This is a genomic window from Rhizobium sp. YJ-22 (assembly GCF_029601685.1).
Lineage (GTDB): Bacteria > Pseudomonadota > Alphaproteobacteria > Rhizobiales > Rhizobiaceae > Metarhizobium.
Genome location: NZ_JARRIR010000007.1, coordinates 55,158 through 112,828, shown reverse-complemented (window position 1 = coordinate 112,828; position 57,671 = coordinate 55,158). Strand labels below are relative to the sequence as shown.

Below are 57,671 nucleotides of genomic sequence, written 5' to 3'. Positions count from 1 at the left end.
AGGCGGCAGTCGCGATCCTCGGACTGCTCGGCATCGAAAGCGTCGTCGTCTACACCAACAATCCCACCAAGATCGCCGCTTTGCGCGCCGGCGGCATCGCCGTCGATGCCCGCAACCCGGTGACCGGCCGCGTCACGGCGGAAAACGCCGATTACCTGCGCACGAAAACCCTGCGCGCCGGCCATATGATGGATCTGCAAAGCTTGCGGCGGACGCAATAGGCGACAGGGAGGCCGGCCATGGCGAATGTGCGGGACGGATGGGAGCGGCGGCTGGCCCGCCCGGCCGCGTCCATTCCGCACGGCAATGCGCCGTCAGCCCTTTTCGGCCTTTTCCTCGCTTCGGCCGGCCTCTATATGCCGGCCGCCTTGATTCTCGGGCTCGAGCCGCAGGTGCCGCTCCTGGCCCTGGCCTGTCTTGCGGCCTTCTATCGTCTGGCGATGCGGGGGCTGTCCGGCTATCCGCATCCGCGTTTCGGTTATGCCAATACGGTCACGGCGGCGCGCGCCGCCCTTGCCTGCCTGGCCGGTGCCATCGCGCTCTGCGCCGATGGTTTTTTGCGCAACGGGCCGCTGGTGATATTCCTGATCGGGCTCGCAACGGTGGCGCTGGTGCTGGATGGGCTGGACGGGTTTCTCGCCCGGCGTTTCGGCGAGGTCTCCGATTTCGGGGCACGGTTCGACATGGAAACCGACGCCTTCCTGATCCTCGTGCTGTCGCTGGCCGCCGTGACGCTGAACAAGGCAGGCCCATGGATCCTGGCGATCGGGCTGATGCGGTATGCCTTCATCGCCGGCCAGTGGCTTGTGCCGCGCCTCAAGGCGCCGTTGCCGCCCTCCTTCCGACGCAAGCTGATCTGCGTCCTGCAGGTGGTCGCGCTGCTGGCGCTCATGCTGCCGGCGGTGACCTCGCCGCTATCGGATGCCATCGCCGCGCTGGCGCTGGCGGCGCTGATCTTTTCCTTCGGCGCGGATTGTCTTTATCTGCTTCGTCGGCGGCAAGAAGTCGGCTAGTCTTCCTCGGATCGGGAGGCGGGCCGTGACCACAGCAATGGCGCAAGGATCGACAGGCGTGCGGCGCGGCTGGAGCGCACCGGCGGCGGTAATCGTTTTCGTCGTCATAGCGCATGCGGTTCTCGACCTGCCGGGCCATCCCGATGCCGTCACGTCCATGGCCTTCCTGCCGCTGCCGCTGGAAATACCGCTGGCGGCGCTGGTCCTCCTGTTGGCGCCGAAACCGGTGGCGCGCCTGCTCTGCGTGGTTTTCAGCCTGTGCATCGCCGTCATCCTTCTGCTGAAGATCGCCGATATCGGCACGCAGGCGGCGTTCCAGCGGGTGTTCAACCCCTATCTCGACCTGAAAATGCTGCGCGACGGCTGGGATCTGCTCGCCCGCTCGGCCGGGCGGCCGCTCATCCTGGTTGCGGCGCTGGCGCTGTTGCTGGCTCTCGCGCTGTTGATCGGCGGTTTCTACAAGGCCGCCCGGCGTCTGGCGCGGCTTGCCGAATCCCGGCGGCGCAAGGCGGTCGCCTTCTTTTCCCTCCTTGCGATCATCGAAGTCGGACTATCGCTCCTGCCGGCCGCCTTGCCGGTGGAGGCGAAGGCCGGGCCATATCTCCTGCGCCGGGTGGCGCTGATCGTCACCTCCTTCGCCGACATGCGCCGCTTCGAAAGCGAACTGGCGGCGGCGACCGGGACGAGCGGGCCGGCGGATTTCGCCGCCGTCGCCGGGCGCGATGTGGTGGTCATCTTCGTCGAATCCTATGGGCGCAGCGCCATCGAGGATCCGCGTTATGCGCCGGTCAGCGGGCCGCGTCTTTCGGCCATGCAGCGTAAGATCGACGGCGCCGGCCTGACGGCGGCGAGCGGCTGGTTGACATCGCCGACCGTCGGCGGTCTCAGCTGGCTTGCCCATGCCACGACGCTCTCCGGCCTGTGGATCGACAGCCAGGCGCGCTACGACCGGCTGATGCAAAGCCGTGTGCCAAGCCTCAACCGCCGGTTCGCGCAGGCCGGCTGGCAAAGCCTCGCCGTCATGCCGGCGGTTACGCTGGATTGGCCGGACGCCCGCTGGTACGGCTATCAGCGCATCCTCGCCGCCGCCGATCTCGGCTATCGCGGCAAACCCTTCAACTGGATCACCATGCCGGATCAATATACGCTTTCCGCCTTCGAGCGGTTGGCGCGCGCGCCGGCGCGGGTCGGCGGCCGGCCGGTGATGGCCGAAATCGCCCTGATCTCCAGCCATGCGCCCTGGACGCCGGTGCCCGAGCCCGTCGCCTGGGAGGCGATCGGCGACGGAACGATATTCGCCGCCCAGGCGACAAGCGGCGAACCGCCGGCCGTCGTCTGGGCCGATCCCGACAATGTGCGGCGGCATTACATAAAAACCATCGATTATACTCTGGAGATACTGTCGGAATATCTGGCGCGCTCGGCCGGCGACGGGCTTTTCATCATCCTCGGCGATCATCAGCCGGCCGCCATCGTCACCGGCCCGCAAGCCTCCCGCGCCGTGCCGGTCCACATCGTTAGCCGCGATGCGGCGCTGGTCGAGCGCTTCCGGCAGGCCGGGTTTTCCGCGGGTTTGCGCCCCGGCCCAGAGGCCGCCGAGCGTCCGATGAACGGGTTTGCGCCGCTGCTTCTTTCCCTGCTCGCTCAGACGCGTTAAAAGAGCATCCAATTTAAAATCTACCTGGGGATGTATATTTGTTGAAATTCCGGTATCAAAGCCTTGAGATAAGGCAGATGCCAAAGTGTCTTTCGCGACTACATACAAATTTAAGAAATGTATCAGTATATTTTTCATCAAACCGGGCTGCGGCTGTCAAGTCGCGGCGGCGCATGCGCGCATTTCAAACGGTTGGGGAGAAGTGGTTCGGTTAGCAGGCGAGGGGAGTTCCGATGCTATTCAAGTCCGCCACAAGTCGAAATATGGCATTGATCGCAGGCAGTGGCCTGATCGCGACGGTGGCGGCAACGGGCCTGTTGCTGTCCTTCGCCTATGACAATATCCGCGACGCCAGCATCACCGAGATGCGGCAGATCGCCGGCAGCTATGCTGCCGACATCGAACGCTCGATGTCGACCGGCGTCGAGCTGACCGCCAACCTGCGCTCAGGCCTGACGGCGATGAAGAAGGGTGGCGATGCCGACCGCGCCCGCGCCGACCTGCTGCTGAAGACCGTGCTGGAAGACAGCCCGAGCGTGCTGGGCACCTGGACCGGCTGGGAACCCAACGCCTTCGACGGCAAGGATGCCGATTTCGTCGGCAAGGAAGGCCATGACGCCACCGGCCGCTACGTTCCCTATTGGGTGCGCAACAGCGGCAAGATCAGCCACCAGGCGTTGATCGACTACACGATTCCCGGCAATGGCGATTATTACCAGCTGGCCTTCACGCAGCGCAAAACCGTGATCGTCGAGCCCTATCTCTACGATATCGGCGGCGAAAAGGTCGCCATGACCTCCATCGCCACGCCGATCCTCTGGGAGGGGAAGGCGGTGGGCGTCGCCGGCATGGATATTTCGCTGGCCGAAACCCACAAGACGCTCTCGGCGGTCAAGCCGATGGGCACCGGCTTTCTCGGCCTCGTCACCGGCGCCGGCGTCATCGTCAGCCATCCCGATTCGGGGCTGACCGCCAAGTCGATCAAGGATGCCGGCGACAAGACCGCCGCCTGGGGCGACCTGATCGCCCATCCCGGCGATGCGGTGCAGACGGCGGGTGCCGATGGCGCGCCGTTGATCTCGGTCGCCATGCCGGTCAAGCTGACGCCCGACCTCAACTGGTATGCGATCGTCTCCGTGCCGAAGGCGACGGTCTTCGCGAAGCTCTACGATATCCTGTGGACCGCGGCGCTGGTTACCGGCGCCACCGCGTTGCTGCTCGGCCTCGCCGTCTGGTTCATCGCGCGGAAATTCACCCGCCGCATCGACAATATCATCCGCGAGACCCGGCAGATCGCCGGCGGCGACATCCATGTCGCGCTGAAGGACGCCGATGCCCGTGACGAGCTTGGCGATCTCGCACGCTCGCTCGGCATCCTGCTCGACAGCAACCGCCGCAAGATCACCCTGGAGCAGGAGGCCGAGGCCAACCGCGACCGCGAGGAGCAGGAACGCCAGCAACGCTCCGTCTCCCATGCCGCACGCGAGGAGGCGATCCGCTTTGCCGTCGCCGAGCTCGGCCATGGGCTGGCGAAACTCTCGGATGGCGACATGACCGTGCGGCTGGAGAAACCTTTCAGCGAAGCCCTGGACGAGATCCGCAAGGATTTCAACGTCTCGGTGGAAAAGCTGCAGGCCGCACTCCTGTCCTTCTCGCAGAATGCCGCGACCATCCAGGCAGGCTCGGAGGAAATCCGCGCCGCGGCCGACGATCTGGCCCGCCGCACCGAGCAGCAGGCGGCCTCGGTGGAGCAGACCGCCGCGGCGCTGGAGGAAATCACCACCTCGGTCAAGGATTCGACCCTGCGCGCCGAAGAGGCCGGTTTGCGCGTCGCCCGCACCAAACAGGGGGCGGAGCACTCCGGCGAGATCGTGCGCAATGCGGTGGCGGCGATGAGCGCCATCGAGGAATCCTCGCAATCGATCTCCAACATCATCGGCGTCATCGACGACATCGCCTTCCAGACCAACCTGCTGGCCCTGAATGCCGGTGTCGAGGCGGCACGGGCCGGCGAGGCGGGCAAGGGCTTTGCCGTCGTCGCCCAGGAGGTGCGCGAACTGGCGCAACGCTCGGCGCAGGCGGCCAAGGAAATCAAGAGCCTGATCACCTCATCCGGCGGTCAGGTCAAGCACGGCGTCGGCCTCGTCGGCGAGACTGGCGATGCGCTGCGCAACATCGTCGCGGAAGTGCAGGAAATCGACCGTCACGTGCAGGCGATCGTCCAGTCGGCGCGCGAACAGTCGGTCGGGCTGCAGGAAATCAATACCGCCGTCAACCAGATGGACCAGGGCACGCAGCGCAACGCCTCGATGGTCGAGGAAACCAATGCGGCCTCGCATACGCTGGTGTCGGAAGTCACGGCGCTCTCGGCCCGGCTGGCGCAGTTCAACCTCGGCGCAGGTCACGCCGCCGCACCGCGCCTGCAGGCCAGCGGCGGTGGGACAAGCTTCGCCGCAGCACCCGTCTCGCGCGCCGCGGCGCCACGGCCGGCGCCGGCGCGCGACGCCGCCAGCGGGCCGCGCAGCGCCCCCGGCAACGCCCGCCCGGTCACATCGCCCGCCCATGCGCTCACCGGCAAGCTGACGGCGGCTTTCGGCGGCGCGCCATCCGCTTCGGACGCGAGCTGGGAAGAATTCTGAGAACACAGGTTTCGGGCAGCCATAGGACTGCCCGAAACTTTTTCCATCCGCCTTGCGTTAACGGGCTGATCGCAATCCCGAAGATGGAACGACATTGAGTTCCATAATGCGGATTATGCCAACCAAACGCGACGGAGAGGCAAGCATGGCGCGCCCGGCTTTCTGGAGAGGCTATCTGAAACTCTCGCTGGTGACGGCGGCGGTGACGCTGACGCCGGCGACGACGGAAAGCCGGAAAGTCCGCTTCCACATCCTCAATCGCGCCACCGGCAACCGGGTCACCAGCCGTTATGTCGACAGCGTCACCCACCGGGCGGTGGCGGACCGGAACCAGGTGCGCGGCTATCCCAAGGGCGAAGACGACTATGTCCTGATCGAGGACGAGGAAATCGACGCGCTCGGCGTGGAAAGCACCCGCACCATCGATATCGACCGTTTCGTGCCCGCCGACGCCATCGACTGGCTGTGGTACGAGCGGCCGCACTTCATGATGCCCGCCGACAAGGTCGGCATGGAAGCCTTCGCCGTCATCCGCGCCGCCATGGAGGCGAAGAAGGTCGCAGGCCTGTCGCGGCTGGTTCTTTACGGCCGCGAGCATCCGGTTGCGCTGGAACCCTGCGGCAAGGGCATCGTCGTCTGGACCCTGCATTATGCCGATGAGTTGCGCGAGGCGGAGCATGTCTTCGATGTACCGAAGAAACCGAAAAAAGACGCCGCCATGGACAAGCTGGTGAAGGCCGAACAGCTCGACTGGGCGCCTTCCCTGCTCGGCGACCCGGTGCAGCACAAGATCGAAAAACTCCTGAGCGCCAAGACGAAGAAGCAGAAGAAGAAACCGGCCCCCAAGCGCGCCGCCGCGCCGTCCGGCAAGGTCATCAACCTCATGGATGCGCTGAAGAAAAGCCTCGCCTCGGAAAAGCGCGGCTGATCACTTCGCTTTCGGCAGAGGGCGTGCGGAAGCGAAGAAATTGCCCCAGGGATCGCGCTCGAGCGCGGCGATGCGCCGGCCGGCATTTTCGACGGTGAAGCTGGTCGGGCCGATCTCCTCCGTCAGCTCGCTCCAGGCGAGCGGCATCGAGACCGCCGCGCCCGGCCGCGCCCGTGTCGAATAGGGCGCGACGGCGGTGTTGCCGCGGCCGTTGCGCAGGTAATCGATGAAGATGCGGCCGTTGCGCTTCGCCTTGGTGGCGACGGAGAGATAGCGGTCGGGCTCCTCGCGCGACAGGGTTTCGGCCATTTTCTTCGCGAAAGCCTTCACCGCCGGCCAGCGCGCCTGCGGCTTCAGCGGAATGACCACATGCAGGCCCTTGCCGCCGGAGGTCTTGACGAAAGGCACGAGACCGGCGGCCTCGATCTTCTCCTTGAGTTTCAGCGCCGCCTCGATCACCGCGCTCCAGGCGACGTCCTCGCCGGGGTCGAGGTCGAGGGTGATCATGTCGGGGCTTTCCCAGGTCTTCGTGGTCGTGCCCCAGGGGTGGATTTCGAGCACGGCGGCCTGCACCAGGCCGATGAGGCCGTCGAAATCGAGAATGCGCACCAGCGGCTCGCCACCCTTGTCCTTGGGATCGGCGATGCGGGCGATGGTCTTGTTCATGCCGCGCCAGGCATGCTTCTGGAAGAAGCGTTGTCCGCCGATGCCTTCCGGGCAGCGCAGGAGCGCCAGCGGCCGGTCGACGACGAAGGGCGCCATCAGCGGCCAGACCTCGGCATAATAATCCGCAAGCCCCTGCTTGGTGACCCCCTCCTCCGGCCAATAGATGCGGTCGGGATGACTGAGCTTGACCGAGCTGCGCGCCACAGGCGTCTTCGCTTTCATGGTTTCTGGCGATTCCCGCTTCACCTCGCCGGCCTCCTTGTCCTCGCGCAGGCCCCGAAAAGAGGCATGGCGCAGATTGCCATCTGCCGACCAGCCGCGAAACTCGATTTCCGCGATCAGCTCCGGCTTGACATAGACGAGATCGCGGCGCTCCAGCGCCGTCAATTTGTCGGCAAACGGGCTTTTGTCCTGGCGCAACGCATCGAGGCGTTCGAAAAGCTGCTCGGCGACCGCCTGGGTAAAACCGGTGCCGACCCGGCCCACATGCCGCAGGCCCTCCTTTTCGAAGACGCCGAGCGCCAGCGAGCCGATGGCATGCGGCGAGACCGAGGACGGCGCGAAGCCGCCGATCACCAGTTCCTGTCTTTCGGAACATTTCGACTTGACCCAGCTTCCCTTGCGCCCCGACACATACTTGCCGGTTCGATCCTTGGAGACCACGCCTTCGAGGCTGAGACGGCAGGCATGTTCGAGCACGAGATCGCCGCTTTCGCCGAAATGCTCGCTGTAGCGCATGGCCGGCGTGGCCGCAGGCAGCAGCTTTTCGAGCAGCGCCTTGCGTTCCTCCAGCGGCGACGGGCAGAGATCGTGCCCGTCGAGATGCATCAGGTCGAAGGCATAGAAGGTGAAACGATCCTTGCGGCCCTCGCTCAAATCCTGCTGCAGCAGAGAGAAATCGGAGGAGCCACTGGCCTTTTCCACCACCACCTCGCCATCGATCAGCGCTTCGGAGACCGGCAGCGCCTTCAGGGCGTCGAGGATGGCGTCCCCGAATTTCGCGGTCCAGTCGAGGCCGCTGCGGGTCAGCAGCCTCACCGCGCCGTGGTCGATGCGGGCCTGCAAGCGATAGCCGTCGAACTTGATTTCGTGCAGCCATTTTTCCCCGCGCGGCGGGCTGGGCTTCAGGATGGCGAGCGCCGGCGGCAGGAAATCCGGCAGCTTGCGCTTGCGCGCACCCTTCGGCCAGTCATGCGCCTGCGGTTTCTGCGCCTTGGCAGGTGTCGCCTTCGCCGCCTTGCCGACGGGCCGCGAATTCCAGCTATCGCCGGGCGCGCGCGCCACCTCCTCGATGGAACGGCCCGATTTCACCGAATCCGGCAGCTTCTTCAGGATGTCGCCATCGGGATCGGCAGCCTCGTCCTCGCTCTTGATCAGCAGCCAGTTGTCGCGCTTTTCGTCGGCCCGGCCCTTCATGCGCACCAGATGCCAGCGGCCATGCAGCTTTTCGCCCTCCAGCTCGAATTCGAGATGGCCCTTGCGATAGCCCTTGTGCGGATCCTCCAGCGGTTTCCAGGTGCCGCGATCCCAGACGATGACGGTGCCGCCGCCATATTGCCCCTTGGGAATGGCGCCCTCGAAATCGCCATAGGAGAGCGGATGGTCCTCGACATGCACGGCAAGCCGCTTTTCGCCGGGATCGAGGCTGGGGCCGCGCGTCACCGCCCAGCTTTTCAACACGCCGTCCAGCTCCAGCCGGAAATCGTAATGCAGCCGGCGGGCATCGTGCTTCTGGATGACGAAGCTGAAGCCGCCGCTTGCCGCCCGCTTGCCCTCCGGTTCCGGCGTGCGGTCGAAACGGCGCTTGCTGTTGTAGGTCTTCAGCTCGTCCATGGCTCAGCCCGCCTTCTTGCGCTTCGTCGCCGGTTTCCCGCCGTCGGCAAGGCTGGCACTGCGGCGCAGCGCATCGCGCAGGTCGACCACGTTTTCCTGTTTCGGCAGCGCCCGCTTCGGCAAGGGCTTGCCGGCGATCTTGGCCTCGACCAGTTCGTGCAAGGCCTCGTCATATTGGTCGACGAAGGTCTGCGGCTTGAAGCTGCCGGCGCGTGTGTCGATGATATGGGCGGCGAGATCGAGCATTTCCTGATCGAATTTCAGATCGGGAAGGTTGCGGAAGGCGGCCTTGGCGGGGCGCACCTCGTAATCGAAATGCAGCGTCGTGGCGATCAGCCGGCCCTCCGAAACGCGGATGACCAGCTTGCGGTTGCGACGGAACATCACCGCATCGGCAATCGCTGCCATGTCGTTGCGGGCGAGCGTTTCCGCGAAGGCGGTGAGCGTCGCATCGTCCTGAGGCTCAGCCGGGCCGAGGAAATAGGGCTTGTCGAGATAGAGCCGATCGAAGTCGCCGCAGCCCAGAAAACCGTCGACGGCGAGCGTCTTGTCGCCCTTCGGCATCAGTTCGGCCAGTTCGTCGGGCTCGACGGCGACATAGGTGTCGTCGTCGAGCGGATAGCCCTTGATCTGCGCGTCGCGGGCGACTTCCGCGCCGGTCTCGCTGTCGATATAGCGGCGCTCGACACGGTGGCCGGTCTTGCGATTGATGATGTTGAAGGAGATGCGCTCGGCGGATTCCAGCGCGCTGTAGAGCGCCACGCCGCAGCTTTCCTCGCCGAATGTCAGCCTGCCTTTCCAGCTTGCCCGTCGCGCCATCGCCTCGCCTTCCATTTCATCCCCGGGGCCGTTGCGGCTCCGTTTCCAGCAATGTCTCGATCGCCGCCACCTCCTCGCCGGTGATCACCGGCACGGGGTCGGCGGCCATGGCCTCCAGCACCGCCGGCGACAGAACGCCGCCGCGGATCGCCTCCTCCATCGCCGCCCGCGTCTCGCGCTCGGCCTTCAATTGCGCATAGAGCGCCAGGATCAGGCGATCGCGAGCGTCGAAGGCGGTGCAGGGCTTGCGGCTGGGTCCGGTCATGGCGGAAGAATTCGCAAGGTCGGTGAGAAGTTCCGCATCCCCTTTCGATTCCGTCTTGCCGGGGTTGGGTGCGAAAAAACCGGGCCGGTTCGATTTTCGCTGTTGCCAAGCGGTCGGCCACTTAATATGCTGTTAAGTGAGGAGCGAGGCCATGGACGAGATCGCCATAGCGGCAAAGAACCAGGACGCCATCGGCGAAAAGGTCAAGGCGTTCCGCACGGCGCGGCGCATGTCGCTGCGGGCGCTGGGGGAGGCGACGGGCACCACGGCAAGTTTCCTCAGCCAGCTCGAACGGGGCTTGAGCGGCGTCAATACCAGCACGCTGATGCGGATTGCCGGCGCCCTCGGCATCAGCCTTACGGACCTGTTCGAGGAGGCGACGCCGCCGGTCGGGCGGGTTCTGCGCAAAGCGGAGCGGCCTGCCTTGCCGCCGGCCGAAGGCTATCGCAAGATGCTTCTGTCGCGGCGCCCCATCCGCGACATGGAAGTCTATATCGGTGAATTCGATCCCGGCGGCTCCACGGGCGACAAGCCCTATAGCCATGGGGATTCGCACGAGCTGTTCTTCGTCATCCGTGGCCGCGTCGAGCTGACGCTTGGCAACGAGCGCCATGTGCTCCTGTCGGGAGACAGCATCGAATATCCGAGTTCGGTTCCGCACAAGACCGTCAATATCGGCGAGGAACCGGCCGAAGTCGTCTGGATGATCGCGCCGCCGACCAGCGTCGCGGATGAGCTTGACCAATACCTGCCACGGCCCGGCTCGTAGCCGGGGCAGGACACAACGGAACCGAGCGTTACTGGGAGTGACAAGGATGAAGACTTTTTCGAGGGCTCTCGCCCTGATGATGACCTGCGCGCTGGCACTACCGGCATTTGCACAGGACAAGCCCGTCGCCGGCGAAGTCAAGGAAGGCTCGCTCAAGGGCAAGACCCTGACTTTCGTGTCCTATGGCGGCATCTACCAGGACGGCCAGGTCGCCGCCCTCCAGGATTTCGTCCAGAAATCCGGCGTGACGCTGCTCAACGACGGCCCGACCGAAATCGCCAAATTGAAGGCCCAGGTCGATGCCGGCAACGTCACCTGGGACGTGGTCGACACCGCCGACCTGCCGCCCTACGTCCATTGCGGCACGCTGTTCCAGAAACTCGATCTCACCAAGCTCGACGTCTCGAAAATCCCGCCCGGCCAGGTCGGCGAATGCTCGGTGCCGGCGATGAACTACGGCGTCGTGCTGATGTACAAGAACGACAAGTACAAGGACAATCCGCCGAAGAACTGGCAGGATTTCTTCGACACTGAAAAATTCCCCGGCACGCGCGCCATCGACGGCAGCGGCGACCCGACCGGAGGGTTGATCGAGCAGGCCTTCAAGGCGACCGGCGGCGATCCCAAGACGATGACCGAGGCCGACATCGCCAAGGCGATGGACAAGGTGCGCGCGCTCGGCCCCGACACGATCTACTGGAAGACCGGCGCGGAAAGCCAGCAACTGGCCGAATCCGGCGAAGCCGACATGATCATGATGTGGACCGGCCGCGCCATGACCGCCGTCAAGAACGGCGCGCAATACACCCCGGTCTGGCAGGACTGGCTCGTCGTCATGGACCAGATGACCATCCCGGTCGGCGTCAAGGACACCGATGCGGCCTATGCGCTGCTCAACGCCTATCTCGGCAAGAAAGCGCAGGAAGTGCTGACCGAAAAAACCTCGTATACGCCGATCAACATGGACGCCAAGCCGAACGTCGACGCCAACACCACCGCCTTCCTCACTTCGACGCCGGAGCGCATCGCGCAAGGCTATCAGCAGAACATCCCGTTCTGGGTGAAGAATTTCGACAAGGCCGGCGAGCAATGGGCCGCCGTGCTTTCGGGTAACTGAGGACAGGCTTATGCCGCAAACCCCTTCTCCCCTCGGGGAGAAGGGGTTTGGGACAACGGCTTCATGTCCTAAGCCATTGCTCTGCTTCACCCGAACACAACCACGGGAGACGACCTTGACCGATACGCCTGACCGGCCCGTTCTCCTTCCGCGCTTCCGCTTTCGCGGCGCCGTCTGGCTGGCGGCGCCGGCCGTGCTGGTGCTGCTCGCAGCCCTTGCCTATCCGCTCGCCATCGTCGTTGTCCGCAGTTTTACCGATCCGGCGCCTGGCTTCGACAATTACGTCTGGTTCTTCCAGTCGGCCGTCAACCGCACGGTGTTGCAGCGCACCTTCGTCGTCGCCGCCTGGGTGACGCTGGCATCGCTGATCTGCGCATACCCCTATGCCTATGCCATGACCATCGCCGGCAAGAACCTGCGGCTTGCGCTGATCCTCTGCGTGCTCGTGCCCTTCTGGCTGAGCGGCGTGGTGCGCACGCTCGCCTGGGTGATCCTCTTGCAGGATTCCGGCGTCATCAATTCCATGCTGCGCGGCATCGGCCTGTCGCCGGTGAAACTGATCCGCACCCTGCCCGGCGTCGTCATCGGCATGACCCAGGTGCTTTTGCCTTTCATGATCCTGCCGATCTATTCGGTCATGAAGGGCATCGATACCCGCCTGTTGCAGGCGGCCCGCAGCCTCGGCGCAAAGCCATGGCGCGCCTTCGTGCAGATCTACGTGCCGCTGTCGCTGCCCGGCGTCTATGCCGGCGCGATCATCGTCTTCATCCTGTCGCTCGGTTTCTACATCACGCCCGCCCTGCTCGGCGGCCCGCGCAGCACCATGCTGTCGTCGCTGGTGCAGAACCAGGTGCTGAGCCTGCTGAACTGGGGACGCGGCGGCGCGATGGGCGTCGTGCTGCTGGTCGCGACCTTCGTGTTGCTGGCGCTGGCGGCACCGCTGATGCGCCAGAAACACACGCGCACGCGCAGGGAGGCCTGATCCATGTCGCTCTCGCGCACGCTTCTCGGCCTCTTCTGCCTGCTCGTCGCAATCCTGCTGCTGGCGCCGACGCTAGTCGTCATTCCCATGTCGTTCAACGGCAACAAGTCGCTGGCCTTTCCACCCGTCGGCTTCACTTGGGCGTGGTATGAGAATTTCCTCACCAATCCGGACTGGACCACGAGCTTCACCAATTCGCTTGTTATTGCCCTGATCGTCGCCGTCGCCGCGACGGTCATCGGCACGCTCGCCGCCTTCGGCGTCACTCGGGCGGCGTCGCGCACCGGCGGGCTGCTGCGCGCCTTGCTGATCACGCCGATGGTGGTGCCGGGCGTGGTGCTGGCGATTGGCATCTATGCGGTCTATCTCGATGCGCATCTGGTCGGCACGGTCGCAGGCTTTGCGCTGGCGCACACCATGCTCGCCATTCCCTTCGTGCTGATCGCCGTGCAGGCCAGCCTCGAAGTCTTCGACCGCCGGCTGGAAACGGCGGCGGCCAGCTTGGGGGCCGGCCGGCTGACGGTGTTTCGCACGGTGACGCTGCCGCTGATCCTGCCCGGCATCCTCTCCGGAGCGTTGTTTGCCTTCATCACCTCATTCGACGAGATCATCGTCGCGCTGTTCATCACCAGTCCCTATCTCAAAACCCTGCCGGTGCAGATCTATTCGTCGATCACCCGCGACGCCGATCCGACCGTCGCCGCCGTCGGCACGCTGCTGTTCCTGGCCACCTCGCTCATCATCATTGCCGGCCTGCTTTTCGGCATGCGCCGCGGAAGGACCTGATCCCCATGAACGCACCCCAACGCTCCGCAGGCGCCGCGATCGAAATCCGCCAGGCTTCCAAGCGTTACGGCGCCTTCGTGGCGCTGCGCGATATCGATCTCCACATCCGCCCCGGCGAATTCATGACCCTGCTCGGCCCCTCCGGCTCCGGCAAGACGACGACGCTGAACCTGATCGCCGGCTTCACCGACATCAGTTCCGGCGCACTCGACATCGGCGGCAAGAGCGTCACCGGCCTGCCCTCGCACAAGCGCAATATCGGCGTCGTCTTCCAGCATTACGCGCTGTTTCCGCATATGACGGTCGGCAAGAACGTCGCCTATCCGCTGAGCTTGCGCGGCATCCGGGGCGACGATCGCGAGCGCCGGGTGAAACGGGCGCTCGACATGGTGAAGATGGCCGATTTCGCCCATCGCTATCCCAACGAGCTCTCCGGCGGCCAACAACAGCGCGTGGCGCTCGCCCGCGCGCTCGTCTTCGATCCGCCGCTGCTTTTGATGGACGAGCCGCTCGGCGCGCTCGACAAGAAGCTGCGCGAATGGCTGCAACTCGAAATCAAGCGCATCCACCGCGAGCTCGGCACCACCTTCGTCTATGTCACCCATGACCAGGAGGAGGCGCTGGTCCTTTCCGACCGCATCGCCGTCTTCAATGGCGGCCGCATCGAGCAGATCGGCACGGGGCGCGAACTCTACGACAATCCGGCGACGCTGTTCGTCGGCCGCTTCATCGGCGAATCCACCGTGCTGCGCGGCGCAAGCGAGATCGTCAACGGCGATACGGTGATGACCGTCGGCGGCGACAAGATCGTCGCCCATGGCCGGCTGGATGGCGAAGCCAGCCCCGTCATCCTGCTGCGGCCGGAGCGGGTGGCGCTGAAACGTCCAGGCTCCGATGCCGTCAGCGGCGAAAACCGGCTCTCCGGCACGGTGGCGGAAGCGATCTATCTCGGCTCCGGTTCCAAATACGAGGTGAAGCTCAAGGACGGCACGATTGCGGTCGTGCGCGCGCCGCTGGGGGCTGCCGATTTCGCAATCGGCGACGCCGTCGACCTCACCTTCACCCCCGCCGATCTCACCCTTCTCCCCGACGATGCCAGCGCCGATACGACGCTGACCTGAACCATCGAAAGCACCTCCCATGGACGTCAAGACCAACGGCAATATTTCCTTCTGGTATGCCGATATCGGCGGCATCCCGCAAAAGCGCCCGGCCCTGCCCGGCGACCGCGACGCCGATGTCTGCATCATCGGCGCCGGCTTCACCGGCCTTTGGACCGCCTATTACCTCAAGAAGGCCGATCCTTCGCTTAACATTGTCGTGCTGGAGCGCGAATTCGCAGGCTTTGGCGCGTCGGGCCGCAATGGTGGCTGGCTGTCGGGCGGCTTCGGCTGGTCGCGGGAAAAATACCTGAAGACCTCCAGCCGTGGCGCGGTCATCGACATGCAGCGCGCCATGGCCGGCACGGTCGACGAAGTGGTCCGCGTCACGGAAGCCGAAGGCATTGATGCCGATATCCTGCGCGTCGACAATATCACCGTCGCCACCAATGCGCCGCAGCTCGAACGCGCCCGCGAGGAATACCAGTTCTATCTCGACTGGCAGATGCCGGCCGAGCAGATCGAAATGCTCTCGGCCGAACAGGCGGCCAAGCGCATCCGCATCGCCAATCTCCGGGGGGCCTTCGTCATCCACGACATGGCTCGCGTGCAGCCGGCCAAGCTGGTGCGCGGCCTGGCCCGCGTCGTCGAAAGCCTGGGCGTTTCGATCTATGAGGGCACCTCGGTCACCCGCTTCGAAAAGGGCCGGGTCGAGACCGACCGCGGCACGGTGCGCGCCCCAAAAATCATCCGCGCCACCGAAGGCTTTACCGCCGGCCTGCCCGGCCAGGAGCGCACCTGGCTGCCGCTCAACAGCGCCCAGATCGTCACCGAGCCGGTGCCGGAGGCGCTGTGGAAGGAGATCGGCTGGGAAGGGCATGAGCTGCTCGGCGATGCGGCCCATGCCTATTGCTACGCCCAGCGCACCCGCGAGGGACGCATCACCATGGGCGGGCGCGGCGTGCCCTATCGTTTCGGCTCGAAGACCGACGTCAACGGCCAGACGCAGCAGGCGACCATCGAGGCGCTGCACCGCATCCTCACCCGCCTTCTGCCGCAGACGCGGCAATTGAAGATCGACCATGCCTGGTGCGGTGTGCTCGGCGTGCCGCGCGACTGGTGCACGACGGCCGGTTTCGACCGTTCGACCGGCATCGGCTGGGCCGGCGGGTATGTCGGGCTCGGTGTGTCCTCGTCCAACCTCGCCGGTCGCACGCTGGCCGACCTCGTGCTGAACCGCGACACGGAACTGACCGCCCTGCCTTGGGTCAACCGCACGGTGCGCCCCTGGGAGCCGGAGCCGTTCCGCTGGCTCGGCGTCCACTCCATGTACCAGCTTTACCGCATCGCCGACGAACGCGAATTCGCCGGCCTGCCCCATACCTCGAAGCTCGCCGGCATCGCCGACAGCATCACCGGACACTGAGCCGACACGATTGAATGACAGGAAACACGATGATATCCTTTGAAAACTTCGGCGATCTCCTCGCCCTCGACCTCGGCGATTTCGCAGCCAAGCCGACCTCCATCGAAGGCGAGCAGCAGGAAGCGGCCAAGGCGCTGTGGACCAGCCCGGACGGCAGGATGGAAACCGGCGTCTGGGAATGCACGCCGGGCCGCTTCACCGCCGACCGCAGCCAGGCCGCCGAGCTCTGCCACCTGCTGAGCGGCCGGGTGACGCTGCACAATGGCGACGGCTCGGCCCGAGAGATTGCCGCCGGCGAGATGTTCGTGCTGCCGCTCGGCTGGCGCGGCGAATGGACCATTCACGAGCAGACCCGCAAGATCTACACCATGGTCGCCAAGGCCTGAGCACCCCTGACATGACGGGAGGAGAATGCCGATGAACGACGTATTGCTGTTCCGCAAGGCGGAGCGCAGCTTCGAACCCTATGGCGACGACCCGGCTCGCGCCTCGATCAGCCGGCTCGTCGGCCCCGAGATCAGCCGCTCGATGGGCGCCGGCATCGCCCGCTTCGACGACTGTTCCATTGCCTGGACGGTGCTGTATGACGAGCTGATCGTCACGCTCGCCGGCACGTTCCGGCTGCGCGTCGGCGATACCGTGCATGAGGCCGGGCCGGGCGACGTGCTGTGGATCCCGGAAAACACCAGCCTGCATTACGAGGGCGACGGCGCAACCGTCTTCTACGCCCTGTCGCCGGTCGACTGGAAGGCGATTGCGGCGGCAAAGCGCGGAGAGGGCCAATGACCGAGGCGCTTTTCCCGCATCTGTTCTCGCCGATCACCCTTCGCGGCGCGAAAATCAAGAACCGTATCCTTTCCACCGGCCACGACACGACGCTGCCGACCGACGGCCTCGTCAACGAGGCGCTGATTGCCTACCACGAATCCCGCGCCAGGGGCGGCGTCGGCCTGATCGTCACCCAGGTCGCCGGCGTGCATGAAACCGCGCGCTATACTTCGCATATGCTGATGGCCACCGACGACGACTGCATCGAAGGCTATCGAAAGCTGGCGGATGCCTGTCATGCGCATGGCTGCACCGTCTTCTCGCAGCTTTTCCATCCCGGCCGCGAGATCATGGAAAGCGGCGACGGGCTGCTGGCCGTCGCCTATGCGCCCTCGGTCTCCCCCAACGAGCGGTTCCGCGTCATGCCGCGCGCCCTCGACCTTTCGATGATCAAGGAGATCATCGACGGCTATGCATCTGCCGCCCGGCGCATGTTCCAGGCCGGGCTCGACGGCGTCGAATTCGTTGCCAGCCATGGCTATCTGCCGGCGCAGTTCTTCAATCCCCGCGTCAACCGCCGCGAGGATGCCTATGGCGGCACGGTGGAGAACCGGCTGCGCTTCGCCCGCGAGGCGCTGGCCGCCATGCGCGCCGCGACCAGCGAGGACTTCGTCATCGGCATGCGCATCAGCGCCAGTGAACGCGATGAGGAAGGCCTGACCCAGGAAGAGGCACTGGAAAGCTGTCGCGGGCTGGAAGACCTGCTGGACTACGTCAACATTACCGCTGGCACCTCGGCCACGCTTGGCGGCGCGGTGCATATCGCCCCGCCCATGGCCTATCAGAGCGGCTATCTCGCCAGCGATGCCGATCGCTTCCGACAGGGCCTGAAAATCCCCGTCTTCGTCGCCGGCCGCATCAACCAGCCGCAGGAGGCGGAGGCGATCATCGCCAGGGGACAGGCCGACATGTGCGGCATGACCCGGGCGCTGATCTGCGACCCGGCCATGCCCGCCAAGGCTGCCGACAACCGCCCGGACGATATCCGCGCCTGCATCGCCTGCAACCAGGCCTGCATCGGCCATTTCCATCGCGGCCTGCCGATCTCCTGCATCCAGCATCCCGAAACCGGGCGCGAACTGCGCTACGGCACGCTGACGCCGGCGGCGAAGCGCAAGCGGGTGATGGTGGTCGGCGGCGGCCCGGCCGGCATGAAGGCGGCGATCACCGCCGCCAAGCGCGGCCATGACGTGACGCTCTACGAGGCCAACCGCCAGCTCGGCGGTCAGGCCAATCTGGCGCAACTGCTGCCGCGCCGCTCCGAATTCGGTGGAATCGTCACCAACCTGTCGCGCGAACTCGAACTGGCGCAGGTGCGCATCCAGCGCGGCATCACCGTCGATCGCGAACTGGTCGAACGGGAAAAGCCCGACAGCGTCGTCATCGCCACCGGTGCGGCCCCTTATCGTCCCGAGATTGCCGACGACGGCAGCGTGCAGGTGGTTGATGCCTGGCAGATCCTGCGCCGCGAGGTCAAGCCCGGCCGCCGCGTCGTCGTCGCCGACTGGCGCAGCGACTGGATCGGCCCCGGCATCGCCGAGCTGCTGACCAGGGACGGCTGCGAAGTCGATCTGGCGCTGAGCAGCACCCATCTCGGCGAGGCCCTGCCGCTCTATGTGCGCGACAATCTCGTCGCCGAGCTGCACAAATTGCAGGTGCGCATCACCCCCTACGCCCGCCTGTTCGGCGCCGACAGCGGCACCGTCTACATGCAGCACACCGCCAGCGGCGAGCCGATCCTGTTCGAAAACGTCGATACGCTGGTGCTCTGTCTTGGCCATCGTCCGCAGGATGCACTGCAACAAGAACTGGCCGGACTCGATATCGAGATCCGCATGGCTGGTGACTGTCTGGCGCCGCGCACAGCGGAAGAAGCGGTTTTCGAGGGCTTGAAGCTGGGCGCAGCTCTTTGAAATTCGCTGAAAATTTGAGCGGAGGCGCATACCCGCGCCTCCTGCCAAGCGCATAATGCATAGCTGCATTGCACAAAAATTCATTGCTCCTCGCACAATTTGCAGGCATCTTGCACGCAGATGAAGCACATGGTGGTTTCCTCCCAGACCCACCGTTTCATCTGTTCCCCTCTGGAGGTTTAGACCTTCACACCTTATGGGCCGCGATTTTTTCGTCGGCCCTTTTTTCTTGTCCGATCCTGTCTTTGCACACGACCGTCATCGCATTGTCACCCTTGACCTATGACAATGACCCTTGCTGCCCTATGTCGCATTCATCCGGCACGCTGCATCAGGAGACGACGATGACGACAGTCGATGACCGCCAAGACCTCGCCCTGCTCGACCGCTACTGGCGGGCCGCCAATTATCTCTCCGTCGGGCAAATCTACCTGCTGGACAATCCGCTGTTGAAGCAACCGCTTGCGGCGGGGCATATCAAGCCGCGCCTGCTCGGCCATTGGGGCACGACGCCGGGGCTGAATTTCATCTATGCCCATCTCAACCGCATCATTCGCGCCCGCGATGCCGACGTCATCTATATGTGCGGCCCCGGCCATGGCGGGCCGGGCATGGTCGCCAATACCTATCTGGAAGGCAGCTACAGCGAGATCTATCCCGAGATTTCGGAAGACGCCAAGGGAATGCAGAAACTTTTCCGGCAATTCTCCTTCCCCGGCGGCATTCCCAGCCACGCCGCGCCGGAAACGCCGGGCTCCATCCATGAGGGCGGCGAGCTCGGCTATGCGCTGGTCCATGCCTATGGCGCCGCCTTCGACAATCCGGACCTGACGGTCGCCTGCGTCATCGGCGACGGCGAGGCCGAGACCGGGCCGCTGGCGGCGAGCTGGCATTCCAACAAGTTCCTCAACCCCGCCCATGACGGCGCGGTGCTGCCGATCCTGCATCTCAACGGCTACAAGATCGCCAATCCCACCATCCTCGGCCGCATGGCCGACGCCGATCTCGACCATCTGTTCCGGGGCTATGGCTACGAACCCTTCTTCGTCGAGGGTCATGAGCCGGAGGCGATGCACCGCGCGATGGCCGAAACGCTGGACACCGTCTTCGACCGCATCGCCGCCATCCGCGCCGAGGCGCGCTCGGGGGGCAAGGCGCAAGGCATGCCGCGATGGCCGATGATCGTGCTGCGCAGCCCCAAGGGCTGGACCGGGCCGAAGGAGGTGGACGGCAAGAAGGTGGAAGGCTTCTGGCGCGCCCATCAGGTGCCGGTCGCCAATTGCCGCGGCGATGCCGATCACCGCAAGATCCTCGAAGACTGGATGCGCTCCTACGATCCCGCCGACCTGTTCGACGAAAACGGCCGGTTGAAACCGGAGTTGCGGGCGCTGGCCCCGGACGGCACGCGCCGCATGGGCGCCAATCCGCATGCCAATGGCGGGCTGCTGCGCAAGGAGTTGAAGACGCCCGACATCACCGATCATGCGATTTCCGTCTCGCCCGAAGCGCGCGGCGCGATTTCGGTGCAGACGACGGAAATTCTCGGCCGCTACCTGCGCGACGTCGTCAGACTGAATGACGCGGAACGCAATTTCCGCATCTTCGGGCCGGACGAGACCGAGTCCAACCGTCTCGGCAGCGTTTTCGAGGCGACGGAGCGGGTGTGGATGGAAGGCATAGAGCCCTACGACGTGCATCTTTCCCGCGAGGGACGGGTGATGGAGGTGCTATCCGAGCATCTTTGCCAGGGCTGGCTGGAAGGCTATCTGCTGACCGGGCGGCATGGCTTCTTCTCCTGCTACGAAGCCTTTATTCACATCGTCGATTCCATGTTCAACCAGCATGCCAAATGGCTGAAGGTGTCAAGGGAACTGGAATGGCGCAAGCCGGTTTCCTCGCTGACCTATCTCCTGACCTCGCATGTCTGGCGGCAGGACCATAACGGTTTCAGCCATCAGGATCCCGGCTTCGTCGACCTCGTCGCCAACAAGAAGTCCGACATCGTGCGCATCTACCTGCCGCCGGACGCCAATACGCTGCTCTGGGTCGGCGATCATTGCCTGAAGACCTGGGACCGCATCAACGTCATCGTCGCCGGCAAGCAGCCGGAGCCGCAATGGCTGACGATGGACGAGGCCGTCGCCCATTGCGATGCCGGCCTCGGCATCTGGGACTGGGCCGGCACCGAGGACGGCGCGGTGGCGCCGGACGTGGTGATGGCCTGCGCCGGCGACGTGCCGACCATGGAAGCGCTCGCCGCCGTCATGCTGCTGCACGCGGCGATCCCGGCGTTGAAAATCCGCGTCGTCAATGTCGTCGACCTCATGACCCTGCAATCGCAGGACCAGCATCCGCACGGAATTTCCGATGCCGAATTCGACCGGTTGTTCACCACCGACCGGCCGGTGATCTTCGCCTATCACGGCTATCCCACCCTGATCCATCGCCTGACCTACAAGCGCACCAACCACCGCAACATCCATGTGCGCGGCTTCATCGAGGAGGGCACGACGACAACGCCCTTCGACATGACGGTGCTCAACGAACTCGACCGTTTCCACCTCGCCATCGAGGCCATCGAGCGCGTGCCGGGATTGAAGGAGAAAGCCGGCCCGGCCATCGATGCCCTGCGTGAAAAACTGGCCGAGCATCACGATTATGTCCGCGAATACGGCGAGGACATGCCGGAGATCCGCGACTGGGCCTGGACTGCGGGACGGGGATAATCGGGTGAACATCGAGCTCTTCCGCCACGAGACCATCCTCGACCAATGCGCCGGACTGCCGCCCTTGCCGACGGCGGTGGTGCATCCGGTGCAGCCGGCCGTGCTGCAGGCGACCCTCGATGCCGCCGCCGCCGGCCTGATCGTCCCGGTCCTTGTCGGGCCGAAGGCGCGGATTGCGGAGGCCGCCGCCGGCCTCGATATTTCCGGCTGGGAAATCGTCGATACCGAGCACAGCCATGCGGCGGCGCAGGCCGCCGTCGAGATGGCCGCGAAAGGCCGGGTCGGGGCGCTGATGAAGGGTGCGCTGCATACCGACGAACTGCTCGGAGCGGTGATGCGCGCCGAATCGGGCCTGCGCACCGAGCGGCGCATTTCCCATGCCTATGTGATGGCCATCGCCAGCTATCCCAAGCCGCTCATCATCACCGATGCGGCGGTCAACATCTTTCCCGATCTCGCCGCCAAGGCCGATATCGCCCAGAACGCCATCGATCTCTGGCGGGTGGTATTCGGCAGCGAAAGACTGCCGAAGCTGGCGGCGCTGGCCGCCGTCGAGACCGTCAATCCGAAGATGACGGCGACGCTGGATGCGGCGGCACTCTGCAAGATGGCCGATCGCGGCCAGATCGCCGGCGGGCTGATCGACGGTCCGTTGGCCTTCGACAATGCGATCAGCGCCGCAGCGGCAGCCGACAAGGGCATCCTCTCGCCGGTCGCGGGCGATGCCGATATCCTGCTGGTGCCGGATATCGAGGCCGGCAACATGCTCGCCAAGCAACTGACTTTTCTCGGCGGCGCGCAAGCGGCCGGCATCGTGCTCGGCGCGCGCGTGCCCATCGTGCTCACCAGCCGCGCCGACAGTGTCCAGACAAGGCTGCTCTCCTGCGCGCTCGCCGTATTGCTCGCCGAGGCGCGAAAGCAAGGGCTGATCAAATGATCGATACGCTGCTCGTTCTCAACACGGGTTCCTCCAGCCTGAAATTCCAGGTTTTCCGGCTTGATACGCTCGATGTGCTGATGCAGGGCAAGGTTGCCGATATCGGCGGCGCGGCCGCGCTCGCCGCGACGCTTGCCGATGGTGAAAAGCTCTCGGCCGAGGTCGGCGGCAACGACCACGATGCGGCGCTCGCTGCGGTGATGACGCTGGTCGACTGCCATGACGACGACTGGCGCACCAAAGCGGTGGTGCATCGCATCGTCCATGGCGGCACGCGCTTTGCCGATCCGGTGATCGTCACGCCGGAGATCGAGGCGGAACTGCGCCGCCTCGTGCCGCTCGCGCCGCTGCACCAGCCGCACAATCTCGCCGGCCTCGACGCCTCGAACCGGCTGGCCCCGGATGCGCTCGACATCGCCTGCTTCGATACCGCCTTCCATGCCGGCCATAGCGAGGTCATCTCCAGCTTCGCCATCGAGAAGGATTTTCGCGACAAGGGCATCCGTCGCTACGGGTTTCACGGGCTGTCCTATGAATGGATCGCCCACGCGCTTCGCGAACAGCATCCGTCGCTCTATCATGGCCGCGTCGTCGTCGCCCATCTCGGCAATGGCGCCAGCCTCTGCGCGCTCGGCAACGGCGTCAGCATCGACACGACCATGGGCATGACGGCGCTGGACGGCCTGCCGATGGGCACGCGCTGCGGCGCCATCGATGCCGGCGCGGTCATCTTCATGCAGCGCGAACTGGGGCTGACGCCCGACGAGGCCGAGCATCATCTCTACGAGCGCTCCGGCTTGAAGGGGCTTTCCGGCCTCGCCAACGATGTCGAGGCGCTGCTCGCCTCCGCCGATCCGCGCGCCGCCTTCGCGCTCGATTATTTCACCCTGCGGGTGGCGCAGCATATGGCGATGATGGCGGTGTCTATGGGTGGCCTCGACGCCATCGTCTTCACCGGCGGCATCGGCGAACACGCCGGACCCATCCGCCAGTCGATCACCGACCGCCTCGCCTTTCTCGGCCCCTTCGAAACACTGGTCATCCCCGCCAACGAGGAACGGATGATGGCACAACACGCCCGGCGGCTGCTCGCCGGGCAGGCGTGATTTCAGACGGCAGCCCTACCCTCTCTTCCGTCATGCTCGGGCTTGTCCCGAGCATCTAACCACGTAAGAGATATCCATTATCCTCTTCCTCGGGACGAGCCCGAGGATGACGAAGTATCGGAGGTTTACTCCTTCTCGAACGCCTCGCGCACCCGGAAAATCGCCAGCGCCACGGCGCAGATGACGATGGGGATGGAGATCAGCATGACGAAGGGGCTGATGTGGTAGCCGGCGTGATCGGCGGCTTCCATGGCGGTCTTCATCAGGCTGAGCAGGTAATAGCTGATGGCGATCACCGACAGGCCTTCGACGGCGCGCTGGATTTTGAGCTGGGTGGCGGCGCGTTCGGCGAGCGCCTGGATCTGCACCGCATTCTGCGCTTCGACCTCCACCTGGATGCGGGTCTGCAGCAGGTCGAGGATATGCATCGCCGCCTGCGAGAGCTGTTCGAGGCGCAGCGCGGTGGCCTCGCAGGTGCGTACCGCCGGGCGGAAGCGGCGCATGACGAAGACGCCGAAGCGCTGGAAGCCGGGCACATGCGTCTCACGCAGGTCGCCGATGCGTTCTTCCACGATCTTCGCATAGGCGGCGGTGGCGCCGAAACGGTTGCGGGTTTCCGCCGCCGCCGAGATCAGATGCGCCGAGAGCGTCGAGATCTCGTTGAGGAGCTGCTTGTGGCCGTCGGGCTCGACGGTGCGGTTGCGGCTGGCGAGATCGGCGAGCCGCCGGTCGTAGGAGGCCAGTTCCGGCCCCAGCTTGCGCGCCTGCGGCAGGCTGAGCAGCGCCATGGCGCGATAGGTCTCCACCTCGCAGAGGCGGCGCACCATGCGGCCGAGGCGATAGCTGTTCAGGTAGCGGTTGAACAGCAGGACACGGCAGCCATGGTCGGTGCTGTCATGGAAATCGGAGCAGATCAGCGCCGCATCGCCGCCGATATAGGAGGCGGCGGTATCGGCGAAACCGAATTGGGTGAGATAGGGCAGCAGATCGTCGGGCACGTCGTTGCGCACCAGCACCGCCAGTCGGTAGATGACGCGCGCGGCGGAGACGCCGGCCTCGCGCTCGGCATCGGCCGCCGTCAGCGTCGGCATCGGCCAATGCTCGGCATTGGTCGCCATGGCCGTGACGCGGGTGACGGTGATGAATTCGGTGTGGAATTCGACGCGGGTCTGGACGCCGGCCGAAACATGGGTGGGCCGCGCCGTGGTCAGCGCGGCGCTATGCCAGCCCTGATCGTCGGTCGGCATGAAGGCGAGGTGTTCGACGAAGGCCGGCCCGGTGAAATAGGTGGACGGGCGCGCATGCAGTTCGGCATTGAATTCCCCGGACATTGCCACTCCCCAAAGGCAACAAAAAACCGCCGCCCCATTTCCATGGAACGGCGGCGGGCACCCTAGCTGGCGATCAGCGGTCTGTCGACCGCCTGAAAGCAGAGCTTAAGTGATTGAATCGATTTAGCCGATGGCCATCAGGCTGGCATTGCCGCCGGCCGCCGTCGTGTTGATCGAGGTGGAGACTTCCTCCAGCAGCCAGTTGAGGCAATAGGCCTCGGCGCCGGCTTCCAGCTCGGCGCTCGTCGCGGCCTGGACCAGCACCAGCGGACCCGGCAGGGCGGCGATCTTCTTGCCAACCTCGACGGTGCGCGCGGCATCGCCTTCGATCAGCGCGCCGGCATAAGGCGCATTGGCCGCCCAATCCTTGCTCCAGGTGATGCGGGCGACGACGCTGGCCGGCAGGTCGCGCAGCGAGGCTTCCAGCCCCGAGCCGGAATCGATCGCCACTTCGTTGCCGGTGGCAAGGGCGGCGGTGAGCTGGCGATAGAGGCCGACTTCGGTCTGCGGTACCAACAGGATGCGGCCACGCGGGTGCAGGGCATAGACGTTGCGCTCGCCGACCGGGCCGGGCAGATCGAGCACGAGGCCGAGGGCGGAAACGCCGCCGGTCTCGCGCGCATCCCGCGCCAGTTCGTTGCGGCCGCGCTGGCCGAGCCAGCGGGCGAAATCGGTGAGCGCCGGATCGGTATGCACCGAGCTGTGGCGCGGCGGCACCGGGGCGTTATCCACCAGACGGCCGAGATAGAGCGGACCGCCGGCCTTCGGGCCGGTGCCGGACAGGCCACGGCCGCCGAAAGGCTGCACGCCGACCACCGCGCCGATGACGTTGCGGTTGATATAGACGTTGCCGACGCGGATGAGGCCGGTCACATGGCTGATCGTCTCGTCGAGGCGGGTGTGCAGGCCGAAGGTCAGGCCGTAACCGGTCGAATTGATGTCCTCGATCAGCCGCTCCAGGTCGTCGCGCTTGTAGCGCAGGACATGGAGGACCGGGCCGAAGACTTCGCGATGCAGATCCTTCAGCGAGCCGATCTCGACGATCGTCGGGGCGACGAAGGTGCCGTTTTCGGTTTCGGGGCCGAGCGGCAATTGCTCGACCTTGCGGCCGAGGCCGCGCATGCCGGCGATATGCTTCTCGATGATGCCCTTGGCCTCGTCGGTAATGACAGGACCGATATCGACCTTGAGGCTATCGGTGCGGCCGATGGAAAGCTCCTTCAGCGCGCCCTTGAGCATGGTGAGGATACGGTCGGCGACGTCTTCCTGCAGGCACAGCACGCGCAGCGCCGAGCAGCGCTGGCCGGCGCTGTCGAAGGCCGAGGCGATGACGTCGAAGACCACCTGTTCGGCCAGCGCCGAGGAATCGACGATCATGGCGTTCTGGCCGCCGGTTTCGGCGATCAGCGGGATCGGCTTGCCGTTCGGCAGCAGGCGCGCGGCAAGCTGGGCCTGGATGAGGCGGGCGACCTCGGTCGAACCGGTGAACATCACGCCGCAGGTTTCCGGCGCGGCGACGAGGGCCGCCCCGATGCGGCCATCACCCGGCAGCAATTGCAGGGCAGCACGCGGGATGCCGGCCTCATGCAGGATGCGCACGCCTTGCGCGGCGATCAACGGCGTTTCTTCCGCCGGCTTCGCCAGCACCGGATTGCCGGCGACCAGCGCCGCGGCGATCTGGCCGGAGAAGATGGCGAGCGGGAAATTCCACGGGCTGATGCAGACGATCGGGCCGAGTGGCTTGTGCGTGACGCCGAGCGTGCGCCGAGCCTGTTCGGCATAATAGCGCAGGAAGTCGATGGCTTCGCGCACTTCGGCAATGGCGTTCGGCATCGACTTGCCGGCCTCGCGCATGATCAGGCCGAGCAGCACCGGCATGTCGCGCTGCATGATATCGGCGGCGCGTTCCAGGCAGGCGGCGCGCTCGGCGGGCGGTGTCGCACCCCAGCTTGCGCCGGCAGACGCAGCGATCTGCATGGCCCTGGCGACATCGCCTTCGGCGATTTCGGTCACCGTGCCGACCACGTCCCTGTTGTCGCCGGGGTTGAGGACCGGGCGGCTCGTGCCGCTGGCCTCGCCCTCGCCCAGCGTCGGGCCGGAGCGCCATTCGCGGGTGGCGGAACCATCCAGCGTTGCCGAGATCTCGGCCAGCACCGTCTCGTTCGACAGGTCGAGACCGGCCGAATTCCTGCGGGCGCCAAAAAGGTCGTCCGGCAGGGCGATCTGGTCGTGGCGCGCGCCGACGACGGCCATGGAGCGGACGACATCGGCCGGATCGGCGACCAGCTCGTCGATGGAGACCGACTTGTCGCCGATGCGGTTGACGAAGGAGGAGTTGGCGCCGTTTTCCAAGAGGCGGCGGACGAGATAGGCGAGCAGCGTCTCATGCGTCCCGACCGGCGCATAGATGCGGGCCGGGCGATTCAGCTTGTTCGCACCGACGACTTCGTCATAGAGCGGCTCGCCCATGCCGTGCAGGCACTGGAACTCATATTTGCCGGTCTGGAAATCCGGGCCGGCGAGCTGGTAAATGGTCGCCAGCGTCTGGGCGTTGTGGGTGGCGAATTGCGGGAAGACGGCATCGGTCGCCGCCAGCAGTTTTCGCGCGCAGGCGATGTAGGAAACGTCGGTGTGGACCTTGCGGGTATAGACCGGGAAATCTTCGAGCCCGTCGACCTGGGCGCGCTTGATCTCGGCATCCCAATAGGCGCCCTTGACCAGGCGCACCATGATGCGTCGCTGCGTGCGGCGGGCAAGATCGATGATGAAATCGAGCACATAAGGGCAGCGCTTGCCATAGGCCTGCACCACGAAACCCATGCCGTTCCAGCCGGCGAGGTCGGGGTCTTCGCAGAGACTCTGCAGCAGGTCGAGCGACAGTTCGAGGCGGTCGGCTTCCTCGGCGTCGATGTTGAGGCCGATGTCGTATTTCTTCGAGAGAAGCGCCAGCGCCTTCACCTTCGGCAGCAGCTCGCTCATGACGCGCTCCGCCTGGGCGCGGACATAACGCGGATGCAAGGCCGAGAGCTTGATGGAAATACCGGGGCCGTCATAGATGCCGCGACCGGCAGACGCTCGGCCGATGGCATGGATGGCGGTCTCGTAATCCTTGTAATAGCGCTCGGCATCGGCGGCCGTGGTCGCGGCTTCGCCGAGCATGTCGTAGGAATAGCGGAAGCCGCGTTCTTCCAGCGGCCGGGCGCGCTTCAGCGCCTCGTCGATGGTCTCGCCGGTGACGAACTGCTCGCCCATCATGCGCATCGCCATATCGACGCCGCGGCGGATGACCGGCTCGCCGGCGCGCGCGATGAGGCGCGTCAGCGCGGCGGAAAGGCCGCGATCGTTGACCGTCGAGGTCAGCTTGCCGGTGACCACGAGGCCCCAGGTGGCGGCATTGACGAACAGCGAGCGACCGCCGCCCATATGCGACTTCCAGTCGCCTTCGGCGATCTTGTCGCGGATCAGCGCATCGCGGGTGGCGGTGTCGGGAATGCGCAGCAGCGCTTCGGCGAGGCACATCAGCGCCACACCTTCCTGGCTCGACAACGAATATTCATGCACCAGACCCTCGACGCCGGCGCCCTTGTGCTTGGCGCGCAGTGCCTCGATCAGGTTGCGGGCGGTGCCGCGCACGGCCTTGCGGACGTCGTCCGGCAGAGTCGCCTGTTCGAGCAGCGCGGCGACGCAGTCGGCTTCGGGCCGGCGATAGGCAGCGGTGATCGCCTGCCTGAGCGGCGTCTGCGGGCGGATGGAGGGCGCGAAATCGGCAAAGGGTCTTGGAGTCGACACAGAAAGGTCTCCGTCGAAGTTCGAGGCAAATGGCGTGATTTCCGGAATGGGAGAATGGCCCTCGCGTGACGCTTGCGCAAGGCCGCGCGCCATCCTCCCTCTTTCCGGCTCTGCGGCATTGTATATCACGTCGCCACGCGATATGCGTACTGGAGATCGGCAATTTTCAGCGCATTTCGTCTTATTTATTCGCCAACTGGAGTGAAAAAAGATGGCTCAGACTTCGATTTCAGGCGAATTGGATAGCTATGATATCAAGATTATCCAGGCGCTCGTCGATGACGGACGCCTGTCGATCACCGACCTCTCGGAAAAGGTCGGCCTGTCGAAGACACCCTGCCACCAGCGACTGAAACGGTTGATCAAGGATGGTTACATCCTCGGCTTTCGCGCCGTACTCGATCCGCAGAAACTCGGGCTCGACCACGTCGCCTATACCGAGGTGAAACTCTCCGACACCCGCGAGGCGGCGCTGCACAGTTTCAACGAGGCGGTGCGCAATATCCGGGAGATCGAGGAATGCCAGATGATCGCCGGCTCCTATGATTACCTGCTCAAGGTTCGCACGGCCGACATGCGCCGCTTCCGCCGGGTGCTCGGCGAATCTATCTCGACGCTACCGCATGTCGCCAGCACCTCCACCTTCGTGGTGATGGAATCGGTGAAGGAGGCCAATCTGCGGCCGGCTTAAGGTCTGTCAGGTTTCCTCTGAACCTGACAGACCTTAAGTTTCTTTGTTTTTGTTTGCCTTTTCTGGAAAACCGGTTTCCACTTTTTCCTGACAAACTCTAAGATTTCTGCCGTTGTTTTGAGATCGATCAAGGAGCGGATGGAAGGAGGCTGACAGACTTGCCATGAAACGACAAGAAAGGAGGCCTCCATGTCGAACACGCCGCACACGCTGGGAGAGGAATTTCCCGGCCAGCTCGACGCCATTCACGCCCTCAAGGCCGCGGACGCGCATTTCGCCCGCATCCTTGACGACTATGATACGGTCAACGATCAGATTCACCGGGCCGAGACACGCATCGACGCCATCAGCGAAGAGGCGGAAGTGATGCTGCGCAAGCGCCGCCTGGCGCTGAAGGACGACATCGCCAAGGCCTTGTCGCAGTAATACAAACGAAAACGGCGCCGGATTTTCCGGCGCCGTCACTTTCAGGGCCGGCGTTCAAAACGCCGGCCTTTTTCGCTTGCGCCGGTCAGGCAGCGTCGGGGCGATGCACGGTCTTGACTTCCAGGAAGTCCTCCAGGCCGAAGAGGCCGCCTTCGCGGCCGTTTCCAGACTGCTTGTAGCCGCCGAACGGGCTGCCGTAACGGTGTGGGCCGCCATTGATATGCACCATGCCGGCGCGCAGGCGCGACGCGACGCGCTCGGCGCGCTCGGCATCGCCGGTCTGCAGATAGGCGGCGAGACCATAAGCCGTGTCGTTGGCGATGGCGATGGCTTCCTCTTCGGTGTCGAAGGGGATGATCGCCAGGACCGGGCCGAACACTTCCTCACGGGCGATGCGCATCCCGTTGTTGACGTCGGCGAAGATCGTCGGCTTGACGAAATAGCCGGTCTCGAAACCTTCCGGCTTGCCCGGGCCGCCGACGAGAACGCGCGCGCCTTCGGCGACGGCCGCCTCGATCAACGCCTGCACGCGGCCGAACTGGATATGCGAGACAAGCGGGCCGATATGGCCGCCCTCTTCCTGCGGATTGCCGACGGTCGCCTCGCGGCCGGCGCGTTCGGCGATCTCCAGCACCTTGTCATAGACGGAGCGGTCGACCAGCATGCGGGTCGGGGCGTCGCAGGACTGGCCGGAATTGTTGAAGCATTCGAAGACGCTGCCGGCGACGCGGCCTTCCAGGTCGGCGTCGGCGAAGACGATGTTCGGCGACTTGCCGCCGAGTTCCAGCGTCACGCGCTTGACGGTGTCGGCGGCATCCTTGCTGACCGCAATGCCGGCGCGGGTCGAGCCGGTGAAGGACATCATGTCGATATCCTTGTGCTTCGAGAGCGCCGCGCCGCATTCGATGCCGTCGCCGTTGACGAGGTTGAAGACACCGGCAGGGAAGCCGGCCTCATCCACCATCTCGGCATAGAGCATGGCGTTGAGCGGCGTGAATTCCGAGGGCTTCAGCACGCAGGTGCTGCCGGTCGCCAGCGCCGGAACCACTTTCAGCGCGATCTGGTTGATCGGCCAGTTCCAGGGGGTGATGAGGCCGCAGACCCCGATCGGCTCCCGGCGCAGGACGTCGCCATTCGGCAGCACTTCGCGGGTCTTCAGCCGCTTCAGCCCGTCGATGAAGCCCTGGAGATGGCCGACGCCGACATCGGCCTGCTGCTCGCGGCTCATGGTGATCGGCGCGCCGAGTTCCAGCGTGATCGTCTGGGCCATTTCTTCGTAACGGCGCTTGTAGACTTCCATCAGCTTTTCCAGAAGCGCGATGCGCTCCTCGACGCTGGTCTGGCCGTAGGTGGCGAAAGCCTTCCTGGCGGCGGCGACGGCGCGATCGATATCGGCAGCCGTCCCCATCGAGATGACGGCGATCGGCTGTTCCGTCGCCGGATTGATCACCTCGAGATCGTGGGGCTTCAACGGATCCACCCACTGGCCGTCGATGTAGAATTTGCGCTTGTCGAGCATGCTGTTCTCCCGTCGCGTTTCGTCTTTTGCCTGTCCATCCGGCACTGCGACGACCGGACGGACGGCGACAATAGACACCACAGAATCGGCAGAAATGAAATGACTTATCAGTGAAAAACGGCTGGGGAAGATGCGGTGCGCACCCTCCCCCGCGTCGTCACGCCGAAAAACGCTCCGGCCGGAAGCTGGCAAGCATTGGGTGACGCCCGCCGGTCGCGATCTCATAGGCAAGCAATTCGCCGACGATCAAGCCAAGCGTCGCGCCGCTGTGGCTGAAGGCCACGTAATAGCCCGGTATGGCAGACAGTTCGCCCATGACCGGTTCGCCATCGCCGGGGATCGGCTTGCGGCCGGCGCCATAGGCGGCGACTTCGAGCTTCGGGTGCCCTTCCAGGATTTTCGAGGCTTCGGCCAGCAGGGCGTCCAGGGTTGATTGCCGGACATCATAGGACCCGTCGGCGTTGGTGGAAACCTCGTCCGCCGCCCAATCGGCATCGACGGAAAAACCCCCATCCGGCGCGGGGCGGACGGCGACGCGGGGCGTATTCAGCACCGCCTTCAGCGGGTGATGCAGCGGTTTGGTCATGATCAGCAGCGCCACCGGCGTGCCGTCGTCGATGCGCTGGCCGGCCTCCGCGACCATGGCCGGCACCGAGGGTCCGGTGGCGAGCAGCACGGCGTCGCCCGCGAAACGGTTTCCGGCGGCGGTGTGCGCTCCCACCGCGCGGCCGTTCTCGACGATCACCTTCGCCGCACCCTGATCGGTGACGAGCGTACCGCCATTCGCCGAGAATTCCTTCAGCAGATGGGCGATCAGCGCCGGCAGGTCGACCCAGCCTTCGCCGGGATTGAAGATCGCGCCCTGCGGCGTGATCGTGGCGGCATCGACGCCGGGCGTGATGTTCGCAACATTTTCGGGGGCGAGGTGCAGGGCGTCATAGGCCAGCGAGACCTCATAAGCGTAGGCGGCGGCGATCTCGTTCTTCGCATCGTCCGCATCCCAGGTCAGCCCGCCCTCGAAGGACAGCCAGTCGACCTTGCCGACGCGGTTGGCCAGCGTGCGGTAGCGATCGATGCCGGCCATGCGCAGCCGGTGATAGTCGTCGGAGCGCATGCGCGCCGAGTTCAGCCAGGAAAGCGAGCGGCCGGACGCACCGTTGCCGGCCGGGCCGTCATTGAGAAGCGTGACGGCGATGCCGCGCCGCTGGAGCTGCACGGCGGTGGAGACGCCGAAGATGCCGGCGCCGATGACGACGACCTGGGAGATTTTCGTTGCGGACATGGTTTGCACTTTCATTCGGGATTGCGAAGGATGATCACAGCACTTCGGCGAGGAAGCGCTTGAGGCGCGGGCTTTGCGGCGCATCGAAAATCCGGTCGGGCGGACCGGCCTCGACGATGCGACCCTCGTCCATGAACACGACCTGATCGGCCACGCGCCGGGCAAAGCCCATTTCATGGGTGACGACCACCATCGTCATGCCTTGGCTGCCGAGATCGGCCATCAGGTTGAGCACGCCCTTGACCAGTTCGGGATCGAGGGCGCTGGTCACCTCGTCGAAGAGGATGACTTCCGGCTCCATGGCGAGAGCGCGGGCAATGGCGACGCGCTGCTGCTGGCCGCCGGAGAGGCCGCCGGGGCGATGATGCTGGCGGCTCGCCAGCCCGACATCGGAGAGCCGCGCCTTGGCGATGCGCTCGGCCTCTTCCTTCGACAGGCCCTTGACCCGGTTCGGCGACAGCATGACGTTTTCCAGCGCCGTGTGGTCCGGAAACAGGTTGAAGTGCTGGAACACCATGCCGACGCGGCGGCGCAGCTTTTCCGGCTTCATGGCGAGAATGCTCTCGCCATCGATCAGGATATCGCCGTCCCTGGGCTCGACGAGGCGATTGAGGCAGCGCAGCAGCGTCGACTTGCCCGAGCCCGAGGGACCGATGATGCAGGTGACGCTGCCGGGCTTGACCGTGAGATCGACACCCTTCAGCACCTCCAGCTCGCCATAGGCCATGCCGAGATTGCGCACGTCGAGGCTGCCGCCCTTGAAGACCGGGCCGGTCTCGGCGCGATCGACACCTTCCAGCTCGCTGACTTCCTCCAGCCCGCTGGCAATGGCGGACGGTCGCTGCTTGCCGATGCGCAGACGGTTGTCGATATAATTGACCAGATGGGTGAGCGGCACGGTGATGACGAGATAGAAGATGCCGGCGAGCAGCAGCGGCGACAGGTTGCCGGTGACCACCGCCTGGTCCTGCCCCACGCGAAAGATCTCGCGCTCGGAGGCGAGCAGGCCGAGGAAATAGACGAGGCTCGAATCCTTGACATTGCCGATGAACTGGTTGACCAGCGCCGGCAAAACCCGGCGGATGCCCTGCGGCACGACGATGAGGCGCATGCCCTGCCCATAGCTCATCGACAGCGCCCGGCACGCCTCCATCTGGCCGCGATCGACGCTCTGGATGCCGGCGCGGAAAATCTCGCCAATATAGGCGCCGGCGATCAGGCTAAGCGCCAGGATGCCGAGCGGATAGGGCGACGGGCCAAAGAGTTCGCGACCCAGGCGGGCGAACCCCTGGCCGATCAAGAGGATGGTGACGATGGCCGGCAGGCCGCGAAAGATATCGGTATAGACGCGGGCGGGAATGCGCAGCCAGGGCGAGCGCGAAATGCCCATGATCGCCAGAAGCATGCCGATGACCACGCCGAGCACGGTGGATGCGGCGGCCAGGATCAGCGTATTCTTCAGGCCGACCATGATCATGGCCGGCAGCACCTCGGCCATCGCATCCCAGTCGAGGAAGCTGCGACGCAGGTTTTCAAGCCAGTTCATCAAGAATTTCCCTCAAGGGCAGGCAGCCGACGCGGCAACGGTCTCACGTCGGCAACGGATGGCCCCGGCCCGTCAAGCGCCGGGGCCGCGCGGCTTACTTCTTGGGAAGATATTCGTCCGGCATCGGCGAGCCCGGGAACCATTTTTCATAAAGCGTCTTCCAGGTGCCGTCCTGCATGGCCTCGTGCAGCGCCTTGTTGAGAGCGGCCTTCAGCGCGTCGTTGCCCTTGCGGATGACGAAGCCGGCCGGCGCGTCGAAGCTCGGAATGTTGATCGCAACCTTCAGCGTCGGGTAACGGCCGGTATAATCCTTGGCCGCCTCGTAATCGAGGAAGTGCGCGTCGATCGAGCCGTTGTTGAGGGCCACGACGGCGGAATTGTTGTCGGGGAATTTCACGAGGTCGGTGCCGGTGAAATTCTTCTGGGCGTAGATTTCCTGCAGCGTGCCCTGCACGACGCCGAGGCGCTTGCCCTTGAGACCGGCGGCATCCTTGATCGCCGCATCCGGCGTCAGCACCGAAAGATAGCCGGCGAGATAACCGTCGGAGAAATCGACCGTCTTCTTGCGGGCCTCCGTGGTGCCGATGGCCGCCACCGCGACATCGAAGCGGCCATTGGCGACCGAGGGCATCAGCGCCGAGAATTCCTGGCCGGTGAAGATCACCTGGTCCTTCTTGAAGCCCATGCGCTCGGCGACGTTGAGAAACAGTTCGATGTCAAAGCCGGTGAAATTGCCGTCGGCGGTGGTGAAGGTGTAGGGCTTGGCATCGCCCATCGTGCCGACGCTGATCGTCTTGGCGTCGATGAGGCCGAGCGGATTGTCGTCGGCCAGCGCGGACGTCGCCGTGGCGCCGGCGACGGCGAGCGTCAGGGCAAGGGCGGCGGCGCGCACCCGGCCGAAAATCCCGTGGGTTGCAGATCCAGTGGTCATCAGTCTCGTTCTCCTGCTCCGGTGGTTGTTTGCCGGACGGAAAGACGCAACGGGTCTCCCGGCGGACGCCAGGCATTCCGCCTGGGCGTCCGTCTGGCGTGCGCATGCCGTCCAGAGTCTTGCCTCCCTCATGAGACCGGTTTCTTTCCTCAATGAGACCGGTCTCTTTCAGATTTGACGATTGTTATATTCGCATTGACCGCTCGTCAATATGTCTTGTACACCTTGGCGCCATGGAACAGGATCATGGCAAGGCAGCCTCCGTGACCGTCGCCGACGTGGCGCGGGCCGCCGGCGTCTCGAAAGCAACCGCAGCGCGCGTGCTTGGCGGATACGGCACCGTCAGCGACCGGGTGCGCGCCGCAGTCCTCAGCGCCGCCAAGGCGCTCGACTACCGCCCGAACGAGCTGGCGCGCAGCATGACCACCGGCCGCTCCGGCACCATCGGCGTCGTGGTCGGCGATATCGAAAACCCGTTCTTCAGCTCGGCGGTGCGCGGCATCGCCGATGTCGCCCGCTTGGCCGGCTTCAACGTCATCCTCACCAATTCCGGCGAGGAGATCGCGGCGGAAAAGGCGGCGGTGAAGACGCTGGTCGCCAAGCGGGTGGACGGGCTGATCGTCTCGCCGGCCCGCGACAGCGACATCGAGCATCTGCGCGACATCGAACGCTCCGGCCGCCCGCTCGTCCTTCTCGACCGCGCCGTCGAGAGCCTCCGCGTCGATGCGGTGACCGCCGACGATTTCCAGGCGTGCGAGGCGGTGACGCGGCTGCTGATCGACGAGGGCCACCGCCGCATCGTCTATCTCACCGCCTGCGATACGCCCGGCCACCGCTTCGAGACGCTCGACGATCTGTATACCGGCTCGGTGCGCGCCCGCGTCGCCGGCTTCCTCAAGGCGGGAGCGGAGGCGGGCATCGAGGCCATGGGCGGCTTCGTGAAGCTCGGGGCCCTCGGCGCGGAGCGGACCCGCGCACAGGCGCGCGACCTCTTCGAGGCGGCCTTGCCACCGACGGCGATCATCGCCTCGGACAGCCTGATCGCGCTGGAAGTCTTTCGCCTCGCCCGTGAACTCGGCCTGCAATTGCCGCGGGATCTGTCGCTCGTCTGTTTTCACGACGCCGACTGGACCTCGGTGACCTCGCCGCCGGTCACCGTCATCCGCCAGCCGGTCTACCGCATCGGCGAGACTGCCGCCCGGCTGCTGATTGGGCGGCTGAAGGGCGAAGGCAACGCGCCCGCGCATGTGGTGCTCGACACCACGCTGATTGCCCGCGGCTCTGTCGGCCCGGCACCCGCCGAAGGGCGATCCGGCGCCCGCGAGACCCGGTTACGCCATCCGGTGTGAATGCCGTGCCACCTTCCCGGGCGTGGAACAAAGGCAGGCACCGGGTGTTTGACTCGCCGTGCATCATCCCATCCCACAGGAGGAATTCATGGCCACTGAAAAAACGCTGAACGATCTGTTCCTGGACACGCTCAAGGACATCTATTACGCCGAGAAACAGATCCTGAAGGCCCTGCCGAAGATGGCCCGCGCCGCCCAGTCTGAAGAAGGCAAGGCCGGCTTCCTGAAGCATCGCGACGAAACGCAAGGCCAGATCGAGCGTCTGGAGCAGGTTTTCGAAATCATCGGCAAGCCGGCGCGCGGCAAGACTTGCGAAGCCATCCAGGGCATCATCGCCGAGGCCGAGGAAATCATGGACGACTTCAAGGGCACGCAGGCACTCGATGCCGGCCTGATCTCGTCCGCCCAGGCCGTCGAGCATTATGAAATCGCCCGATACGGCACGCTGATCGCCTGGGCGAAGCAGCTCGGCCTCAAGGATGCCGTGCCGCTGCTGCAGGCGACGCTGAAGGAAGAGGAAGCCACGGACAAGAAGCTCACCCAGCTTGCCGAAACCTCCGCCAACAGCAAGGCCAAGGCTGCCTGATCCCGTTTTCACCGGAATAGCCTGCGGCCGCCCCTGTTTCATGGGGCGGCCGCTGCCGTTTTGCGCGCTGGGCATGGAACCATCGCCACCCGAATGGATTAATACCTGATGTTGTAAAGGAGAATGATATGCATGTCCTGACAAAGACCTGGATGGCCGGCGCCCTGGCGACGCTGATGGCGGCGACCTCCGCAATTCCAGCCGGCGCCATGCCGCTCGTCGCGCCGCAGGTTCAGAAATCGACAGATGTCGAGACGGTGCAGTATCGCGACCGCCGCGGCTGGTATCATGGCCATCGCGGTTATCGTCACCATCGTCCCGGCTATCGTCGTCACTCCGACGGCTGGTGGTATCCGATGGCTGCTTTCGGCGCGGGGGCCATCATCGGCGGGGCTATCTCCGGCTCGCGTCCGGCACATGCCGGCCTCAGTTCACGCCATTACCAGTGGTGCGAGTCGCGCTATCGCACCTATCGCGCCTCGGACAATACCTACGTGCCGCGCGCCGGCGTTCGCGCCGAATGCCGCTCGCCCTATTATTGAGCGGGCTTAGCCCGGCAGACAAAAAGCGCCGCATGGCTTCCATGCGGCGCTTTTCTCTGTCAGCGGGATTTCGCCAGGCGCGCGGTAACCAGCGGCAGGGCGGCGGTCGCCAACGTGCCGAAGGGAAGGCGCCGCAACAGACGACCGGCGACGAAACTGCTGGCCATGGCCCCGGCAAGCTTCGCCCAGGGGTAATCGCCGAGCTGGCGATGGGCGTCGCGGTCGACCCGGCGGGCGCTGTTCTTCGCCAGCATCGAGGCCTCCTCCTTGACCAGCGCCACCTGCCGGCGCAGGGTTTCGATCTCGTCGCGCAAGCGGGCGAGGCTGCGCTGCTCGCGCATCTGGGCGAGATCGACGGGGCGCACCGCCAGGTCGCTCCCGTCGCTGGTCTCCGCCTCCATTTCCGCCAGATGTTCCTGGAGCTGCGCCTCTGTATCGAAACCGTGGGTCCGGATATTGGTCATCGTTTCGCCTCCTTGCGATCGTTCCGTCTTCGGTGAAAACAAAACGCGCAAATCGCCAAAGCGTTCGCCGGCAGCGGGAATCACGCCTTCCGCCGCAACATCAGCATCAGGAAGGGCGCGCCGATCAGCGCCGAGACGAGGCCGGCGGGGATCTGGTAGGGATGGGCGAGCGCGCGCCCGGCCCAATCGGCCAGCACCATCAAGCCGCCGCCGAAGGCCGCAGCCGCGATCATCTGCGGGCGGGCGCGGATAAAACCGGCCTCGCGCGCCAGATGCGGCGCCATCAGCCCGATGAAGCTGAGCGGCCCGACGCTCAACGTCGCCGCAGCACTCAGGAGACCGGCAAGGCCGAACAGCATCAGCCGCGCAAGCGTCAGCGGCAGACCGAGCGCCGTGGCGGCGGAAGACCCGAGCGGCAGGATATCGAGCCAGCGGCGCGCCGAGACCGCAACGCCGATCAGCACCGCCGTGACGATGGCGACGGCGCCGGCCGTGGCGGCATCGACATTATAGGTGGAGCCGCTCATCCAGCGCATCAGGAAGATCGCCCGCGGATCGCCGGTCGCCGAGAGAATGCCGACCACCGCATCGACCATGGCGCCAAGCGCGATGCCGGCCAGCAGCACCCGCTCCGGCGCAAGGCCGCTGCGCAGGCCCATGAGAAAGATGATCGCCAGCACGCCGAGCGAACCGAGCGCGGCAAAGCCGAGCTGCGCCGAAAGCCCGGGCGTAGCGACCATGAAGACGGCGACGACGACGCCGAAGGTAGCCCCTGCGCTGATGCCGAGCACTTCCGGGCTTGCCATCTCGTTGCCGGTGAGGCGTTGCAGGACGGTGCCGGCCACCGCCAGCGCCGCCCCGGAAGCGAGCGCCGCAAACACCTTTGGCGCCCTGAGCGACAGGATGTCGTTCGCCGCGCGCGGATCGAGCCACGTCCAGCCGCCGTCCAGTCCGCGGCCAAGCAGCAGGCCTATCGCCAGTGCGAGGAGAAGGGCGAGCAGTACCGGCAGCGCCAGCCGGCGATCGAGGCCGCGCCGCCTGATCCGCCGGCGGGGCGCCTCGACGCCGCGATGGCGGATTTTCAGGCGCGGCAGCAGAAGCAGCAGCAGTGGCGAGCCGAAAATGGCGGTGACGGCGCCGGTCGGCAGGAAATCCGAGAAGGCGCCGGCGAAATATTGCACGGCCCCGTCCGCCAGCCACAGCAGCGCCGCGCCGATCAGGCTCGACCACACCAGCAATTCGCGCGGACGATGGGCGCCGGCCAGCCGCGCCAGGGTCGGCGCGACGAGGCCGACGAAGCCGATGACGCCGACGGCACTGGTGACGAAAGCGGCGAGCGCCACCGCCGCCGCCACGGCGACGAAACGCAATTGCGCCACGGAGACGCCGAGGGACGACGCCCCGCTCTCCCCGAGATCGAGCAGCGACAGCGGCCGCATCAGCAGGCCCGCGACCAGCGCCACCGCGCCGAGCTTCGGCACTAACGACAGCGGAATATCCCAGCTCTGCTGCGACAGCGAGCCTGCGCCCCAGATGAACAGGCTGACGAGGTAACGCTCGTTGAGCAGCAGCAGCACCGCCGAAAACGCCCCGCACCACAACCCGACCACCAGCCCCGACAGCACCAGCGAAAACGGCGAGAAGCCACGCCGCGCGCCGATGGCAAAGACGACGCCGGCCGCAAGCGCGCTGCCAGCGAGCGCCACCAGATCGCGCCCGAAGCCGAGCAGCGCCGGGAAGAACAGCGTCGCCACCGCCAGCGCCAGATTGGCTCCGGCCGAAATCCCGAGCGTCGTCGGCGAGGCCAGCGGATTGCGCAGCACCTGCTGGAACAGCGCCCCTGAAAGCGCCAGCGCCGCGCCGGCCAGCAGTGCCGTCGCCATGCGCGGCAGCGTCGCATAAAGCAGCACCATGCGGGCGATGTCATAACCTTCGGCGGGCGCGGCCCGCAGCGCCGGGCCGACCTGCAGCCAGGCGACCAGTGCGGCGATGACGGCGAGCGCCGCCGCGATGGCCGCCGGGCCGGCGTGATGGCCGAGACGGGCGGTCGTCATGCGCTTTCCTCCAGCCGCGCGGTCATCAGCCGGGCAAAGCGCATGGCCTCGTTGACCATGCCGAACAGCAGCGCGCCGGGCAGAACGGCGAAATGGCCGGGCCGGGCAAAGGGCAAGGCCTGCCAGAGCGGGCTTCGCGCCAGTTTCGGCAGGACATCGCCGGGTACCGGCTCGAAGGCGATCAACAGGGCGTCGGGATCGGTGATCTGCGCCAGTGTCTCGATGCCGACAATTTCGAAGCCCCAATAATTGGCCGCGCCCGTCCAGGCATTGGCGAGGCCGATGCGGGTCAGCACCGCGTCATAAAGGCCGGGAGCGCCGAAGATGCGCACATGCCGGGCATCCATGAAATTGACCAACGCCAGCGACGGGCGCGGCCTGCGGGCAAGGCGGGCGCGGCATTCGTCGAAGAAGGCGTCCGCCTTTGCGAGAAAGCGCTCGGCTTCCGCCTCCCGGCCGATCTCCGCCGCCAGCCGGCGCGTCGCCGCAATCACCGAGGGCAGGATGGCGCCGCCATCCGGGCGATAGGTTTCGAGGCGCAGCACCTTGCCGACGCCTTGCAGGCGCGGCAGCGAAGCATCGAGATAGGGCGTGGTCAGGATCAGGTCGGGCTTCAGCGCCGTGAGGATCTCGAGATTGATCTCCCAGGAACTGCCGAGATCGATGACGCTTTCCGGCATTGCCGGCTCGATCACCCATTTGCCCCAATCCGCCAGCGAGGCGACGGCGGCCGGGACGATGCCGAGCGACAGGAGCGTGGAGGCGAGGCCGTAATCGAGGCTGACGATTTTTGGGCTATCCGCAATAGCCGGGACCGGCAGCGACAGCAGCGCCATCGCGCCCGCCCCTTGCAGCAGGCGGCGGCGGGCAAGGATCGCCCCGGCAAGCCGGTCAGGAGACATAGGCGAGCGACAGATCAAGCGAGGGATGCGGCATGACGTCCATGGCGATGCCGTAGATCTCGCGCAGCGTCTCGCCGCGCATGATGGCGGCGGGGCGGCCGCTGGCGGCGACGACGCCCTGCCTTAGCGCATGGATGCCATCGCAGAAGCGGGCGGCCATGTTGATGTCGTGCAGGACGATGACGACGCTCAAGCCCTTTTCATGCGAGAGGCGGCGCACCAGCGACAGCACCTCCATCTGGTGGGCGATATCGAGCGCCGAGGTGGGCTCGTCGAGCAGCAGGCATTTGCTGTCCTGCGCCACCAGCATGGCGATCCAGGCGCGCTGGCGCTCGCCACCGGACAGCGTTTCGACGAGGCGGTCGGCGAAGGGTTCGAGATGGGTGAGCGCCAGGGCCTCCTCCACCTTCTGCCGGTCCCCGGCGGTGAAGCGGCCGAGCGCGCCATGCCAGGGATAACGCCCGCAGGCGACCAGCTCGCGCACGGTCATGCCGGCACCCGTGCTGACATCCTGCGGCAGATAGGCGACGTTGCGGGCGAATTCCCGGGATTCGAGGCTGGAGACGGAACGTGTGTCGAACAGCACGTTTCCTGCCGTTTGCGGCACCTGCCGCGCCATGATCTTCAAGAGCGAGGATTTGCCCGAGCCGTTATGGCCGACCAGCGCGGTGATCTCGCCGCCCGGAAAATCGAGGGTGACGTCGTCCAGAATTTTGCGCCCGCCGATATCGAGGCGGATGTTTTCGACGCGAAAGGCGCCGGACCGCTGGGCGGCGGCGGGCCGGGTCTGGTCTTGGCACATCGGCGGGCTCCTCGACAATGGGTTTTTCTGGAAAACTCGGAAGCCTGCTCCTACTAAATATGATATTTTGCTTCAACTATTAAATCGAGGGAAGAGCGGCGTCTATTCCGCCGCCGCGCGGCTGAGCGTCGCGATCAGGTCCGCAAAACGCTCGCCCTGGACGACGACATGCGCATAGGCGCGCTCCGCCGCCAGCGCACTGTCGCCCAGGAGCAGCGCCTCGACGATGCCCTCATGCTCGGCCAGCGACACCCCCATGCGGTTGCGCACCCGCAATTGCAGCCGGCGGAAGGGGGCCAGCCGCCGGTGCAGCGCCATCGCCTGCTCGCCGATGAAGCCATTGCCGCCGGCGCGGTAGATGGCGCGGTGGAAGCGCTCGTTTTCGTAGTAATAGGTGTCGGTATCGCCGGCTTGCGCCGCCGCGCGGCAAGCGGCCATGGCCTGCTTGAGTTCGGTCTCGTCGCTGGCCAGCAGCCGCCGCGCCGCCAGCCGGGCGCAGATCGCCTCGAACTCGGCCATCAGCTCGAACATCTCCAGCAATTGCCGCGGTTCCGGGGCGCTGACGATGGCCCCCTTGTGGCGCCGATGCTCGACAAGGCCCGATATCGCCAGTTGCTGCAAGGCTTCGCGGATGGGGGTACGCGACACGCCAAAACGCTCGGCCAGCGACACCTCGTCCAGCCGCTCGCCCGGCCGCAGCAGGCCGGTGGCGATGTCTTCCTCGATCTGTGCCCGCAGGCGATTGGATTGGCTGTCGCTCATGGCAGGCATCTTGCGCGGATTGTGCCTAAACTTCAAGGCTTACGATGCACATCCGCATGAATTGCATACAATATTATTGACATTGTTTTCAAACGATGGGACTCTGCCAAACAACGATAGGGCGGACCTGTCGCCCTTTTCCGTGCGCGCCACAACACCATGGTCACATGGCGATACGCAAATGCAATGTCCCGCGACGCGATGGCTTCCGCCTTCTCGCCGCACTTCGAAGGAGACCGCGATGAACACGACATCCTTCTTCAGCGACATGCTGCAAACCATTGCCGAACAGGGCAAGCGCTTCCTTTCGCGCGCACCGGTCGCCGCCGACGTTTCGCCGGCTGAACGGTTGGGGGCGCTGTGCGAGGCGCTGCTTTCCAGCCGCGGCGAGGCCTCGGGCGTGGCGCTGGCCCAGGATATCCTCGACCGATGGCAGGCGTGCGACGCCGCCGGGAAGCGTGATTTCATGCACCTGCTGCTCGATCGCTTCGGCCCCTCCACCGACCGCGTCGAGGCGGCGATCGCCGCCTATCAGGCGCAACCGGGCGCCGGCGCGCTGCTGGAACTGCACAATGCCGCCGAGCCGCGCCGGCAGGAGCTGCTGCGCCGCCTGAACCTGGCGCCGAATGGCATTTCCACCCTGGTGCGGATGCGCGAAACCCTGCTGCAATTGAAGGCGAAAGAAAGCGATCTCGAAGCCGTCGATGCCGATTTCGCCCATCTCTTCGCCTCCTGGTTCAATCGCGGCTTCCTGGTGCTCCGGGCGATCAACTGGTCGACGCCGGCCAATATTCTCGAAAAAATCATCCGCTACGAGGCCGTCCACCATATCGACGGCTGGGACGAGTTGCGCCGCCGGCTGGAGCCGGAGGACCGGCGCTGCTTCGCCTTCTTCCATCCGCAGCTTCCCGACGATCCCCTGATATTCGTCGAGGTGGCGCTGACCGCCGACATCCCCGCCAGCATCGACGACCTGTTGCGCGAGGATCGCGCCGGTATCCATGCCCGCGACGCCGCCTGCGCGGTGTTCTATTCGATCTCGAACTGCCAGGACGGCTTGCGCGGCATTTCCTTCGGTAATTTCCTGATCAAGCAGGTAGTCGAGGATCTCAAGCGCGAGCTGCCGAAACTCTCGACCTTCGTCACCCTGTCGCCGGTGCCGGGCTTTGCCGCTTGGCTGGCGCGCGAGCGCGACGGCGTGCTCGCCGAGTTCCTGTCCGAGGCGGAACGCGACGCGCTCAACGCGCTGGAACGGAAGGACTGGGCCGAGGATGCGGAAACCGCCGCCGCCCTCCAGCCCGCTCTGATGACCGCCGCCGCCTGGTACTTCTTGAAAGCGCGGACCGCCAATGGCCGGCTGGTCGATCCGGTCGGGCGCTTCCATCTCGGCAACGGCGCGCGGCTGGAACGCATCAATTTCCTCGGCGACCGCTCCGCCCGCGCCATGCGCCAGGCCCATGGGCTGATGGTCAATTATCTTTACAAACTCGATGAAATCGAGACCAATCACGAGGCCTTTGCCGGCCGCGCCAAAGTGGTGACCACGCCGGCGATCCGGCAGATGCTCGCCGCCGGCCGCAACGGGCGCGGTCTCGGCGCCTTCACCGCATCCACCGCCGCCAAGCGGGACACGACAAAGAATAAGGCCAAAAGGGAGACGACCCCATGAGCAACCATCTTTTCGACGCGATCCGCGCCGCCGCCGACCCTGAGGCACCGTTCATCGAGACGGCCGACGGCCGGCGATGGACCTATGGCGACATGCTCGGCCTCTCCGGCCAGTTGGCCGGCGCGCTCGCAGCCCTTGGCGTCACCCCCGGTGATCGCGTCGCCGTACAGGTCGAAAAGAGCCCGGAAGCCCTGATGCTCTATCTCGCCTGCGCGCGTGCAGGGGCCGTCTATCTGCCGCTCAACACCGCCTATACACTGGCCGAACTGGATTATTTCATCGGCGACGCCGAGCCGCGCCTGGTGGTCGTCGCGCCGAAATCGCGCGACGGGGTGTCCGCCATCGCCGAAAAATACGGCGCCCGCGTCGAGACGCTGGACGATGCCGGCGGCGGCTCTCTGCTCGATCTCGCCCGCACGCAAAATGCCGAATTTACCGATGTGAAACGCGGCCCGGACGATCTCGCCGCCATCCTCTACACATCGGGCACCACCGGCCGCTCCAAGGGCGCGATGCTGAGCCATGACAACCTGCTCTCCAACGCCGCGACGCTGCGCGACCATTGGCGCTTCACCAGCGCCGACAAGCTGATCCACGCCCTGCCGATCTTCCACACCCACGGCCTGTTCGTTGCCTCGAACGTGACGCTGCTCTCCGGCGCCTCGATGATCTTCCTGTCGAAATTCGATGCCGACGAGGCGCTGCGGCTGATGCAGACCGCCACGGCGCTGATGGGCGTGCCGACCTTCTATGTCCGCCTCGTCCAGCATCCCGGCCTGACACGCGAGGCGACGGCGAAGATGCGGCTGTTCGTCTCCGGCTCGGCGCCGCTGCTCTCCGAAACCCATCGCAGCTTCTCGGAAAAAACCGGCCATGCCATCCTCGAACGCTACGGCATGACCGAAACCAACATGAACACCTCCAACCCCTATGACGGCGACCGCATCGCCGGCACCGTCGGCTTTCCGTTGCCGGGCGTCTCCGTGCGCGTCACCGATCCCGACAGCGGCACCCCGGTCGCCGATGGCGAGACCGGCATGATCGAGGTCAAGGGCCCGAATGTCTTCAAGGGCTACTGGCGGATGCCGGAAAAGACGGCGGCCGAATTCCGCGCCGACGGCTTCTTCATCACCGGCGACCTCGGCAAGATCGACGAGCGCGGCTATGTCCATATCGTCGGACGCGGCAAGGATCTGGTGATTTCCGGCGGCTACAACATCTATCCCAAGGAAGTGGAGACCGAGATCGACGCCATGCCCGGCGTCGTCGAAAGCGCCGTCATCGGCGTGCCGCATCCCGATTTCGGCGAGGGCGTCACCGCTGTCGTCGTGCGCGAAAAGGGCGCGGATCTCACCGAGAAGGGCGTGCTCGACGGCCTGAAGGACCGGCTCGCCCGCTACAAGCAGCCCAAGCGCGTCCTCTTCGTCGACGACCTGCCGCGCAACACCATGGGCAAGGTGCAGAAGAACATCCTGCGTCAGACCTATGGCGATCTCTACGCCGGGAAATAACCCTCCCGGCCCTGCAAACCGCGCGACGCCGGCAGTCCCCGGCCGGCGTCTCCGGCGCATTCGTCCGTCTCGTTTCCGGGCGCTGGCGGACGGATGCAGTTGATTTTCGTCAAGCTCTTAAATGTTCCTTATCCCTCGGGTTGTATAGGCTTGAACAACGACGGACGGATCGCCCTGATCGGCAGCGGTCTCCCCGGCTGCATCTTGAGGTTTGGCGCCTCGGCATAGACAGTGAAGCATTCCACACGCGGAATGGCGAAGGAAGCCCCGGCTTGCCTGACGGACTCTATGGGGAACAGCATGATGCTCGAAAGGCAGGCCGAATGCGGCGATGCGAGGGACGGCACGGCCGCGCCGCGTGCCGCCTTGCCGGAGGCGTCCATGCAGCCCGATCCGCCGGCCTTGCGCCTTGCCGGCCGGTTCGACTGGCTGGAGGCGATGATCAATCACGTTCCCGATTTCATCTATGCCAAGGACCGCTCGGGACGTTTCCTCTTCGCCAACCAGGCGATCGTCAATGCCAACGGCCTGTCTTGCGTCGAGGATCTGATCGGCCTCACCGATACCGACCTGCACGGCAAGGCTGCCGCCGACGCCAAGATCGCCGAAATCGAGCAGCGGGTGATGGAGACCGGCGAGCCCGACCTCGGCTATGAGGAGCGGGCGTTGCGCGGCGGCCCGGATCGCTGGCTGATGATGTCGCGCGTGCCGCTGCGCGACAAGGACGGCAACGTCATCGGCGTCGTCGGCGCCTCCCGCGACATCACCGCGCGCAAGGGCTCCGAGCGGCTGATGCGCGCCCAGGCCCGCATTCTCGAAATGATCGTCGGCAGCGTGCCGCTTCCCGCTTTTTTCGATGAATTCGCCGGCCTGCTCGAAGGGCTCGCGACCGGCGCCCGCGCCTGCATCCGCATCGAGGCCCGCGAGTGCGGGCAGCCGTTCCAGTCCGGCTCCCTGGCGCTGTCCGAGCCGGAAAGCGACGGCTGTCTCCAGCTTCCCATTCCCGCCGCCGATGGCGGCACGCATGGCGCGATCGGCTTTTCGATGCCAGAGGAGCGGCTGGATCGCAACCTCGGCGAATTCATCGCCGTCGCCGCGCGCATGGCCGGCATCGCCATCGATCGCTGGCGAGCGGAGGAGCGCATCCGTTTCCTCGCCGAACACGACGCCCTGACCGGCCTGCCCAATCGCGGCTTCCTCGAGAGACGGCTGGCGTCTCTCCTGCGGGAGGCGGAGGCTGCCGGCCGCCACATCGCCATCGGGTTCCTCGATCTCGACAATTTCAAGCTGATCAACGATACGCAGGGCCACGGCACCGGCGATGCCCTGCTGAAGACGGTCGCCGCCCGGCTTTCCGCCGCCATCGGCCCGGATGGGCTGGTGGCGCGCATCGGCGGCGACGAGTTCATCCTCGTGTTGCAGGGCGACAGTGACGGTTTCGAGCCGCGCCTGCAAGATATCCGCCGGCTGATCGGCCAGCCGGTGACGCTCGACACCATCGACCTGCATGTGACCTGCAGCATCGGCATGGCCTATTTCCCGACCCATGGCGCCACGGCCTGCGAGTTGCTGGCGGCGGCGGACATGGCGATGTACCGGGTAAAGGACAGCGGCCGCAACGACCTGCAGATCTTCTCGCCCCGGCTTGCCGCCGAGGCCCGCCGCCGCCTCGCCCGCGCCGAGGAATTGCGCCGGGCGCTGAAGCGCGACGAATTCATCCTGCATTATCAGCCGCAATACAATCTGGCGACCGGCGAGATGACCGGCGTCGAGGCGCTGGTGCGCTGGATGCACCCGCGTGAAGGCCTCGTCCAGCCGAATGATTTCATTCCGCTGGCCGAGGAAATCGGCATCATCGTCGAACTTGGGGCCGCCGTCCTGAAAATGGCCTGCCGCGACGGCAGGCGCTGGCAGGACAAGGGCCTGCCTCCCATCCGCATCGGCGTCAACATGTCGGCCCGGCAGTTCCGCGATCAGTCGATGACGGCCCAGGTCGCGTCCACCCTTGCCGAAACCGGGCTGGAACCGCGCCGCCTCGAAATCGAGCTGACGGAAAGCCTGATCATGACCGATATCGCCGCCTCGGTGAAGGCGATGCGGGCCCTGACCGGCATGGGCATCCAGCTTGCGCTCGACGATTTCGGCACGGGCTATTCCAGCCTCGCGACGCTGAAATCCTTCCCGCTGACGCGGCTGAAGATCGACAAGTCCTTCATCGAGCATGTGCCGGAGGATGGCCAGGACGCGGCGATCCTGTCGGCGATCGTCAATCTCAGCCGCAGCCTCGATCTCGACGTGGTCGCCGAGGGCGTGGAATCGCGCCGGCAGCTTGATTTCCTGCGCCAGGCCGGCTGCCACCACGCCCAGGGCCATTTCTTCTCGACCGCCGTGCCCGCCGGCATCATCGAGCGCATCCTTGGCGGCGAGGACGAGCAACCGCCGGCGCTTGCCGTCAACGCCTGATCCCGATACCAAAGGCGATGGCGCTTCGCGCCGCCCTTGCGTGAGGAGGCAAGCGTGATCGGACATGTGGAAGGCACCGGCTTCGAGACCCTCGATCCGCGGTTCAAGGCCTGTTTCGTCGGCCATGAGAAGGTGGAACGGCTGTGGACGGGCGGCCGCTGGCTGGAAGGCCCCGCCTGGTTCGCGCCCGGCCGCTACCTCGTCTTCTCCGATATCCCCAACAACCGCATGTTGCGCCATGACGACACCAATGGCGCCGTCTCCGTCTTCCGCCAGCCTTCGAACAACGCCAACGGCAATACCGTCGACAACCAGGGACGGCTGGTGACCTGCGAGCACCTCACCCGACGTGTCACCCGCACCGACTTCGACGGCTCCATTTCCGTTCTGGCGGACAGTTTCGACGGCAGGCGGCTGAATTCGCCCAACGATGTCGTCGTCAAGTCGGACGGAACCGTGTGGTTTACCGATCCGCCCTACGGCATTCTCTCGGATTACGAAGGCGATTACGCAGAGCAGGAAATCGGCGGCTGCCACGTTTATCGTCACGATCCGGCGACCGGCGAAACCATCGCCGTCGCCACCGATTTCGACAAGCCGAACGGCCTCGCCTTCTCTCCCGACGAAAGCCTGCTCTACATCGCCGACACCGGCGGCTCGCATCGCGACGACGGTCCGCGCCACATCCGCCGCTTCGCCGTCCGTGACGGCAACAGGCTGGAAGATCGCGGCGTCTTCGCCGTCTGCACGCAAGGCCTGTTCGACGGCTTCCGCATCGACCGCGCCGGCCGCATCTGGACCAGCGCCGGCGACGGCGTGCATTGCTACGACCCCGACGGCACGCTGATCGGCAAGATCCGCCTGCCGGAACTGGTCTCCAACCTCACCTTCGGCGGCGAAAAACGCAACCGCCTGTTCATCACCGCCACCACATCCCTCTACGCCGTCCATCTTACCACCAATGGCGTGAAGCTTGGCTAGAGCATTTCCCCGACACACTCCCGCAGAGGAATTATGAGCATCCGATTGTTCGACCTCACCGGCAAGCGCGCTCTCGTCACCGGCTCCTCGCAGGGCATCGGCCTGGCCCTGGCGCGCGGTCTGGCCGAAGCCGGCGCCGAGGTCATCCTCAACGGCCGCGACGAAACCAGGCTGGAGGCCGCCGCCCGGGACCTTGCCGGTGCGCATATCCTCGCCTTCGACGCCACCGATCACCAGGCCGTCCGCCAGACGGTCGATCGCTTCGAAGCCGAAACCGGCGCGATCGACATCCTCGTCAACAACGCCGGCATCCAGCACCGCGCGCCGCTCGAAGACTTTCCCGCCGACGCCTTCGAAAACCTGCTGAAGGCCAATATTTCCAGCGTCTTCAATGTCGGCCAGGCCGTCGCACGCCATATGATCAGGCGCGGCGCCGGCAAGATCGTCAACATCGCCAGCGTCCAGACCGCGCTTGCCCGCCCCGGCATCGCGCCCTACACCGCGACCAAGGGCGCCGTCGGCAACCTCACCAAAGGCATGGCCGCCGACTGGGCGAAATACGGCCTGCAATGCAACGCCATCGCCCCCGGCTACTTCGCCACGCCGCTGAACGCCGCGCTCGTCGCCGACGAGAATTTTTCCGCCTGGCTCGAAAAACGCACCCCCGCCGGCCGCTGGGGCAAAGTCGAAGAACTGACCGGCGCCTGCATCTTCCTCGCCTCCCATGCGTCGTCTTTCGTCAACGGCCATATTCTGTACGTCGACGGCGGCATCACCGCCGCGCTCTAGAAGCATTTCCAGCAAAAGTGCGAAGCGGTTTTGCGGTCGGAAATGCGTCAAAACAAATGGCTAGATCCGGCGCCGCAAGGGCCCGAGGCGGGCACCCGTTTCGAAACTGCTCGTCACTTCCGATCTCGAAATACGGCGCATGACCGCCCTCGGCGCGATCATTCCGGTTCTTCCGCATCAAGTTGCGCCTTCAGGGCGGTCAGCATCGGCCGCTGCCCTTTGTGCATCTTGATCGCGGCTTGCGCGATGGTGAACCATGCCGCCCTGTCGACCTCGGGATATGTCTGACGCCGTCCCGATCCGGGTGGCCACTCCATCTCGAATTCGTTGCTTTTGATCCTGTCGACGGTCACGGAGGGATCGGCTTTCACAGACCAGACGGCGATGATCTTGCCGCCCGGCTGGCGGAATTCGCCCAAGGGTGAAAAGGCGCCCTGGATGACGATGCCGATTTCCTCCTGCGTTTCGCGCAATGCCGCCGAAAATTCATCCTCCCCGCCATCGACGAGACCCTTGGGGATCGACCACGCCGCTTCATCCTTCCTAGCCCAGAAGGGACCGCCCGGATGGACAAGCAGAAGCTGCGGCTCACCCGCCATCCAGCGATAGATCATCAGGCCGGCGCTGCGGACAGGCATGGCGGAGGCTCCTTTAGCGCTACGGCCGGAGGCAATCGTCGCAGATGCCGCAGCCGTCATCGTCCATCGATTGTCGCTCGCGCTGACAGCACAGGCAAGCCATCTTGCCGCCGCCTCGTCCTGCGGCCCTCTCCGGCGGCAGGATTTCAACCGTATCGTCGAACAAACTATGCGTGATCGGTCCCGCCATCGGCGTGCGCTCCATCCGGGTTCAGCCGCATCAGATAGGAACGGCGCCCGCCAATGCAATGGCAAGGCCGGGGAATTGCCACCTGACCATGGCCGCCGCCTCCCCTATATTGTCGATAACCGGCCGATGAGCCGCATCAGCGCGGCATTCGGAAATCGGCCTCATACCGGAGGCATCATGGCTCGACGCAAAGCAGGACTGTTATTCACGGCGCTGATATCGGCGCTCATTGCCCATGGCGCCGCGCAGGCGCAAAGCATCAATGCCGGCAAGCGACCGGCGAGCGCCAAAACGCCTTTCGCCGTAGAGGCTATCGCTAGGTTCGATACGCCCTGGGCCATCGCGTTCCTGCCGGACGGCCGGATGCTCGTCACCGAAAAGCCCGGCCGGATCTTCCTCGTCGGACAGGATGGACGCAAGGTGAAACTCGCCAAGGTGCCCGAGGTCGCCGCTTCCGGCCAGAACGGCATGCTCGACATCGCCGTCGCACCGGATTTTTCCACCAGCTCGACCATCTATTTCACCTCTGTCGAGCCGGCCGGCGGCGGCCGTCTGGTGCTGTCGCGCGCCAGGCTGCGGGAGGACGGCGGCAATGCGTCGCTTGCCGATACCGAGGTGATCTGGCGGCAAAGGCCGGGCGGCGGCGGCGGGCAACCGGGCGGCATCATCGCGTTCGACGCACAGGGAAAACATCTGTTTCTCACGGTCGGCGATCGCATGCGGCCCGCGAGCGCGCAGGATCCCGATCAGGCCCGCGGCAAGCTGCTGAGGCTCACGCTCGACGGCGGCACGCCATCGGACAATCCGCACGCCGCCGAAGGCGGCATCAGGGCCGAGACATGGACGGCCGGCCATCGCAACCCCTACGGCCTCGCCTTCGCCCCCGATGGCCGCCTCTGGCTGCATGAAATGGGGCCGCGCGGCGGCGACGAACTGAACCTGATCGAACCGGGCCGGAATTATGGCTGGCCGCTCGTTTCCAACGGCGACGAATATAGCGGCGCGCCGATCCCCGATCATGACACGCGGCCGGAATTCGCCGCCCCGGCCGTCTACTGGACACCGGTCATCGCCCCGGCCGGCCTTGCCTTCTATGAAGGCCCGATGTTTGCGCAATGGCGTGGCTCGGCCTTGATCGGCGGCCTCGCGGCTCGCGCGCTCGTTCGCATAGGCTTCGATGCGAACGGCCGACCCGACGAGGCCGAGCGCTGGAAAATGGGCGCCCGCATCCGCGATGTCGCGATCGCTCCCGACGGTGCGGTCTGGCTCGTCGAAGACGCCAACCCCGGCCGCCTCCTGCGCCTGACGCCGAAAGCGCCGTGACGCGCAAAAGCATGGCGTGTCGCTGCCCTCGTGCTGATCCCGGATCAGATCATGTGCTCGGCCGCGCCACGCAGGATCGCCTCCGGCAAGGCTCGCGATTGCCGCGCTGCAAGATCGAAATAGACGGTCACCGCGAGCAGTTCGGCGCAGAGGCCGCCATCGGCCTTGCTGGTGAGGCGATGACGGGCCGTGAGCGAGGTGTTGCCGATCCTGACGATGCCGCTGCGGATTTCGAACAGGCTGCCGACCGGCAATTCCCTGCGGAAGTCGATTTCATACCGGCGGTCCGCCCAGCCTTCGCGGCGCTCCTCGATCCAGGACGGGCAATAGCCGGCCGCCGCCACGAGATGCCAGGATGCCTGATCGAAGGCGGCGATATAATATTGCACGTTCATGTGTCCCATCGCATCGCATTGAGCTGGATAGACGACACCCTGATAGGTCAGCAATTCCACGACGAATCTCCTTTGTCCGGTCGAGAGCTTAAAGGACGACACGCTCTGTGCAATAGTGGCGACCCGAAGCATGAATTTGGGGAATGATGCGGATGGCACGCCAAAGACGCCGTTTCGTCTGGGAAATCGACTGGAACCTGCTGAGAACCTTCATGGTCATCGTGCAGGAGCGCGGGCTGACGGCGGCGGGCGAAAAATTGTCGTTGAAACAGCCGACCGTCAGCAATGCGCTGAAGCGGCTGGAAATCCATATGGATTGCCGGCTCATCGAGCGCAACGCGTCGCATTTCGCGGTCACGCCGGCCGGGCAGCGGCTGTTCAACGAATGCGTCGCGCTGTTCGAGATCGTCTCCGGCCTGCCACAGCACATGGAGGAGCAGCCCGGCGATCTCACCGGCCATATCGAGATCGCGCTTGCCAGCCATGTCGTCTGCCCGTTCCTCGACGAGGTGCTGGCCGGTTTCCACACGAATTTTCCGCAGGTGACGCTGTCGCTGTCCGTCGCCTCCAGCCAGGAGGTGATGGCGGCGGTGCTCAACCGCGATGCCGGTTTCGGCGTCTGCCTGATGCAGGAGCGGCATCCGAAGCTCGAATACGATCTGCTCTACCGGGAAAGTTTCGGCTATTTCTGCGGCGCGCGCCATCCGCTGTTCGGCGTGGCGGACCTGCCGTTGCAGGCTTTGCGGCAGGAACCCTACGTCTCCTTCAAGACGGACCAGATGTCCGGCGCGCTCTGGCCGGTCGCACTGCTGCGCCAGCAGCAGGGTTTCGAAGGCCAGACGGTCGGCACCTCCTCGCATCTGGAGGAGGTCAAGCGGCTGATCATCGCCGGCTTCGGTTTCGGGCCGCTGCCGATCCATGTGGTGGAGGAGGACGTGCGCGCCGGCCGCCTCTGGCGCCTGCCGCCCTACCACGATCCGCCTGTCATCGACGTCCATCTCGTCTATGACCGCGCCGCCCGCCGCAACCGCGCCGAAACGATCCTGCTCACCGAACTGCGCAAGGCGATCGACACGATCCCGTTCGAACAGCGAACCTATCCCGGCTAGAGCATTTTCGCGCCAAAACCGTTGAGGAAGGATGTCAGGTTGTCGCCGAGTTCTTCGCAGAGATAGCCGCCCTCCTGCACGATGACCGTCGGCAGGCGGAGCCGGCCGATGGCCTCGGCGATACGCGCAAAACCAGGAGTCGAGACCGAAAGGCCGCCAAAGGGATCCTTTTCGAAGGCATCGAGGCCGAGCGCCACCACGAGCGCATCCGGCGAGAACGCCTCCACCCTGCGGATGGCGGCGCCGAGCGCTTCCAGATAGACCTCGTCGCCGGATTTGCGCGCCAGCGGCAGATTGAGATTGTAGCCGAGGCCGAGCCCTTCCCCGCGTTCGTCGGCATATCCCCAGAAGAAGGGGTAGAAGCGCACGGGATCGGCATGGATCGAGACCGTCAGCACGTCGGCGCGCGCGTAGAACATGCCTTGCGTGCCGTTGCCGTGATGCAGGTCGACATCAAGGATGGCCACCCGCTTCGCCTGCCCCAGCAAGTGCTGGGCGGCGATGCCGGAATTGTTGAAGAAGCAGAAGCCGCCGGCGACATCGCCGAAGGCATGGTGCCCCGGCGGACGGCAGAGGGCATAGGACCATTTTTCGCCTGCCATCACGGCCTCGGCGGCGGAAACGGCGGTGGATGCGCTCCAGCGGGCGCTTTCGAATGTATGCTCGGAAATCGGGCAGGAGGTATCGGCCATGTGATAGCCGGCCTGTCCGACGGCGGAGGCCGGGTAGCTGCCGTTGCGGGCGATAGGATGGATGTTGGGGATCACCTCGGCCGAGGCGCCGTCGATATGCTGCCAGCGCTCATGGATGCGGCTCAGGAAATCCAGATATTCCGGCGTATGCACGGCGGAGACCGGGGCCAGTCCATGATCCCTGGGACGGACGATCTCCATGCCCGCCGCCCGTGCGCCGGCCAACAGGCGCTCGACGCGTTCCGGCTGCTCCGGGTTCGGCCTCGGCGCGCCGCTCGACAGGAAGAAGCTCGGATCGTGACGCTTCTGTTCTTCGGCAAAATAGGTCTTCATGGTTTTCCCTCTTCAGAATGCGACACGGTCGCCGCCCTTGAGGCCGAGCATGGCGCGCGCCTCCTCCGGCGTCGCCACCTCCAGCGAAAGCCCTTCAAGGATAACGCGGATGCGCCGCACCTGATCGGCGTTGGAGGCGGCAAGCGTGCGGCCATCGAAAAGGCTGTCCTCCAGCCCGACGCGGACGCTGCCGCCCATGGTCGCGGCCATTGATATCATCGGCATCTGCGCCCGCCCGGCGGCGAGCACCGAAAACCGATAATCGTCGCCAAACAGCTTGTCGGCAATGCGTTTCATATGGACGAGATTTTCCGGATCGGCGCCGATGCCGCCGAGCACGCCGAAGACGAATTGCAGGAAAGGCGTGCCGGGAATGAGCCCGCGATCGCGAAAATGGGCGAGCGTATAGAGATGCCCGACATCGTAGCATTCGAACTCGAAACGCGTGCCGCAGCCTTCGCCGAGGCGCGTCAGGATCGCCTCGATATCGGCAAAGGTGTTGCGGAAGATCGTGCCGCGCGTCGCCTCCAGCAGTTCGGGCTCCCAGGTGTGCTGCCAGTCGCGCGGCCGGTCGAGCATCGGGAACAGACCGAAATTCATCGAGCCCATGTTGAGCGAACACATTTCCGGTTCGGCCGCCAGCGCCGCCGCCAGCCGGTCCTCCAGCGTCATGACCGAAGAGCCGCCGGTGGTGATATTGATGACCGCATCGCAGGCCTGCTTGATGACCGGCAGGAAACGCATGAACACCTTCGGGTCGGCCGTGGGCCGGCCGTCGTCGGGATCGCGGGCGTGCAAGTGCAGGATCGAGGCCCCGGCCTCCGCCGCCGCGATGGCCTCGGCGGCGATATCCTCGGGCCTGTAGGGCAGGTGCGGCGACATGGAGGGCGTATGCACCGAGCCCGTCACCGCGCAGGTGATGATGACCTTTTTCGATTTCATCGCCGGCTCCTATTTGCGCACCGGCAGCGAAAGCTCGCCGGCAAGCTGGTCGAGCGTCGCGTCGAGGATCGCCACGATCTCACCGACCTGTTCTTGCGTGGTGATCATCGGCGGGCAGACGAGGAAATGATCGCCCTCGACGCCGCCGCGCGTGCGCCGCGAATAGATGATCAAGCCGCGCTCATAGGCGATGTCGACGACGCGCTGGTGCGCCTCGAGCGCCTTCGGCAACGGCGCCATGGTTTCGCGGTCGGCGACGAATTCGGCGGCGAGCAGCAGGCCCTTGCCGCGCACGTCGCCGATGAAGGGGTAGCGTTCGGCAAGTCCCTCCAGTTCCGCCTTCATGAGAGCGCCGATGCGGGTGGCGTTGCCGAGCAGATCCTGCCGCTCGATCTCGTCGAGCACGGCAAGGCCGGCGGCGCAGGCGAGCGGATTGCCGGCATAGGTATAGCCATGGGCGAAGCCGCCGCGATCGAGCACGGGTTTCACCAGCTTCGAATGGGCGATCATCGCGCCGAGCGGGCAATAGCCGGCGCCCAGCCCCTTGGAGAGCGCAATAATATCCGGCCGGCAATTCCAGTGGTCGCCGCCGAGATAGCGCCCGGTGCGGCCCGCCCCGCTCATCACCTCGTCATGGATCAGCAGGATGCCGTATCTGTCGCAGATCTCGCGGATGCGCGGATAATAGCTGTCAGGCGCGACGAGCGCACCGGTGGACGCGCCGCCGATCGGCTCCATGATGAAGGCGAGCACGCTTTCCGGCCCCTCGGCCAGGATTTTTTCCTCCAGCATGTCGGCATAGCGAAGCCCGCGTTCCTCCATCGAAAAATTGTCGCGGTCGAGATAGGCGGTCGGGGCCTTGATGTGCGGCATGTCGCGCAGCATCGGCAGGAAGGGCTTTTTCAGCGCATCGTATCCGGTGACGGCGAGCGCGCCGAGCGTCGAGCCGTGATAGGAGGGAAAGCGCGAAATGACTTTCCAGCGCCGCGGCTGATCGGTGGCGAGCGCCCATTGCCGGGCGAGCTTCAGGCAGGATTCCACCGCCTCCGAGCCGCCGGAGACGAAGAACACCCGGTCGAGCCCTTCCGGCATGTGGCCGGCAAGGCGGCGCGCCAGATCTTCCGCCGGCTGGTTTTCGAAATGCAGGCGATAGGCGAAGGTCGCCTTGTCCATCTGCCGCTTCATGGCGTCGAGCACGTTGCGGTTGGAATGGCCGATATTGACGACCATCGCCCCGCTGGAGCCGTCGATGACCTTGCGGCCATGTTCGTCCCAGATGTAGATGCCCTCGGCACGGTCGGCGAGCGGCCGGCGCATGCGGGACTGGTAGAAGAGATGGGATGCCGGGCGTTCGCCGGGTGCAGTCGGTTGCTGGCTCATGATCGGTCCATTGGAGAAAGACAAAGTGCGGCGGCCGGAGACAGTCTAGCCGTTGAGGAATTTCTTCAGGAAGCTGCGGGTGCGCTCCTGTTTCGGATTGCGGAAGAGTTCGGCCGGGCTGCCCTCTTCCACGACGGCGCCATCCGCCATGAAGATCACCCGGTCGGCGACTTCGGCGGCGAACCGCATCTCATGGGTGACGATGACCATGGTCATGTGTTCGCCGGCAAGCTGCTTCATGACCAGGTTGACCTCGTCCACCAGCTCCGGATCGAGCGCCGAGGTCGCCTCGTCGAACAGCATGACCTTGGGCTGCATGGCGAGCGCCCGGGCAATCGCCACGCGCTGCTTCTGGCCGCCCGAGAGCCGCGCCGGAACGGCGTCGATCTTGTCGGCGAGGCCCACCTTGTCGAGCATTTTCAGGGCGAGCGCCCGCGCTTCGGCCCTGGACATGCCCTTCAGCCTGATCGGGGCGATGGTGATGTTTTCCGAGACGCTCAGATGCGGAAAAAGGTTAAAATGCTGGAACACCATGCCCATCTGCTGGCGTACGCCATTGATGTGGCGCTCGAAGGCGCGGCGGCCGAGCGTCTGGTTGACCTTGACGCCGTCGAGCCAGACTTCGCCGCCATCAAGCGTTTCCAGATGGTTGAGCGAGCGCAGCAGCGTGCTCTTGCCGGAACCGCTGGGGCCGATGACGGCAACGATCTGACCGCGCGCCACGCTGAAATCGATGCCTTTCAGCACCTCCAGCGGCCCGAAGAATTTTT

At 65.4% G+C, this 57,671-nt stretch carries 50 protein-coding genes (2 of these 50 cut by a window edge); 29 read left to right on the top strand and 21 right to left on the bottom strand.

The genetic code is table 11. The features are described 5' to 3' along the window. The 5 genes from ribA to P7F60_RS17155 form a co-directional block, all read left to right on the top strand. Positions 1–221 carry the 3' end of a GTP cyclohydrolase II RibA gene (ribA, locus tag P7F60_RS17175; RefSeq protein ID WP_277918971.1) on the top strand. 886 nt of this gene lie to the left of the window's left edge, so the window shows 221 of its 1,107 coding nt (coding positions 887–1,107); the start codon falls outside the window, past its left edge; it ends in the stop codon at positions 219–221. An 18-nt stretch (positions 222–239) separates the two neighbouring features. Further along, positions 240–1,013 (top strand): CDP-alcohol phosphatidyltransferase family protein, encoded by a 774-nt coding sequence (locus P7F60_RS17170; protein ID WP_277918970.1) that lies wholly within the window; start codon positions 240–242, stop codon positions 1,011–1,013. Positions 1,014–1,038: 25 nt separating this feature from the next. Beyond that, entirely contained in the window at positions 1,039–2,670 is a 1,632-nt protein-coding gene (locus P7F60_RS17165; protein WP_277918969.1) for a sulfatase, read from the top strand. Between the two features lie 233 nt (positions 2,671–2,903). Then, on the top strand, positions 2,904–5,309 hold the full coding sequence (locus P7F60_RS17160) for a methyl-accepting chemotaxis protein (protein ID WP_277918968.1): 2,406 nt from the start codon (positions 2,904–2,906) through the stop codon (positions 5,307–5,309). Between the two features lie 145 nt (positions 5,310–5,454). Beyond that, positions 5,455–6,237: a Ku protein gene (locus P7F60_RS17155; RefSeq protein ID WP_277918967.1), complete on the top strand. Its 783-nt coding sequence runs from the start codon at positions 5,455–5,457 to the stop codon at positions 6,235–6,237. Here the strand turns inward: P7F60_RS17155 and ligD are convergent, their stop codons facing one another. The 3 genes from ligD to P7F60_RS17140 are packed head-to-tail and all read right to left on the bottom strand — an operon-like array spanning position 6,238 to position 9,820. Next, entirely contained in the window at positions 6,238–8,736 is a 2,499-nt protein-coding gene (gene ligD, locus P7F60_RS17150; protein ID WP_277918966.1) for a DNA ligase D, read from the bottom strand. A 3-nt stretch (positions 8,737–8,739) separates the two neighbouring features. Next, entirely contained in the window at positions 8,740–9,555 is an 816-nt protein-coding gene (locus tag P7F60_RS17145; protein ID WP_277918965.1) for a Ku protein, read from the bottom strand. 16 nt (positions 9,556–9,571) lie between these two features. Continuing rightward, the gene (locus tag P7F60_RS17140) at positions 9,572–9,820 is read right to left on the bottom strand and encodes a hypothetical protein (protein WP_277918964.1); all 249 of its coding nucleotides are present in this window, start codon (positions 9,818–9,820) and stop codon (positions 9,572–9,574) included. Positions 9,821–9,971: 151 nt separating this feature from the next. Here P7F60_RS17140 and P7F60_RS17135 point away from each other — a divergent pair, with 151 nt between their 5' ends. The 12 genes from P7F60_RS17135 (at position 9,972) to P7F60_RS17080 (ending at position 23,510) form a co-directional block, all read left to right on the top strand. Further along, positions 9,972–10,589 carry an XRE family transcriptional regulator gene (locus P7F60_RS17135; protein WP_277918963.1) on the top strand — a complete coding sequence of 206 codons (618 nt, stop codon included), beginning with the start codon at positions 9,972–9,974 and terminating at the stop codon, positions 10,587–10,589. A 46-nt stretch (positions 10,590–10,635) separates the two neighbouring features. Continuing rightward, positions 10,636–11,706 carry an extracellular solute-binding protein gene (locus tag P7F60_RS17130; RefSeq protein WP_277918962.1) on the top strand — a complete coding sequence of 357 codons (1,071 nt, stop codon included), beginning with the start codon at positions 10,636–10,638 and terminating at the stop codon, positions 11,704–11,706. Between the two features lie 115 nt (positions 11,707–11,821). Then, positions 11,822–12,688 (top strand): ABC transporter permease, encoded by an 867-nt coding sequence (locus tag P7F60_RS17125; protein ID WP_277918961.1) that lies wholly within the window; start codon positions 11,822–11,824, stop codon positions 12,686–12,688. Between the two features lie 3 nt (positions 12,689–12,691). Next, positions 12,692–13,474, top strand: a complete 783-nt coding sequence (locus tag P7F60_RS17120; RefSeq protein ID WP_277918960.1) for an ABC transporter permease — start codon at positions 12,692–12,694, stop codon at positions 13,472–13,474. A 5-nt stretch (positions 13,475–13,479) separates the two neighbouring features. Continuing rightward, entirely contained in the window at positions 13,480–14,595 is a 1,116-nt protein-coding gene (locus P7F60_RS17115) for an ABC transporter ATP-binding protein (RefSeq protein WP_277918959.1), read from the top strand. A gap of 19 nt (positions 14,596–14,614) precedes the next feature. Next, positions 14,615–16,000 carry an FAD-binding oxidoreductase gene (locus tag P7F60_RS17110; protein ID WP_277918958.1) on the top strand — a complete coding sequence of 462 codons (1,386 nt, stop codon included), beginning with the start codon at positions 14,615–14,617 and terminating at the stop codon, positions 15,998–16,000. 29 nt (positions 16,001–16,029) lie between these two features. Further along, entirely contained in the window at positions 16,030–16,386 is a 357-nt protein-coding gene (locus P7F60_RS17105) for a cupin domain-containing protein (protein ID WP_277918957.1), read from the top strand. Positions 16,387–16,417: 31 nt separating this feature from the next. Beyond that, positions 16,418–16,786: an AraC family ligand binding domain-containing protein gene (locus P7F60_RS17100; RefSeq protein ID WP_277918956.1), complete on the top strand. Its 369-nt coding sequence runs from the start codon at positions 16,418–16,420 to the stop codon at positions 16,784–16,786. Further along, positions 16,783–18,741, top strand: coding sequence for an FAD-dependent oxidoreductase (locus P7F60_RS17095; RefSeq protein ID WP_277918955.1), 1,959 nt, complete (start codon positions 16,783–16,785; stop codon positions 18,739–18,741). The genes P7F60_RS17100 and P7F60_RS17095 overlap by 4 nt, the downstream gene beginning before the upstream one ends. Positions 18,742–19,085: 344 nt before the next feature. Further along, positions 19,086–21,467 carry a phosphoketolase family protein gene (locus P7F60_RS17090; RefSeq protein ID WP_277918954.1) on the top strand — a complete coding sequence of 794 codons (2,382 nt, stop codon included), beginning with the start codon at positions 19,086–19,088 and terminating at the stop codon, positions 21,465–21,467. A 4-nt stretch (positions 21,468–21,471) separates the two neighbouring features. Beyond that, complete coding sequence (locus tag P7F60_RS17085) at positions 21,472–22,404, top strand: bifunctional enoyl-CoA hydratase/phosphate acetyltransferase (RefSeq protein WP_277918952.1); 933 nt, start codon at positions 21,472–21,474, stop codon at positions 22,402–22,404. After that, the gene (locus P7F60_RS17080; protein WP_277918951.1) at positions 22,401–23,510 is read left to right on the top strand and encodes an acetate/propionate family kinase; all 1,110 of its coding nucleotides are present in this window, start codon (positions 22,401–22,403) and stop codon (positions 23,508–23,510) included. The genes P7F60_RS17085 and P7F60_RS17080 overlap by 4 nt, the downstream gene beginning before the upstream one ends. Before the next feature lie 125 nt (positions 23,511–23,635). On the opposite strand, the gene P7F60_RS17075 is transcribed toward P7F60_RS17080, so the two are convergent. Further along, positions 23,636–24,841, bottom strand: coding sequence for a DUF3422 domain-containing protein (locus P7F60_RS17075; RefSeq protein ID WP_277918950.1), 1,206 nt, complete (start codon positions 24,839–24,841; stop codon positions 23,636–23,638). 123 nt (positions 24,842–24,964) lie between these two features. Next, complete coding sequence (gene putA, locus P7F60_RS17070) at positions 24,965–28,630, bottom strand: trifunctional transcriptional regulator/proline dehydrogenase/L-glutamate gamma-semialdehyde dehydrogenase (RefSeq protein WP_277918948.1); 3,666 nt, start codon at positions 28,628–28,630, stop codon at positions 24,965–24,967. A gap of 211 nt (positions 28,631–28,841) precedes the next feature. Between putA and P7F60_RS17065 the strand changes: the two genes are divergently transcribed. Together P7F60_RS17065 and P7F60_RS17060 are read left to right on the top strand one after the other, a co-directional pair. Then, positions 28,842–29,321, top strand: a complete 480-nt coding sequence (locus tag P7F60_RS17065) for an Lrp/AsnC ligand binding domain-containing protein (protein WP_277918947.1) — start codon at positions 28,842–28,844, stop codon at positions 29,319–29,321. 189 nt (positions 29,322–29,510) lie between these two features. Next, positions 29,511–29,747, top strand: a complete 237-nt coding sequence (locus P7F60_RS17060) for a YdcH family protein (RefSeq protein ID WP_277918946.1) — start codon at positions 29,511–29,513, stop codon at positions 29,745–29,747. 85 nt (positions 29,748–29,832) lie between these two features. Here P7F60_RS17060 and P7F60_RS17055 read toward each other — a convergent pair whose 3' ends face one another. The 4 genes from P7F60_RS17055 to P7F60_RS17040 form a co-directional block, all read right to left on the bottom strand. Continuing rightward, positions 29,833–31,266, bottom strand: a complete 1,434-nt coding sequence (locus P7F60_RS17055) for an aldehyde dehydrogenase family protein (protein ID WP_277918945.1) — start codon at positions 31,264–31,266, stop codon at positions 29,833–29,835. 157 nt (positions 31,267–31,423) lie between these two features. Beyond that, entirely contained in the window at positions 31,424–32,548 is a 1,125-nt protein-coding gene (locus P7F60_RS17050; protein ID WP_277918944.1) for an FAD-binding oxidoreductase, read from the bottom strand. Between the two features lie 34 nt (positions 32,549–32,582). Next, positions 32,583–34,094 (bottom strand): amino acid ABC transporter permease/ATP-binding protein, encoded by a 1,512-nt coding sequence (locus P7F60_RS17045; protein ID WP_277918943.1) that lies wholly within the window; start codon positions 34,092–34,094, stop codon positions 32,583–32,585. Positions 34,095–34,188: 94 nt separating this feature from the next. Further along, positions 34,189–35,025: an ABC transporter substrate-binding protein gene (locus P7F60_RS17040; RefSeq protein WP_277918942.1), complete on the bottom strand. Its 837-nt coding sequence runs from the start codon at positions 35,023–35,025 to the stop codon at positions 34,189–34,191. A 233-nt stretch (positions 35,026–35,258) separates the two neighbouring features. Between P7F60_RS17040 and P7F60_RS17035 the strand changes: the two genes are divergently transcribed. The 3 genes from P7F60_RS17035 (at position 35,259) to P7F60_RS17025 (ending at position 37,502) form a co-directional block, all read left to right on the top strand. Next, on the top strand, positions 35,259–36,374 hold the full coding sequence (locus P7F60_RS17035) for a LacI family DNA-binding transcriptional regulator (RefSeq protein WP_277918941.1): 1,116 nt from the start codon (positions 35,259–35,261) through the stop codon (positions 36,372–36,374). Between the two features lie 88 nt (positions 36,375–36,462). Continuing rightward, positions 36,463–36,960, top strand: a complete 498-nt coding sequence (locus P7F60_RS17030; RefSeq protein ID WP_277918940.1) for a ferritin-like domain-containing protein — start codon at positions 36,463–36,465, stop codon at positions 36,958–36,960. A gap of 128 nt (positions 36,961–37,088) precedes the next feature. Next, positions 37,089–37,502, top strand: coding sequence for a BA14K family protein (locus tag P7F60_RS17025; RefSeq protein ID WP_277918939.1), 414 nt, complete (start codon positions 37,089–37,091; stop codon positions 37,500–37,502). Between the two features lie 59 nt (positions 37,503–37,561). Here the strand turns inward: P7F60_RS17025 and P7F60_RS17020 are convergent, their stop codons facing one another. The 5 genes from P7F60_RS17020 to P7F60_RS17000 form a co-directional block, all read right to left on the bottom strand. Further along, on the bottom strand, positions 37,562–37,966 hold the full coding sequence (locus tag P7F60_RS17020) for a hypothetical protein (protein WP_277918938.1): 405 nt from the start codon (positions 37,964–37,966) through the stop codon (positions 37,562–37,564). An 80-nt stretch (positions 37,967–38,046) separates the two neighbouring features. Then, positions 38,047–40,020 carry a Fe(3+)-hydroxamate ABC transporter permease FhuB gene (fhuB, locus tag P7F60_RS17015; protein ID WP_277918937.1) on the bottom strand — a complete coding sequence of 658 codons (1,974 nt, stop codon included), beginning with the start codon at positions 40,018–40,020 and terminating at the stop codon, positions 38,047–38,049. Next, positions 40,017–40,922, bottom strand: a complete 906-nt coding sequence (locus P7F60_RS17010; protein ID WP_277918936.1) for an ABC transporter substrate-binding protein — start codon at positions 40,920–40,922, stop codon at positions 40,017–40,019. The genes fhuB and P7F60_RS17010 overlap by 4 nt, the downstream gene beginning before the upstream one ends. Continuing rightward, positions 40,912–41,724 carry an ATP-binding cassette domain-containing protein gene (locus P7F60_RS17005; protein ID WP_277918935.1) on the bottom strand — a complete coding sequence of 271 codons (813 nt, stop codon included), beginning with the start codon at positions 41,722–41,724 and terminating at the stop codon, positions 40,912–40,914. The genes P7F60_RS17010 and P7F60_RS17005 overlap by 11 nt, the downstream gene beginning before the upstream one ends. A gap of 102 nt (positions 41,725–41,826) precedes the next feature. Beyond that, complete coding sequence (locus tag P7F60_RS17000) at positions 41,827–42,486, bottom strand: GntR family transcriptional regulator (RefSeq protein ID WP_277918934.1); 660 nt, start codon at positions 42,484–42,486, stop codon at positions 41,827–41,829. Positions 42,487–42,727: 241 nt separating this feature from the next. Here P7F60_RS17000 and P7F60_RS16995 point away from each other — a divergent pair, with 241 nt between their 5' ends. From P7F60_RS16995 to P7F60_RS16975, 5 genes are all read left to right on the top strand, one after another. Beyond that, the gene (locus P7F60_RS16995) at positions 42,728–44,155 is read left to right on the top strand and encodes a malonyl-CoA decarboxylase (RefSeq protein WP_277918933.1); all 1,428 of its coding nucleotides are present in this window, start codon (positions 42,728–42,730) and stop codon (positions 44,153–44,155) included. After that, positions 44,152–45,666, top strand: coding sequence for a malonyl-CoA synthase (locus P7F60_RS16990; protein WP_277918932.1), 1,515 nt, complete (start codon positions 44,152–44,154; stop codon positions 45,664–45,666). The genes P7F60_RS16995 and P7F60_RS16990 overlap by 4 nt, the downstream gene beginning before the upstream one ends. A gap of 300 nt (positions 45,667–45,966) precedes the next feature. Continuing rightward, positions 45,967–48,129 carry a GGDEF and EAL domain-containing protein gene (locus P7F60_RS16985; RefSeq protein ID WP_277918931.1) on the top strand — a complete coding sequence of 721 codons (2,163 nt, stop codon included), beginning with the start codon at positions 45,967–45,969 and terminating at the stop codon, positions 48,127–48,129. A gap of 54 nt (positions 48,130–48,183) precedes the next feature. Continuing rightward, complete coding sequence (locus P7F60_RS16980) at positions 48,184–49,110, top strand: SMP-30/gluconolactonase/LRE family protein (RefSeq protein WP_277918930.1); 927 nt, start codon at positions 48,184–48,186, stop codon at positions 49,108–49,110. Positions 49,111–49,143: 33 nt separating this feature from the next. Continuing rightward, positions 49,144–49,899 (top strand): SDR family oxidoreductase, encoded by a 756-nt coding sequence (locus tag P7F60_RS16975; RefSeq protein WP_277918929.1) that lies wholly within the window; start codon positions 49,144–49,146, stop codon positions 49,897–49,899. Positions 49,900–50,057: 158 nt separating this feature from the next. Here the strand turns inward: P7F60_RS16975 and P7F60_RS16970 are convergent, their stop codons facing one another. Together P7F60_RS16970 and P7F60_RS16965 are read right to left on the bottom strand one after the other, a co-directional pair. After that, positions 50,058–50,537 carry an NUDIX domain-containing protein gene (locus P7F60_RS16970; protein ID WP_277918928.1) on the bottom strand — a complete coding sequence of 160 codons (480 nt, stop codon included), beginning with the start codon at positions 50,535–50,537 and terminating at the stop codon, positions 50,058–50,060. Positions 50,538–50,556: 19 nt separating this feature from the next. Beyond that, the gene (locus P7F60_RS16965; RefSeq protein ID WP_277918927.1) at positions 50,557–50,727 is read right to left on the bottom strand and encodes a hypothetical protein; all 171 of its coding nucleotides are present in this window, start codon (positions 50,725–50,727) and stop codon (positions 50,557–50,559) included. A gap of 177 nt (positions 50,728–50,904) precedes the next feature. Here P7F60_RS16965 and P7F60_RS16960 point away from each other — a divergent pair, with 177 nt between their 5' ends. Further along, positions 50,905–52,050: a PQQ-dependent sugar dehydrogenase gene (locus P7F60_RS16960; protein WP_277918926.1), complete on the top strand. Its 1,146-nt coding sequence runs from the start codon at positions 50,905–50,907 to the stop codon at positions 52,048–52,050. 44 nt (positions 52,051–52,094) lie between these two features. On the opposite strand, the gene P7F60_RS16955 is transcribed toward P7F60_RS16960, so the two are convergent. After that, complete coding sequence (locus P7F60_RS16955; protein WP_277918925.1) at positions 52,095–52,505, bottom strand: acyl-CoA thioesterase; 411 nt, start codon at positions 52,503–52,505, stop codon at positions 52,095–52,097. A gap of 92 nt (positions 52,506–52,597) precedes the next feature. On the opposite strand from P7F60_RS16955, the gene P7F60_RS16950 reads away from it, so the two are divergent. Beyond that, positions 52,598–53,554, top strand: a complete 957-nt coding sequence (locus tag P7F60_RS16950) for a LysR family transcriptional regulator (protein ID WP_277918924.1) — start codon at positions 52,598–52,600, stop codon at positions 53,552–53,554. Here P7F60_RS16950 and P7F60_RS16945 read toward each other — a convergent pair. The 4 genes in view from P7F60_RS16945 to P7F60_RS16930 are tightly spaced (at most 45 nt apart) and all read right to left on the bottom strand, a layout consistent with a single transcriptional unit that may run on beyond the window. Then, the gene (locus tag P7F60_RS16945; protein ID WP_277918923.1) at positions 53,551–54,579 is read right to left on the bottom strand and encodes a histone deacetylase family protein; all 1,029 of its coding nucleotides are present in this window, start codon (positions 54,577–54,579) and stop codon (positions 53,551–53,553) included. The genes P7F60_RS16950 and P7F60_RS16945 overlap by 4 nt on opposite strands. 12 nt (positions 54,580–54,591) lie before the next feature. Next, entirely contained in the window at positions 54,592–55,521 is a 930-nt protein-coding gene (locus tag P7F60_RS16940) for a 3-keto-5-aminohexanoate cleavage protein (protein WP_277918922.1), read from the bottom strand. 9 nt (positions 55,522–55,530) lie between these two features. After that, a complete protein-coding gene (locus tag P7F60_RS16935; protein ID WP_277918921.1) occupies positions 55,531–56,901 on the bottom strand; it encodes an aspartate aminotransferase family protein in 1,371 nt (456 codons plus the stop codon). Positions 56,902–56,946: 45 nt separating this feature from the next. Continuing rightward, a protein-coding gene (locus P7F60_RS16930) for an amino acid ABC transporter ATP-binding protein (RefSeq protein WP_277918920.1) crosses the window boundary here: on the bottom strand, positions 56,947–57,671 show its 3' portion. 40 nt of this gene lie beyond the right edge of the window; only the last 725 of its 765 coding nucleotides appear in the window; its start codon lies off the right edge, out of view; the stop codon is at positions 56,947–56,949.

Bases quoted from the DNA above. Each gene is read 5' to 3' on its own strand.
- P7F60_RS17170 (WP_277918970.1), top strand. From the start codon at position 240: ATGGCGAATGTGCGGGACGGATGGGAGCGGCGGCTGGCCCGCCCGGCC.
- P7F60_RS17160 (WP_277918968.1), top strand. From the start codon at position 2,904: ATGCTATTCAAGTCCGCCACAAGTCGAAATATGGCATTGATCGCAGGC.
- P7F60_RS17155 (WP_277918967.1), top strand. From the start codon at position 5,455: ATGGCGCGCCCGGCTTTCTGGAGAGGCTATCTGAAACTCTCGCTGGTG.
- ligD (WP_277918966.1), bottom strand. From the start codon at position 8,736: ATGGACGAGCTGAAGACCTACAACAGCAAGCGCCGTTTCGACCGCACG.
- P7F60_RS17145 (WP_277918965.1), bottom strand. From the start codon at position 9,555: ATGGCGCGACGGGCAAGCTGGAAAGGCAGGCTGACATTCGGCGAGGAA.
- P7F60_RS17140 (WP_277918964.1), bottom strand. From the start codon at position 9,820: ATGACCGGACCCAGCCGCAAGCCCTGCACCGCCTTCGACGCTCGCGAT.
- P7F60_RS17135 (WP_277918963.1), top strand. From the start codon at position 9,972: ATGGACGAGATCGCCATAGCGGCAAAGAACCAGGACGCCATCGGCGAA.
- P7F60_RS17130 (WP_277918962.1), top strand. From the start codon at position 10,636: ATGAAGACTTTTTCGAGGGCTCTCGCCCTGATGATGACCTGCGCGCTG.
- P7F60_RS17120 (WP_277918960.1), top strand. From the start codon at position 12,692: ATGTCGCTCTCGCGCACGCTTCTCGGCCTCTTCTGCCTGCTCGTCGCA.
- P7F60_RS17115 (WP_277918959.1), top strand. From the start codon at position 13,480: ATGAACGCACCCCAACGCTCCGCAGGCGCCGCGATCGAAATCCGCCAG.
- P7F60_RS17110 (WP_277918958.1), top strand. From the start codon at position 14,615: ATGGACGTCAAGACCAACGGCAATATTTCCTTCTGGTATGCCGATATC.
- P7F60_RS17105 (WP_277918957.1), top strand. From the start codon at position 16,030: ATGATATCCTTTGAAAACTTCGGCGATCTCCTCGCCCTCGACCTCGGC.
- P7F60_RS17100 (WP_277918956.1), top strand. From the start codon at position 16,418: ATGAACGACGTATTGCTGTTCCGCAAGGCGGAGCGCAGCTTCGAACCC.
- P7F60_RS17095 (WP_277918955.1), top strand. From the start codon at position 16,783: ATGACCGAGGCGCTTTTCCCGCATCTGTTCTCGCCGATCACCCTTCGC.
- P7F60_RS17090 (WP_277918954.1), top strand. From the start codon at position 19,086: ATGACGACAGTCGATGACCGCCAAGACCTCGCCCTGCTCGACCGCTAC.
- P7F60_RS17080 (WP_277918951.1), top strand. From the start codon at position 22,401: ATGATCGATACGCTGCTCGTTCTCAACACGGGTTCCTCCAGCCTGAAA.
- P7F60_RS17075 (WP_277918950.1), bottom strand. From the start codon at position 24,841: ATGTCCGGGGAATTCAATGCCGAACTGCATGCGCGCCCGTCCACCTAT.
- P7F60_RS17065 (WP_277918947.1), top strand. From the start codon at position 28,842: ATGGCTCAGACTTCGATTTCAGGCGAATTGGATAGCTATGATATCAAG.
- P7F60_RS17060 (WP_277918946.1), top strand. From the start codon at position 29,511: ATGTCGAACACGCCGCACACGCTGGGAGAGGAATTTCCCGGCCAGCTC.
- P7F60_RS17055 (WP_277918945.1), bottom strand. From the start codon at position 31,266: ATGCTCGACAAGCGCAAATTCTACATCGACGGCCAGTGGGTGGATCCG.
- P7F60_RS17050 (WP_277918944.1), bottom strand. From the start codon at position 32,548: ATGTCCGCAACGAAAATCTCCCAGGTCGTCGTCATCGGCGCCGGCATC.
- P7F60_RS17045 (WP_277918943.1), bottom strand. From the start codon at position 34,094: ATGAACTGGCTTGAAAACCTGCGTCGCAGCTTCCTCGACTGGGATGCG.
- P7F60_RS17040 (WP_277918942.1), bottom strand. From the start codon at position 35,025: ATGACCACTGGATCTGCAACCCACGGGATTTTCGGCCGGGTGCGCGCC.
- P7F60_RS17035 (WP_277918941.1), top strand. From the start codon at position 35,259: ATGGAACAGGATCATGGCAAGGCAGCCTCCGTGACCGTCGCCGACGTG.
- P7F60_RS17030 (WP_277918940.1), top strand. From the start codon at position 36,463: ATGGCCACTGAAAAAACGCTGAACGATCTGTTCCTGGACACGCTCAAG.
- P7F60_RS17025 (WP_277918939.1), top strand. From the start codon at position 37,089: ATGCATGTCCTGACAAAGACCTGGATGGCCGGCGCCCTGGCGACGCTG.
- P7F60_RS17020 (WP_277918938.1), bottom strand. From the start codon at position 37,966: ATGACCAATATCCGGACCCACGGTTTCGATACAGAGGCGCAGCTCCAG.
- fhuB (WP_277918937.1), bottom strand. From the start codon at position 40,020: ATGACGACCGCCCGTCTCGGCCATCACGCCGGCCCGGCGGCCATCGCG.
- P7F60_RS17010 (WP_277918936.1), bottom strand. From the start codon at position 40,922: ATGTCTCCTGACCGGCTTGCCGGGGCGATCCTTGCCCGCCGCCGCCTG.
- P7F60_RS17005 (WP_277918935.1), bottom strand. From the start codon at position 41,724: ATGTGCCAAGACCAGACCCGGCCCGCCGCCGCCCAGCGGTCCGGCGCC.
- P7F60_RS17000 (WP_277918934.1), bottom strand. From the start codon at position 42,486: ATGAGCGACAGCCAATCCAATCGCCTGCGGGCACAGATCGAGGAAGAC.
- P7F60_RS16995 (WP_277918933.1), top strand. From the start codon at position 42,728: ATGAACACGACATCCTTCTTCAGCGACATGCTGCAAACCATTGCCGAA.
- P7F60_RS16990 (WP_277918932.1), top strand. From the start codon at position 44,152: ATGAGCAACCATCTTTTCGACGCGATCCGCGCCGCCGCCGACCCTGAG.
- P7F60_RS16985 (WP_277918931.1), top strand. From the start codon at position 45,967: ATGATGCTCGAAAGGCAGGCCGAATGCGGCGATGCGAGGGACGGCACG.
- P7F60_RS16975 (WP_277918929.1), top strand. From the start codon at position 49,144: ATGAGCATCCGATTGTTCGACCTCACCGGCAAGCGCGCTCTCGTCACC.
- P7F60_RS16970 (WP_277918928.1), bottom strand. From the start codon at position 50,537: ATGCCTGTCCGCAGCGCCGGCCTGATGATCTATCGCTGGATGGCGGGT.
- P7F60_RS16965 (WP_277918927.1), bottom strand. From the start codon at position 50,727: ATGGCGGGACCGATCACGCATAGTTTGTTCGACGATACGGTTGAAATC.
- P7F60_RS16960 (WP_277918926.1), top strand. From the start codon at position 50,905: ATGGCTCGACGCAAAGCAGGACTGTTATTCACGGCGCTGATATCGGCG.
- P7F60_RS16950 (WP_277918924.1), top strand. From the start codon at position 52,598: ATGGCACGCCAAAGACGCCGTTTCGTCTGGGAAATCGACTGGAACCTG.
- P7F60_RS16945 (WP_277918923.1), bottom strand. From the start codon at position 54,579: ATGAAGACCTATTTTGCCGAAGAACAGAAGCGTCACGATCCGAGCTTC.
- P7F60_RS16940 (WP_277918922.1), bottom strand. From the start codon at position 55,521: ATGAAATCGAAAAAGGTCATCATCACCTGCGCGGTGACGGGCTCGGTG.
- P7F60_RS16935 (WP_277918921.1), bottom strand. From the start codon at position 56,901: ATGAGCCAGCAACCGACTGCACCCGGCGAACGCCCGGCATCCCATCTC.